This window comes from Bacillus sp. FSL M8-0277 (genome assembly GCF_037975305.1).
Taxonomy (GTDB): domain Bacteria; phylum Bacillota; class Bacilli; order Bacillales; family Bacillaceae; genus Bacillus; species Bacillus pumilus.
On sequence record NZ_CP150255.1, the window covers coordinates 3,508,955 to 3,566,625 of the forward strand.

At 41.3% G+C, this 57,671-nt stretch carries 57 protein-coding genes and 2 riboswitches (2 of these 59 running past the window's edge); of the genes, 13 read left to right on the forward strand and 44 right to left on the reverse strand.

Annotation, left to right across the window (positions count from 1 at the left end; translation table 11 throughout):
• A protein-coding gene (gene ribD, locus MKZ05_RS17840; protein WP_339160737.1) for a bifunctional diaminohydroxyphosphoribosylaminopyrimidine deaminase/5-amino-6-(5-phosphoribosylamino)uracil reductase RibD crosses the window boundary here: on the forward strand, positions 1-738 show its 3' portion. It extends 354 nt beyond the left edge of the window; the window shows 738 of its 1,092 coding nt (coding positions 355-1,092); its start codon lies beyond the left edge, outside the window; the stop codon is at positions 736-738.
• 64 nt (positions 739-802) lie between these two features.
• On the opposite strand, the gene MKZ05_RS17845 is transcribed toward ribD, so the two are convergent.
• From MKZ05_RS17845 to MKZ05_RS17875, 7 genes are all read right to left on the reverse strand, one after another.
• Positions 803-1,171 (reverse strand): VOC family protein, encoded by a 369-nt coding sequence (locus MKZ05_RS17845; protein WP_050944715.1) that lies wholly within the window; start codon positions 1,169-1,171, stop codon positions 803-805.
• Positions 1,172-1,414: 243 nt separating this feature from the next.
• A complete protein-coding gene (locus MKZ05_RS17850; RefSeq protein ID WP_339160738.1) occupies positions 1,415-2,269 on the reverse strand; it encodes a polysaccharide deacetylase family protein in 855 nt (284 codons plus the stop codon).
• A 65-nt stretch (positions 2,270-2,334) separates the two neighbouring features.
• Positions 2,335-2,664: a PTS lactose/cellobiose transporter subunit IIA gene (locus MKZ05_RS17855; protein ID WP_024423898.1), complete on the reverse strand. Its 330-nt coding sequence runs from the start codon at positions 2,662-2,664 to the stop codon at positions 2,335-2,337.
• Positions 2,665-2,683: 19 nt separating this feature from the next.
• Positions 2,684-3,007: a PTS sugar transporter subunit IIB gene (locus tag MKZ05_RS17860; protein WP_050944552.1), complete on the reverse strand. Its 324-nt coding sequence runs from the start codon at positions 3,005-3,007 to the stop codon at positions 2,684-2,686.
• A gap of 12 nt (positions 3,008-3,019) precedes the next feature.
• Positions 3,020-4,453 (reverse strand): glycoside hydrolase family 1 protein, encoded by a 1,434-nt coding sequence (locus tag MKZ05_RS17865; protein WP_339160739.1) that lies wholly within the window; start codon positions 4,451-4,453, stop codon positions 3,020-3,022.
• A 183-nt stretch (positions 4,454-4,636) separates the two neighbouring features.
• Complete coding sequence (locus tag MKZ05_RS17870) at positions 4,637-5,947, reverse strand: PTS transporter subunit EIIC (protein ID WP_050944554.1); 1,311 nt, start codon at positions 5,945-5,947, stop codon at positions 4,637-4,639.
• Between the two features lie 89 nt (positions 5,948-6,036).
• Entirely contained in the window at positions 6,037-7,995 is a 1,959-nt protein-coding gene (locus MKZ05_RS17875) for a BglG family transcription antiterminator (RefSeq protein ID WP_339160742.1), read from the reverse strand.
• 136 nt (positions 7,996-8,131) lie between these two features.
• Here MKZ05_RS17875 and MKZ05_RS17880 point away from each other — a divergent pair, with 136 nt between their 5' ends.
• Complete coding sequence (locus tag MKZ05_RS17880) at positions 8,132-8,344, forward strand: hypothetical protein (protein WP_223251185.1); 213 nt, start codon at positions 8,132-8,134, stop codon at positions 8,342-8,344.
• 45 nt (positions 8,345-8,389) lie between these two features.
• On the opposite strand, the gene MKZ05_RS17885 is transcribed toward MKZ05_RS17880, so the two are convergent.
• The 6 genes from MKZ05_RS17885 to MKZ05_RS17910 form a co-directional block, all read right to left on the reverse strand.
• Positions 8,390-8,815 carry a DUF5082 family protein gene (locus tag MKZ05_RS17885; protein WP_003214784.1) on the reverse strand — a complete coding sequence of 142 codons (426 nt, stop codon included), beginning with the start codon at positions 8,813-8,815 and terminating at the stop codon, positions 8,390-8,392.
• A gap of 281 nt (positions 8,816-9,096) precedes the next feature.
• Positions 9,097-9,360 carry a YwqI/YxiC family protein gene (locus tag MKZ05_RS17890; protein WP_106050388.1) on the reverse strand — a complete coding sequence of 88 codons (264 nt, stop codon included), beginning with the start codon at positions 9,358-9,360 and terminating at the stop codon, positions 9,097-9,099.
• 37 nt (positions 9,361-9,397) lie between these two features.
• Positions 9,398-9,823, reverse strand: a complete 426-nt coding sequence (locus MKZ05_RS17895; protein WP_050944558.1) for a DUF5082 family protein — start codon at positions 9,821-9,823, stop codon at positions 9,398-9,400.
• A 297-nt stretch (positions 9,824-10,120) separates the two neighbouring features.
• Positions 10,121-11,527 carry a Na+/H+ antiporter NhaC gene (gene nhaC / locus MKZ05_RS17900; protein WP_044140314.1) on the reverse strand — a complete coding sequence of 469 codons (1,407 nt, stop codon included), beginning with the start codon at positions 11,525-11,527 and terminating at the stop codon, positions 10,121-10,123.
• Positions 11,528-11,670: 143 nt separating this feature from the next.
• A complete protein-coding gene (gene aspA / locus MKZ05_RS17905) occupies positions 11,671-13,092 on the reverse strand; it encodes an aspartate ammonia-lyase (RefSeq protein WP_050944559.1) in 1,422 nt (473 codons plus the stop codon).
• A 28-nt stretch (positions 13,093-13,120) separates the two neighbouring features.
• On the reverse strand, positions 13,121-14,110 hold the full coding sequence (locus MKZ05_RS17910; RefSeq protein WP_106029444.1) for an asparaginase: 990 nt from the start codon (positions 14,108-14,110) through the stop codon (positions 13,121-13,123).
• Between the two features lie 207 nt (positions 14,111-14,317).
• Between MKZ05_RS17910 and MKZ05_RS17915 the strand changes: the two genes are divergently transcribed.
• Positions 14,318-14,665: a helix-turn-helix transcriptional regulator gene (locus MKZ05_RS17915; RefSeq protein ID WP_003214932.1), complete on the forward strand. Its 348-nt coding sequence runs from the start codon at positions 14,318-14,320 to the stop codon at positions 14,663-14,665.
• Positions 14,666-14,724: 59 nt separating this feature from the next.
• Here the strand turns inward: MKZ05_RS17915 and MKZ05_RS17920 are convergent, their stop codons facing one another.
• The 5 genes from MKZ05_RS17920 to MKZ05_RS17940 form a co-directional block, all read right to left on the reverse strand.
• On the reverse strand, positions 14,725-15,192 hold the full coding sequence (locus MKZ05_RS17920; protein WP_003214797.1) for a helix-turn-helix transcriptional regulator: 468 nt from the start codon (positions 15,190-15,192) through the stop codon (positions 14,725-14,727).
• A gap of 98 nt (positions 15,193-15,290) precedes the next feature.
• Positions 15,291-15,818, reverse strand: coding sequence for a YfjD family protein (locus MKZ05_RS17925; protein WP_050944560.1), 528 nt, complete (start codon positions 15,816-15,818; stop codon positions 15,291-15,293).
• Positions 15,819-15,839: 21 nt separating this feature from the next.
• The gene (locus MKZ05_RS17930) at positions 15,840-16,598 is read right to left on the reverse strand and encodes a hypothetical protein (protein WP_339160747.1); all 759 of its coding nucleotides are present in this window, start codon (positions 16,596-16,598) and stop codon (positions 15,840-15,842) included.
• Between the two features lie 12 nt (positions 16,599-16,610).
• Positions 16,611-17,807, reverse strand: coding sequence for a glycine zipper domain-containing protein (locus MKZ05_RS17935; RefSeq protein WP_251190621.1), 1,197 nt, complete (start codon positions 17,805-17,807; stop codon positions 16,611-16,613).
• A 4-nt stretch (positions 17,808-17,811) separates the two neighbouring features.
• A complete protein-coding gene (locus MKZ05_RS17940) occupies positions 17,812-18,135 on the reverse strand; it encodes a WXG100 family type VII secretion target (protein ID WP_034321782.1) in 324 nt (107 codons plus the stop codon).
• Positions 18,136-18,361: 226 nt separating this feature from the next.
• On the opposite strand from MKZ05_RS17940, the gene pepT reads away from it, so the two are divergent.
• Together pepT and MKZ05_RS17950 are read left to right on the forward strand one after the other, a co-directional pair.
• Complete coding sequence (gene pepT / locus MKZ05_RS17945; protein WP_339160751.1) at positions 18,362-19,594, forward strand: peptidase T; 1,233 nt, start codon at positions 18,362-18,364, stop codon at positions 19,592-19,594.
• A 288-nt stretch (positions 19,595-19,882) separates the two neighbouring features.
• Positions 19,883-20,062, forward strand: coding sequence for a hypothetical protein (locus MKZ05_RS17950; protein WP_003215411.1), 180 nt, complete (start codon positions 19,883-19,885; stop codon positions 20,060-20,062).
• Between the two features lie 80 nt (positions 20,063-20,142).
• Here MKZ05_RS17950 and MKZ05_RS17955 read toward each other — a convergent pair whose 3' ends face one another.
• Entirely contained in the window at positions 20,143-20,820 is a 678-nt protein-coding gene (locus MKZ05_RS17955; protein WP_050944564.1) for a DUF3298 and DUF4163 domain-containing protein, read from the reverse strand.
• A 161-nt stretch (positions 20,821-20,981) separates the two neighbouring features.
• Between MKZ05_RS17955 and MKZ05_RS17960 the strand changes: the two genes are divergently transcribed.
• The 4 genes from MKZ05_RS17960 (at position 20,982) to MKZ05_RS17975 (ending at position 25,731) form a co-directional block, all read left to right on the forward strand.
• On the forward strand, positions 20,982-21,839 hold the full coding sequence (locus tag MKZ05_RS17960; protein WP_181462008.1) for a MurR/RpiR family transcriptional regulator: 858 nt from the start codon (positions 20,982-20,984) through the stop codon (positions 21,837-21,839).
• 198 nt (positions 21,840-22,037) lie between these two features.
• The gene (gene garR, locus MKZ05_RS17965; RefSeq protein ID WP_003215219.1) at positions 22,038-22,931 is read left to right on the forward strand and encodes a 2-hydroxy-3-oxopropionate reductase; all 894 of its coding nucleotides are present in this window, start codon (positions 22,038-22,040) and stop codon (positions 22,929-22,931) included.
• A gap of 7 nt (positions 22,932-22,938) precedes the next feature.
• Complete coding sequence (locus MKZ05_RS17970) at positions 22,939-24,360, forward strand: four-carbon acid sugar kinase family protein (RefSeq protein WP_212045720.1); 1,422 nt, start codon at positions 22,939-22,941, stop codon at positions 24,358-24,360.
• Positions 24,361-24,411: 51 nt separating this feature from the next.
• Entirely contained in the window at positions 24,412-25,731 is a 1,320-nt protein-coding gene (locus MKZ05_RS17975) for a gluconate:H+ symporter (RefSeq protein WP_339160754.1), read from the forward strand.
• Between the two features lie 55 nt (positions 25,732-25,786).
• On the opposite strand, the gene MKZ05_RS17980 is transcribed toward MKZ05_RS17975, so the two are convergent.
• The gene (locus tag MKZ05_RS17980; RefSeq protein WP_339160755.1) at positions 25,787-27,817 is read right to left on the reverse strand and encodes an AAA family ATPase; all 2,031 of its coding nucleotides are present in this window, start codon (positions 27,815-27,817) and stop codon (positions 25,787-25,789) included.
• Positions 27,818-27,952: 135 nt separating this feature from the next.
• Positions 27,953-28,065: riboswitch (SAM riboswitch) on the forward strand.
• A gap of 87 nt (positions 28,066-28,152) precedes the next feature.
• Between MKZ05_RS17980 and MKZ05_RS17985 the strand changes: the two genes are divergently transcribed.
• Positions 28,153-29,277 carry a 5-methyltetrahydropteroyltriglutamate--homocysteine S-methyltransferase gene (locus MKZ05_RS17985; RefSeq protein ID WP_321999994.1) on the forward strand — a complete coding sequence of 375 codons (1,125 nt, stop codon included), beginning with the start codon at positions 28,153-28,155 and terminating at the stop codon, positions 29,275-29,277.
• Between the two features lie 54 nt (positions 29,278-29,331).
• On the opposite strand, the gene MKZ05_RS17990 is transcribed toward MKZ05_RS17985, so the two are convergent.
• The 11 genes from MKZ05_RS17990 to MKZ05_RS18040 form a co-directional block, all read right to left on the reverse strand.
• The gene (locus MKZ05_RS17990) at positions 29,332-30,750 is read right to left on the reverse strand and encodes a glycoside hydrolase family 1 protein (RefSeq protein ID WP_106029440.1); all 1,419 of its coding nucleotides are present in this window, start codon (positions 30,748-30,750) and stop codon (positions 29,332-29,334) included.
• Positions 30,722-32,629 carry a beta-glucoside-specific PTS transporter subunit IIABC gene (locus MKZ05_RS17995; protein WP_106029439.1) on the reverse strand — a complete coding sequence of 636 codons (1,908 nt, stop codon included), beginning with the start codon at positions 32,627-32,629 and terminating at the stop codon, positions 30,722-30,724. The genes MKZ05_RS17990 and MKZ05_RS17995 overlap by 29 nt, the downstream gene beginning before the upstream one ends.
• Before the next feature lie 327 nt (positions 32,630-32,956).
• A complete protein-coding gene (locus MKZ05_RS18000) occupies positions 32,957-33,790 on the reverse strand; it encodes a PRD domain-containing protein (protein ID WP_058013317.1) in 834 nt (277 codons plus the stop codon).
• Positions 33,791-34,014: 224 nt separating this feature from the next.
• Entirely contained in the window at positions 34,015-34,830 is an 816-nt protein-coding gene (locus tag MKZ05_RS18005) for a YwqG family protein (RefSeq protein ID WP_003215325.1), read from the reverse strand.
• A gap of 172 nt (positions 34,831-35,002) precedes the next feature.
• Positions 35,003-35,842 carry a methyl-accepting chemotaxis protein gene (locus MKZ05_RS18010; RefSeq protein ID WP_106032041.1) on the reverse strand — a complete coding sequence of 280 codons (840 nt, stop codon included), beginning with the start codon at positions 35,840-35,842 and terminating at the stop codon, positions 35,003-35,005.
• Positions 35,843-35,992: 150 nt separating this feature from the next.
• The gene (locus MKZ05_RS18015; RefSeq protein WP_106035748.1) at positions 35,993-36,727 is read right to left on the reverse strand and encodes an energy-coupling factor transporter transmembrane component T; all 735 of its coding nucleotides are present in this window, start codon (positions 36,725-36,727) and stop codon (positions 35,993-35,995) included.
• Positions 36,717-38,315, reverse strand: a complete 1,599-nt coding sequence (locus MKZ05_RS18020; protein WP_309216088.1) for an energy-coupling factor transporter ATPase — start codon at positions 38,313-38,315, stop codon at positions 36,717-36,719. The genes MKZ05_RS18015 and MKZ05_RS18020 overlap by 11 nt, the downstream gene beginning before the upstream one ends.
• On the reverse strand, positions 38,290-38,889 hold the full coding sequence (locus MKZ05_RS18025; RefSeq protein ID WP_339160763.1) for an ECF transporter S component: 600 nt from the start codon (positions 38,887-38,889) through the stop codon (positions 38,290-38,292). Before MKZ05_RS18025 ends, MKZ05_RS18020 begins: the two co-directional genes overlap by 26 nt.
• Positions 38,886-39,572, reverse strand: coding sequence for a thiaminase II (gene tenA, locus MKZ05_RS18030; protein WP_309216089.1), 687 nt, complete (start codon positions 39,570-39,572; stop codon positions 38,886-38,888). Before tenA ends, MKZ05_RS18025 begins: the two co-directional genes overlap by 4 nt.
• 86 nt (positions 39,573-39,658) lie before the next feature.
• Positions 39,659-39,762: riboswitch (TPP riboswitch) on the reverse strand.
• Positions 39,763-39,818: 56 nt separating this feature from the next.
• Positions 39,819-40,946 (reverse strand): hypothetical protein, encoded by a 1,128-nt coding sequence (locus MKZ05_RS18035; RefSeq protein ID WP_284907519.1) that lies wholly within the window; start codon positions 40,944-40,946, stop codon positions 39,819-39,821.
• A 141-nt stretch (positions 40,947-41,087) separates the two neighbouring features.
• On the reverse strand, positions 41,088-41,744 hold the full coding sequence (locus MKZ05_RS18040; protein WP_003215149.1) for a type 1 glutamine amidotransferase domain-containing protein: 657 nt from the start codon (positions 41,742-41,744) through the stop codon (positions 41,088-41,090).
• A 253-nt stretch (positions 41,745-41,997) separates the two neighbouring features.
• On the opposite strand from MKZ05_RS18040, the gene MKZ05_RS18045 reads away from it, so the two are divergent.
• The gene (locus tag MKZ05_RS18045; RefSeq protein ID WP_003214630.1) at positions 41,998-42,162 is read left to right on the forward strand and encodes a hypothetical protein; all 165 of its coding nucleotides are present in this window, start codon (positions 41,998-42,000) and stop codon (positions 42,160-42,162) included.
• Between the two features lie 34 nt (positions 42,163-42,196).
• Here MKZ05_RS18045 and MKZ05_RS18050 read toward each other — a convergent pair whose 3' ends face one another.
• From MKZ05_RS18050 to MKZ05_RS18060, 3 genes are all read right to left on the reverse strand, one after another.
• A complete protein-coding gene (locus MKZ05_RS18050; protein WP_050944576.1) occupies positions 42,197-42,568 on the reverse strand; it encodes a DUF1304 domain-containing protein in 372 nt (123 codons plus the stop codon).
• A 5-nt stretch (positions 42,569-42,573) separates the two neighbouring features.
• Positions 42,574-42,828 carry an ORF6C domain-containing protein gene (locus MKZ05_RS18055; RefSeq protein ID WP_012011773.1) on the reverse strand — a complete coding sequence of 85 codons (255 nt, stop codon included), beginning with the start codon at positions 42,826-42,828 and terminating at the stop codon, positions 42,574-42,576.
• 207 nt (positions 42,829-43,035) lie between these two features.
• Positions 43,036-45,417 (reverse strand): immune inhibitor A domain-containing protein, encoded by a 2,382-nt coding sequence (locus MKZ05_RS18060; RefSeq protein ID WP_335355908.1) that lies wholly within the window; start codon positions 45,415-45,417, stop codon positions 43,036-43,038.
• 846 nt (positions 45,418-46,263) lie between these two features.
• Here MKZ05_RS18060 and MKZ05_RS18065 point away from each other — a divergent pair.
• Positions 46,264-47,202, forward strand: coding sequence for an MBL fold metallo-hydrolase (locus MKZ05_RS18065; RefSeq protein ID WP_339160769.1), 939 nt, complete (start codon positions 46,264-46,266; stop codon positions 47,200-47,202).
• Between the two features lie 265 nt (positions 47,203-47,467).
• Here MKZ05_RS18065 and MKZ05_RS18070 read toward each other — a convergent pair whose 3' ends face one another.
• The 8 genes from MKZ05_RS18070 to MKZ05_RS18105 form a co-directional block, all read right to left on the reverse strand.
• Positions 47,468-47,761, reverse strand: coding sequence for a putative quinol monooxygenase (locus MKZ05_RS18070; protein WP_003214755.1), 294 nt, complete (start codon positions 47,759-47,761; stop codon positions 47,468-47,470).
• Positions 47,762-47,786: 25 nt separating this feature from the next.
• A complete protein-coding gene (locus tag MKZ05_RS18075) occupies positions 47,787-48,425 on the reverse strand; it encodes a nitroreductase family protein (protein WP_003214802.1) in 639 nt (212 codons plus the stop codon).
• A 14-nt stretch (positions 48,426-48,439) separates the two neighbouring features.
• Complete coding sequence (locus MKZ05_RS18080; protein WP_003215380.1) at positions 48,440-48,883, reverse strand: MarR family transcriptional regulator; 444 nt, start codon at positions 48,881-48,883, stop codon at positions 48,440-48,442.
• 181 nt (positions 48,884-49,064) lie between these two features.
• Positions 49,065-50,366 carry a pyrimidine-nucleoside phosphorylase gene (locus MKZ05_RS18085; RefSeq protein WP_339160773.1) on the reverse strand — a complete coding sequence of 434 codons (1,302 nt, stop codon included), beginning with the start codon at positions 50,364-50,366 and terminating at the stop codon, positions 49,065-49,067.
• A gap of 25 nt (positions 50,367-50,391) precedes the next feature.
• Positions 50,392-51,573: a NupC/NupG family nucleoside CNT transporter gene (locus MKZ05_RS18090; protein ID WP_251190613.1), complete on the reverse strand. Its 1,182-nt coding sequence runs from the start codon at positions 51,571-51,573 to the stop codon at positions 50,392-50,394.
• 166 nt (positions 51,574-51,739) lie between these two features.
• Positions 51,740-52,411, reverse strand: coding sequence for a deoxyribose-phosphate aldolase (gene deoC, locus MKZ05_RS18095; protein ID WP_003215179.1), 672 nt, complete (start codon positions 52,409-52,411; stop codon positions 51,740-51,742).
• Positions 52,412-52,494: 83 nt separating this feature from the next.
• Positions 52,495-53,439: a sugar-binding transcriptional regulator gene (locus tag MKZ05_RS18100; RefSeq protein ID WP_003214694.1), complete on the reverse strand. Its 945-nt coding sequence runs from the start codon at positions 53,437-53,439 to the stop codon at positions 52,495-52,497.
• Positions 53,440-53,499: 60 nt separating this feature from the next.
• Positions 53,500-54,375, reverse strand: a complete 876-nt coding sequence (locus MKZ05_RS18105) for an aldose 1-epimerase family protein (protein ID WP_339160776.1) — start codon at positions 54,373-54,375, stop codon at positions 53,500-53,502.
• Between the two features lie 241 nt (positions 54,376-54,616).
• Here MKZ05_RS18105 and MKZ05_RS18110 point away from each other — a divergent pair, with 241 nt between their 5' ends.
• Entirely contained in the window at positions 54,617-56,437 is a 1,821-nt protein-coding gene (locus MKZ05_RS18110; RefSeq protein WP_339160779.1) for an acyltransferase family protein, read from the forward strand.
• 29 nt (positions 56,438-56,466) lie between these two features.
• Here the strand turns inward: MKZ05_RS18110 and MKZ05_RS18115 are convergent, their stop codons facing one another.
• Together MKZ05_RS18115 and MKZ05_RS18120 are read right to left on the reverse strand one after the other, a co-directional pair.
• On the reverse strand, positions 56,467-57,564 hold the full coding sequence (locus tag MKZ05_RS18115; RefSeq protein ID WP_339160781.1) for a saccharopine dehydrogenase NADP-binding domain-containing protein: 1,098 nt from the start codon (positions 57,562-57,564) through the stop codon (positions 56,467-56,469).
• Positions 57,561-57,671, reverse strand: the 3' end of a protein-coding gene (locus MKZ05_RS18120) for a class I SAM-dependent methyltransferase (protein WP_226804474.1). 597 nt of this gene lie beyond the right edge of the window; the window shows 111 of its 708 coding nt (coding positions 598-708); the start codon falls outside the window, past its right edge — the gene reads right to left on this strand; it ends in the stop codon at positions 57,561-57,563. The genes MKZ05_RS18115 and MKZ05_RS18120 overlap by 4 nt, the downstream gene beginning before the upstream one ends.

Consider the following 57,671-nt stretch of genomic DNA (forward strand, 5'->3'; position numbering starts at 1 on the left):
GCTGGCATCCAAGTGATTACAGGCGTACTTGAGCAGGAATCCATTCTCATGAATGAAGTGTTTAATCATTTTATTACGAAAAAAACACCTTTCGTGACGCTCAAGGCAGGTATTACCTTAGACGGAAAAATTGCGTCTGCTACGTCTGACAGCAAATGGATTACATCTGAGACATCCCGTTATGATGCTCATCATATCCGCAGCATTAATGATGCGATTTTGGTCGGTGCTCAAACTGTTATTCATGACGACCCTTCACTAACTGCACGGATTCCAAATGGGCATCATCCGGTTCGAATTGTTTTAGACTCTAAGCTATCAACACCGCTGACAGCAAAGATCGTCACTGATCAGATGGCACCAACATGGATCTTTACAACAAAGCAAGCCGATGAGGAAAAACGAGCCGCTTTAGAAGCAGCCGGCGTCAACGTCTTTGTAACAGACAGCGAGACGCGGGTGCCCCTGCAAGAAGTACTTCAAATGCTGGGAGAAAGAAATGTCTCCTCCCTCATGATTGAAGGCGGCGGCCAGATCAATGCTTCATTTTTAGAACAGCAGCTTGTAGATAAATTGGTCATTTATATGGCACCTAAACTCATTGGCGGAAGGCTGGCTCCTTCCTTTTTCGGAGGCGAAGGCATACGTCTCATGAGTGATGCCATTGAATTGGATCAGCTCTCAGTAGAAACACTTGGGAAAGATATTAAAATAACGGGCTATCCCGTTTATCAATAACAAAAACAAGGCGGCTGTTTAGATCTCCTCAACAGCCGCCTTGTTTTTAAAAATCTAGTTTTTTTTAGTCTGTTCTCTCTAAAAATTCAATTCGATTCCCAAAGGGATCTTCTACATAGAACCGGATGGCTCCTTCCAATGGCTCATCTTCTCTGATGCTAATGTGGTGATTCAATAATGCCTTTTTTAATTCCGATAGACTCTTTACAAGAAAAGCTGGATGGGCTTTCTTTGCAGCTTGGAAATGATCCTGAATTCCAATGTGAAGCTGATGATGACCGCATTGAAACCAGACACCTCCACGTTTAGCTAGATTACTAGGCTTGGGTATTTCCTCCATTCCTAAAATTCCGCCAAAAAACAAACGTGCTTTCTCTTCACTACCTTTTGGGGCAGCTAATTGAACATGATCGATTCCAACAAAATTTGACATAATCCTCTCTTCCTTTCTTTTCTCAATTGGTTTTTCTATGAAGTGTTTCATACGATGTAGAGTTTGATTGATTTCATCTAAATGACAGTGCAAAATTTTTTTCAAAAACAGAACTCCCATTGTAATGAAAGTTCTGTCCATCTAAGTGTCTCTTGTAATGACATTTGAAACCAAGACATATCATGTGTAGTGATTCATTTTGGTGAAATTTGTCGTAAAATGTTTCATGTGAAACATTGATAGTTACTTCCCTTCTACCAACCTGCCAAAGCTTTCGGGTGAAAGTCCCGGTGACACGCGAACACGGTGCAAGGACATCATGCCCTGTTCCTTCTTCGCGTGTCCTGGTTCAGTGGTGACAGCCATTCGATAACCGGCTTGCTTCGCTAGCTTTAGCGTGTCTTCGTTATAGCGCCCGACAGGATAGCTGACCATTCTCGTACGCTGAGAAAAACGTTGATCAAAGAATGCCTTTGACCCTTTTAATTCCTCTTTCTGCTGCTTCTTTGATAAACGATTGAGCTCTAAATGATGAATGGTATGACTCTCAATTGATAGCCCATTTGCTATCATTTCATCCATTTGTTCATCCGTTAAGTGATTCGGACGGCCAATGGATTGCTCAATCATGAAAATCGTTGCCTTCATTCCATACTGCTTTAAAATCGGAAATGCCTTTGTATAGTTATCGGTATATCCATCATCGAATGTAATAAGGACACACTTTTCACTTGGCTTCGTATTTGTTGTGAAGACGTGGTACGCTTCTTCTGGCGACAGCGTGACATAGTCGTTGTCCTTCAGCCATTTCATATGAGCCGCAAACTCGCTCTTTGGTACACGAAGCGAGTTACCGCTGGAGATGCTGTGATACATCAAAATCGGAAGCTCTACCGGTTCCTTTTGCTTAATCCAGTTTTGTGTATCTATCTCTGCCTCTTCTTTCTGCTGAATCTGTTTTGTTTCTTTTGCTTGTAATTGACCCTTTTCCTCTTTGACTACTTGCTGGTTTCCTTCCGTTTGCTCCTTCGTTTCCATACAGCCCGAAATGAGCAGCGCCACAAGACCAACCGCAATCAACATACATGTTTTTTTCATTCACCAATCCTGCTTTCTCTCTATCTATCGAATGATTATAACAGAAATTGGTTACTACCTGATATCTATTTTGACAGGGTGTTCATTTTTTTACACATTTCAATCATTTCGATGGCAAGCAGATGAATGGTCTCTGTTGTGAGCATTTGATCTTCTGCATGTATCAGCAGTAAAGAAAAGGGAAGCTGCTCACCTGCCGCCTCTTTTTGGATCAGCGACAAGTGCAGGTTGTGGATGCTTCGAAACGCTTCCTCCCCTTTTTCAATCAACTGCTGTGCTTTTTCAAAATCATCAGCTCTTGCTAGACGAATCGCTTCAACATAATGACTTCTTGCCTCGCCTGCATGAGCAATGATTTGAAAGGCTGCTCCCTGCATTTCCTCTAATACCGTCATCTGCTTCTCCTCCAATTACTTAAGATTCATTTGCTAGTTTCAGAGCATGCTCTAGTATTTTTTCTCCGTTCGCTGTTCCGTATAATCTCACATTGATGACATCAACAGGTATTTGGTAAGGTGCCGCTGTTTTTTCTGCTGCCTTTTTCATAAAGCTTACTTGCGGTCCAAGTAAAATCACCTGCACATCTTCTCCATGCTCTTCTAATTCATCCGCAATAGCCCCTTCAGGTATGGCGTATATCTCATAATCCAGCCCCTTCGCTTCTGCGGCTGCCTTCATTTTGGATACTACAATGGATGTCGACATTCCTGCGGCACAAGCGAGAATGATTCGTTTCATATCCCAACACTCCTATCGATAGTTGACTTCTGTTTGGGCCTTCAGTTCCCTTGTTTTAATTAATGTCTGGTACCAATACGCTGATGCCTTCAACTGACGATTCCGTTCATTTTCCAGCTGGATTTCGACTAATCCGTAGCGATTTTTAAAGGCATTCATCGGCGATACATTATCCGTAAAAGCCCACAGCATATAGCCCTTGCAATTTGAGCCTTCTGCTTTCGCTTGAAGTGCCCGTTTCAAATGCTGGCTGATAAATGAAATGCGATACTGGTCATCAATGATACCGTCTTCTTTTTTAAACCGTTCTTCCTTTTCTACGCCCATGCCGTTTTCGGCCACAAACCACTCAATATTTCCGTATTCTTCTTTAATTCTCATGCCCATATCATAGACAATGTCCGGGTAAATTTCCCATCCTCTGAATGGATTCATTTTTCTTCCTGGAAGCTCAAACATATCGTAATAATAAGACGGGTGAAATGGTGTCATCTCATTCCACGCCTTACTCGGTGCTTTGACACGATGCGGATAGTATAAGTTGAGCCCAACGACTTCAACCGTATGATTCTTGATGACCTGAAGCTCTTCCTCTGTCGCATCGAAAAGAATCTCATGCTTTTTTAACACATCAAGCAGTTCTTCTGGATACTCTCCTTTGATGGAGGGATCTAAGAACATTCGATTGAAAAACAAATCATATATCCGTGCCGCTTCTTGATCATGCGGAGCAGAGGATCTTGCATACGTCACTTCTGGATTGAGAATCACCCCAATTTTTGCACCTGTTGATTCCTTCAATCCCATCTCCCGAAACAGCTTCACTACTTTTGCTGTTGCCAGCGCTTTATGATAGTTCCACTGCATCCATTTCTTCGTATTTTGCTCAAAGGGATAACGTATAGCATCTAGGTACACGCGTGTTTGGACAACAATCGGTTCATTAAAGCTAAACCAATGCTTGACCCTGTCTCCATATCGCTCAAACACCTTTTCCGCATAGAGAACAAACAGCTCGACGACATGCTTTGATGACCATCCGTCGTACTTTTCAAGCAGCACGGCTGGAAGCTCATAATGCTCTAAGCAAAACATCGGCTCTACACCTGCTGCGATTAATTCATTGATCAAATCATCAATGTAACGGGCATATGCTTCATCCACAATCCCCTTCTCGTAATCGATGAGAAACCTCGACCAATTGATCGATGTCCTATAATGAGTCAGACCGATTTCTTTCATAAGGGCTACATCTTCTGGATAGCGCTCGTAAAAGTTCGTCGCTCCAGCCGGGCCATATCCTTCGTGCCACACGTGATACCCGTTCTTATACCATAAGTCGATGTACGAGTCCTGATGCGCTTGCTTTCCCTTCCACCCCTCCGTTTGCCAAGCAGAGGCCGCAGCACCTAGGATAAAATCTCTTGGAATCTCGATTCTGTTCATGTCGCCACCTTCCCTTTCCTCGTTTGAACGTGAAGTCCTTCCCAAATTCCTTGCAAATACATAGCCTTCACAATTGCCCCCATATCGAGACTTCCTGCCCTTTTTTCGTATATTTACGGTCAAGTGAAATGGGATCATTCTCTCCGAACCACCTACATTGCATATTCATTCATGCCTCTCCTTTTATTCTGAATCTGGTGCCGCTTCTGGTTTGCGGTTAGACAAGAGGACAAATGGCAAATAGATGAAGACTGCGACCACAATACAGATGAGCTGTGTGATGACAGCCCCCATGCTGCCAGCGGTGGACAGCCATGCATTCACAATCGGTGGTGTCGTCCACGGCACCATCACGACGGCTTTTCCAGCAAACCCTGTAGCTGTCGCAATGTAACCAATCGTTCCTGTCACAAGTGGTGTGACGATAAATGGAATTGCCATCACAGGGTTTAACATGACAGGTAAGCCAAAAATAACGGGTTCATTGATGTTGAAGAGACCCGGCCCAGATGAGAGCTTGGCAATACTTCGCATCTCTTCCCTTCTTCCAGCAATAAAAATCGCAATCAAAAGCCCAATGGTCACACCTGAACCACCGATGCTCATATACACATCCCAAAATGGCATCGTGATGATATTCGGAATCTCTTTTCCTTCTTGAAATGCTGTCATATTCACTGCAATTGATCCTAATAAGAGCGGCTCCCGGATCGGTTTGATCATCTGGTTGCCATGGATGCCGATCACCCAGAAGAATTGCGCCACAAACATCAACGTTAAAATCCCCGGTAGACCCTGTACGACACTTTCTAGCGGGCGTTGCACCACGTTATACACTGCTTCATGCAAATAAATGCCTGTCAAACGGTGAAATGCAAAGCCGAATGAACTAATGATCGTAATCGTAATGATCGAAGGAAAAAGTGATGAAAAAGATGTTGCCACATTCGATGGAACTGAATCTGGCATCTTGATTTGCAGCCATTTCACCTTGGTCAGCTTACAAAAAATTTCCACAGATACGATCGCAATGATCATCCCTAAAAATAAACTTTTTGGATCGGAAAATTGCCTTGCCAGTACATCTACAACCTCACGCATCGATCCATCCACTTCAAGTAGAAGTGTCGTTGGAATAACAGATATAAATGAAATCAATGCCATCAGCCCTGGGAACAGGGACTTGTGCCCGTTGATTTTCCCAAGCTCTATCCCGATGAGGAACACAGCCCCAATCGTTAAAAAGTTCAGCGTGGCATAATTGATTGCCTTCATAATTGGCTGAAGCTCCGCTAAAAATCTGAACATCTCAAAATGAGCAAGCCCTGTTTCCGGGCTCATGATCATATTTGCCACCAATACAGCAAAAGCCCCTGTAATGATGATTGGCATCAGTGTGACAAATGCCTGTTTAATCGCCATAATATATTTTTGATTCGTGATGCGATAAGCCACATTCCCCATGACATCTGCCGCTTTCTCCTTAAAGCTCATGATCTGTCTCCCCCTTTGCAAAAACTCGTGATCATCCTCCTTTTTGATGTTATTTTAAAAGCGCTTTCATTAACATCTAATCTTTTTCCTCACAGATGCGGAAATGGGTGTCCCGTTTTTTCATTCGGATGCTCCAATACTTGAAGCGCCGCCGTCAGTTCCTCAAATGAAGCGGCCTTGATGAGTTGCTCCACCACTTCCTTGCGCTCTGTCAGCCGTACAAGAAATTGATAAAGTGATTGCAATTCTTTTTGATACGTCTTCTGGATACTTAACAAACAAACGACTTGTACCCGATTTTCACCCCACAGCACCGGTTTTTTCAACGTACAGATCGCACAAAACGTGTCATCTGTTGCCGGCTTCATCGGATGAGGAATCGCAACCAAATGACCGAACGATGTCGGTGACACTTGCTCTCTTTCCAGCAATAATTGTTCAAACTCTTCCGGGATGCGATCCTGTTCCTTGAGCACGTTTACGAAAAATTGCAGTACCTCTTCCCTTGATTGAAGGTCTTGCTGAAAAAATGTCAGCGCCGGACTCACATACCGCAAAACCCCTGTATCCTGCGCGCCCTGAACAAACCGTTTCAGCCGCACAATATCATCGTCACTTAGAATGGTATGTACATCAATCACTGGTACCGGCAACGTGTTCTGAAGCGGAATGGTACTAATAATAAAATCAATGCTTCTCAAATCAAACGAAGGAATTTCTCCAACACTTGCAGTGCCAGCGATCTCCAGCTTTCCGCTAAAAGCCGCTGTCAGTTTATGAAGAAGGAGCTGACTGCTGGCGACACCCGTCGCACATACAATCAGGCATCTCTTTCTCACATGCTGTGATTTTGTCCGCTCGATTGCAGCACCGATATGAAGCGCCAAATACCCAATCTCATCCTCATGAATCTCAATTCCCTCTTTTTCTCTCAGCCACCTACCCATATAGACGCCAGCTTCAAATGCAATGGGATAATGCCTTTTAATGTCCGTTAAATAAGGGTTACGAATGTTCATACCGTACCTAAAACGATGAATAGCGGAACGTAAATGAAGACTTAATCCAACGATTAATTCTTTATCAAATTGAATATCAAGTGACATGTGCTCCTCTACATAAGCAAGCAGTTGGTGGATGAAGCGAAAGTGATCTTCGTCTAGAAGATGACATAGCGTATGACCGGTATCTCCGTATGCCATCATTTTCGCTCCCATCAAGTGAATCGCAATATACGCCCTTTCAGATAATGGAAAATCAATCGCTAGGACATGCCGAATATCCTCTGCCATTTGTTGAGCTACTTGGAAAACAGGCTGCACTTGAATCTCTTTTAATTCCGTTTCTGGCATCATGACCAGTTTTTTCTCTTCAATTCGTTTGCATGCAATGGCGATGTGGGTGACTAAATTACTTAAACCGATTTCTGACAGATGAAGTCCGCTTACTTTTGTACGTGAACGCACGATATCCTGAATCAATTGATACGTTTCTTCAGGTAACAGCGCCGGGTTCGCATGCGCTTGCTGAAACACATGCTCAGCCATACAATATCTTAATTTCATTTCATCCCCTGTCAGCTGCAGTCCATATTTAGGACGATGTGACACAGAAAGGCCATGTAATGAAAACAAATGTCTGACCGCTTTCAAATCATTTTTCACTGTCGATTCACTCACAAATAATTCCTCTGCGAGCGCGTCTAACTTAATATAGTCTTCTGACAGAAGCAGCCTTTTCAATAGATAGGCTACACGGTCTTCAGGCTGATTGGGAATGGTCTGCTCCTTTTTTTCGTTTCTTTCTCTCAACGACTTTTTCAAAAATGTACGAAAAGACCCATAATCCTCGACGGTCAATGTATACCCTGTCCCGCGTTTGATATGTAGTACGGCCCCATGTTCATCCAAAATATATTTAAGCGCTTTCATATCTGTTCGGATCGTTCTTGATGTGACGCCAATCATGCGGGCAATTTCTTCACTAGTCAGTTCCTGTTCCGCTTGCATCAGTCGTTTCAGCAGCTCCTCCTGACGTAGAGATAGCATAGGCTCTCCTCCCCTGGCATTTACTTTTGCCTATCATCATAAACGAAAGTAGAACTCTTTGCCCAGTTTTTCTTTCAAATCGGGAACCACGATATGGCTCATTCGTATGAATAGGAAACAAGAGGAGGGATGCATCATGGGTTCTTTTATGTTTGTTGTTATTATGATATTGGCTTCTTTAGGAGCAATCATCGCCCATTTATTCACATCAAAGGATCAACGTACGTCTGCGAAGCGTTCTTCACATCACAGTTCAACAACAAGTACCTATACTGATTCTTATACTCATCACGCTTCTGATGCCTCCTGCGGGGGAGATTCCGGGGATAGTGGTGGTGGATGTGACTAAACAAAAAAACAGCCGCTCGCTGATGAGATGGCTGTTTTTATTATTTTAAAGAGCCTTCCAGCCCCGTTCAATCAGATGTTTAACATCGAGTGCAAAATCCTCACCCTTTTCCATCACGTCCTGGGCTCTACCGGCAAAGTTACTGGCAACAGCCAGCTCCATTTTTTTTAATTCAAAGTGCAATATTTTTTGATCAATCTCGGCGATATATTTTTCATACTCATTGTTCACGATGTCATGCATGACATGATAGGCATCTTTTCGGTGGCGATGAAAGTCGGTTCCTCTCTCACCTTTCCATGACGAATCTAGAGCAGGTTTCTTGATTTCCTTTATGTCTGACTGCGCAAGATCTTGTTCTGTTCGAATATTGCTTTTGGCTGTCTTTAACCGAGAGATCATGTCATCAAATTCTGCACGTCTGTTTTCAATTCCCATATGCAGATGGTGTAGCATCTCGGATAAACTCATGTCATCCACCTCTATCGGACCTCATACGAAAGCACAGATCAGAGCCTTGGAAACGATCGACTCACTTGATTTTTCCAAACCTGACATTTCTATCGTTTTGCTTTCATTAAGTATAGTATAAGGTGAAAAGCCTCAGTCTTAAATAGGGAAAAGGTGTCCTTTTAGTGACGTGTTTGGAAGAAAATCGGAATAACACAAGGTCGTACTTCCCGAATTATATATGGTCCTTTAGAACTATATTTCGTATCATCCCATGAAACCCATTAGAAAAATGATTGCCATTATTTTGCCGCAATCGCTTCGTCCTGTTCTTTTAAGGTTTTCACATTAGAGCGCGTGTCCTGAACATTTTTGATTAAGGCTTCTTTAAAACTTGAAACCATTTCGTTCACCTCTGCTTCGCGCGCCGTCCACTTGGTCACAAATTCAAGGCTGTTTTCACCTGCTTTATCTGCGGCTTTTTTCATCGTTAATGCTTCGACTGCTTGGGAGACTTCATCTAGTTGATCCATAACTGTTTGGTAGTTTAACTTAATTTGTCCCATCGTGATATCCTCCAGATTTGTTCAGCATGAAGGTAGCTTATAAGCTGCTCCATGCTTTTGAGATCAAGCGTTTGGCGTCCTCTACTGCGTCTTCTCCTTTTTCAGCAAGACGTGCGGCGTCTCCTGCTAAGGAACTGGCAAAGGATAACGCAGCTTGTTCGGCTTCTAACGTACTGATTTTGAATTCGATGCGGCTCACGTAGCGTGGGTACTTGTCGTTCACAATCGTTTGCAGCGCATCATGTGCTTCATTCCGCTCTGATTTGAAATCCTGGCTTCGCTCACCTTTCCAAGAGGTCCCAAGCTTTGGCTGCTTGATTTGCTTCAGGTCTGTCTCTGCCGCATCTTGTTCACGTTCGACCTTACTTTTCGCCTTTTTCAGTCGAGCGATTTTCTCTTCGATTTCTGCTTTTTTACTTGTAATGCCACCGTTTAGGGCAGACAGCATATCCGATAAGCTCATTATGGGTTCCTCCTCCTGACAAAAAATAAAAACGCTGCTTAGAGATCCTCTAAACGAGCGTAAGGTGAATAGCACTTTTTCCAATATTGTTATTATAAGGTTCAAAGACTCATGTTTGAATAGGTATTTGTGCCTTTTTTATGGGATAAATATGCTTTCATTCTGCTTCACATTACCCCTTAAGACCTCTTTTGTAAGGGGTCTTAATTCCTGATTCTTGGCTATATGCCACATATAGTTATACAGACCTAGGACAAACAAAAGCCGCCCGGTTGAGGAGCGGCTTTTGTAAACGGCTTATGAAGCTGATTCTTCTGATTCTTGTGGATTCTTAACGTACCAGATGAATTTCCCTGTGTATCCGTAAATAATAGCAAGAGCAATGGCAACAAAGCTCAACCACATAAATGGTAAATAAGAGAATGTCGATACGCCTAGAATTCCCGCCATGTAAATCCCGTTATCTGACCAAGGAACCATTCCTGACGTCAGCGTACCACCGACCTCTGAGTTTCTGGATAAAACTCGTCTGTCTAACTTTAATTTATCATAGCTCTTTTCCATAATTTTCGGTGTAAGAATTAATGATACATACATCGCACAGCCAAAGATATTGGCGAAGAATGCAACAACAAGTGTTGATAGAGTCACATTTCCTGCATTATGCAATTTCTTCTCGAATGTAGCGACGATGACTTTTAATACGCCCAAGTATTCAAGTACTCCACCGAAACCAAGTCCGAGAATAATCACCACTAGAGATCCTAACATATTGACAATACCGCCACGATTTAACAGCGTATTTAAGAAATCAACATCTGAATTAATAGAGAAACCATTATAAGCTGTACCAAGTGCATCGGCTGGATTCATTCCCTGGAATGCCATTGCCCAGACAGCGCCAAGAAGTGCACCAATAGCAATAACAGGCATTGAAGGTTTTTTCAAGACAAGTAATAGTACAACAATCAACGCCGGAATAATCATCCAAATATTAATGGTGAATGTGTCCTGCAGTGCTTGTTTCAAAAACTCTACTTTGCCTTGATCAATATTTTTTCCGCCATACATAAATCCGGTGATTGTAAACATAATGGCTGTAATAACAAAGGCAGGAATGGATAAGACCATCATCGCTCTAACATGTGCGAGCACGTCCACTTTTGAAAGTGAGGAAGCGAGCACCGTACTATCAGATAAAGGAGATAACTTATCACCAAAATAGGCTCCAGATAAAACGGCTCCAGCCACGATAGGTAATGGAATTCCCAATCCTTCACCAATTGCAATCATGGCAATACCTGCAGTTCCAACTGTCCCCCATGATGTACCTGTAGCAACAGACATAATGGAACAGATGATCAGCGTAGCTAGTAAGAAAATATTAGGATGAATAAATTCCAGTCCGTAATAAATTAATGTTGGTACCACTCCGCCGGCAATCCATGTTCCAACAAGTGCACCTACTGCAATTAAAATCAAAACAGCCTCTAAACCATTCGATATCCCTTTTGTAATGGCGTTTTGAAGGTCTTTGTATGAATGTCCTAATCGAATACCTAAAGCAATGACCATAAACCATGAGATAAACAATGCCAGTTGAATATCCAATTTGAAATAAAGAGTAAAAGATAAAACAATTGCTAAAAACAAGCCAAGTACAAACACGACTTCTAAAATAGACGGCAGACGTGGTGATTTCATTGTGTTTCCTCCCTTTGTGCGTGCGTTAAGCGTTTTCAAAATATTGTGAAAAAAGTGTGTCAATTCGAAAGAAAGTGAATTGCCTGTTTTTCTCTATTTCACAGGCAATTCTACATATTAATAAAATAAAATTTTTGATATTATTATCGCTCTAGGAGCTCTGCACCCGCAATGCCAGGCTTTGTCATCTCGAATGGATTCAAAATAATATCAAGTTCTTCTTCTGTTAACACATCATTTTGCAAGCAAAGATCTCTGATCGATTGTCCTGTTAAAATGGCTTCCCTTGCGATTCTAGCCGCGGCTTCATAGCCTAAGTGAGGGTTCACGGCAGTGATCACGCCTGCACTTTTTTCGACATATTCTTTCAAACGTATTTCATTTGCTTCAATGTCCACTAAGCAATGATCTGTGAATGAACGGAATCCGTTATTCATTATACTAATAGATTGAAGCAAGTTAAAGACCAAAACAGGCTCCATCACATTTAACTCAAGCTGACCTGCTTCAGAGGCAAGACAGATGGTGTGGTCATTCCCAATGACCTGGAATGCGATTTGGTTAATGAGCTCTGCCATGACTGGATTGACTTTCCCAGGCATAATGGATGATCCTGGCTGACGAGCTGGCAATGCAATTTCAGCAAGACCTGCACGCGGACCAGAAGCCATTAGGCGAAGGTCATTGGCAATCTTAGACATGTTCATCATGCATACTTTTAATGCAGCAGACACTTCTGTGTAAGCATCTGTATTTTGCGTTGCATCCACGAGATGCTCTGCGCCTACAAGCGGAAGACCAGAAATATCGGCTAGCTTCTTCACGACGATCTCAATATAACGAGGATCTGCATTTAGGCCTGTCCCAACAGCTGTTGCACCCATATTGACTTCATATAAATGCTGCTTTGATTGGTTGATCCGCTTAATATCACGGCTGAGCACGCGGCTGTAAGCCTCAAATTCCTGTCCTAAACGAATTGGAACAGCATCCTGTAGGTGCGTACGTCCCATTTTGATCACATGATCAAATTCTTTCGCTTTCTTTTTGAATACGTCCTGCATCGTTTGCATTGTCTCAAGCAGAATGTCTAACTGCTTCAATACAGCAATATGGATAGATGTTGGAAACGAGTCATTCGTTGATTGTGACATGTTTACATGTGTGTTTGGGCTTAAATGGATGTATTCACCCTTTTGATGTCCCATGATTTCTAGCGCTCTGTTTCCAATCACTTCATTGGCATTCATATTCATCGACGTTCCTGCGCCGCCTTGAATTGGGTCTACAATAAAGTACTCATGCAGCTTGCCTTCAATGACTTCATCAGAGGCTTGTACGATGGCATTTCCAATTCCTTCATATAAACGTCCAACTTCCATATTGGCTTGAGCTGCTGCTTTTTTCACGATGGCAAAGGCTCTAATTAGTTCCTCGTGCATGCGATATCCAGTAATCGGGAAGTTTTCTTTTGCACGAAGGGTTTGAACCCCATAATACACGTCTGCCGGAATTTCTTTTTCTCCAAGAAAATCCTTCTCATAGCGATAAGTTGCTTGAACCATCTGATATGACCTGCTTTCTATAGAATAGTTAAATCACTAAATCTTCTGCGATTGGCGTTTCCATAATCTTTTTCACTTCTCTTGGGTCTGTTGTTTTACCTAGTGCCCACATGAGTTTCGGCACGATGGCCTCTGTGTTCATGTTTCGTGAACGTGCCACTAGTTCTTGATTGATTTTGCGTCCTACTTCATACACGCTCATGTCTTCTCCTTCTTCAAGACACTGAGTTGTGATGACAACAGAAATGCCTTCTTCGAGCAATTCGTTGATTTTCTCTAAAAGGTTTCTTCCTTCGAAAGGAATTCCGCCGCTGCCGTAGCTTTCGATGACGACTCCTTTGTAAACACCTTTGATTGCATCTAAGAACTCAGGCTTTAGACCTGGGTGCAATTTCAAGAGACAAACGTCAGTGTTTAAGGATGCGTCTAATTGAAGCGGTTTCATTGACGATCTTTTTACTTTGCTATTGTATTCAATTTGATGGTTTTCAATCGATGCAATATATGGATAGTTAATACTTTCAAATGCATCATAGCTTTTCGTTCTTAGTTTGATTGCGCGTGTCCCTTGAATGACTCTGCCATCAAAGACAACATACACGCCGCCTACGCCGTCACATGCAAAGCGAATCGCATCGGTGATGTTTTTCTTCGCATCTGTTTTCTTGAACGTAATCGGGATTTGTGAGCCTGTAATGACAATTGGCTTATCCGGATTTTGCAGCATATAAGATAGTGCTGCTGATGTATAGGCCATTGTATCGGTTCCATGCGTGACGACAAAGCCGTCATATTGATCATAATTTTCATAAATGGCTGTTGCGATATCCACCCAGTATTCAGGCTGCATATTTGTACTATCTATACTCATTAGGGACTTTGTGTCCATTGTGTACTCTGCATTAATTTCGTTTAAATAGCTTAAAAGGTCCTCAGCTTTAACACCTGGAGCCAAACCATTTTCACTCTCTACAGATGCAATCGTCCCACCAGTGGTTAAAAGCAATAATTTCTTCAACAGGTCCACCTCTTTCAGTAAAATTACTTCGTTTGTCACACATATTATAAGCTAGCTTGTGCTATTCTATAATATACGCTTTACGCGTACCTTCATTGCCATTATAGTCACATAACGCGAATTAATCAAGAAATTATTACGCATAACGCGTACATTCTATCACAAAATATGATATACTGTTGTTGTATATAAAGGAGCGTTCATGTAATGATACTCGATCGTTTAACCACTCTTAGAAAAAAGAAAAAATGGTCTCTCCAGCATACGGCAGATCGCCTAGGTATCGCCAAAAGCACCTATGCCGGTTACGAATCTGGGTACCGACGACCTTCGCTTGAAGCAGTGAAGCGCCTGGCTGATTTGTATGATACGTCCATTGATTTTTTACTTGGTAGAACGGACGAGCCAGAGATACAACGTAAAATCTCTGACATCAAAATTGAACTGACGGAAGCAAAAGAAGGAACCATTCTTGTAGACGGCGTTCCCCTAAATGATGAAGAAATCAAACAGCTTGTTGCCTTTATTCGGGCGAAAAACACCCTAAAAGTATAAAAAACATAGAAAAGAGAGGCCCCTATTAATCGGGTGCCTCTCTTTCCTTTTTCAGCTGCTTAAGAATAAGGAGAAGACAGCTGACTTAATTCCTCTAACCGCCGCTTCGCTTCTTCTTTATTAAATGAACTATAATAGCGATAATTCTCATCATCTAAGATGCGGTAATGCTGACTGAGCACATTTTGCTGAAGACGAAATGTGCCTTTTTTGATAGAAGTCCGCCACCAAACCTTTCCGCCGATTGTCCGTTCCACCGATAAATGCAATTCATCATGTGCCACGACTTCCAGAATCTCAAGCGGATCATCCCCTAGTGTCCCTTTTAAAATGTCACTATCTCTGAATAATGCACATACGGCCGCCGTTTGCGTCCAGTTGAGGCGCAGCCTATTTTTTTCAACCTGATGCAAATGCCGTTTCGATAAACCAAGTACCTCAGCCATGCGGTCCTGCGTATAATTCTTTTCTTTTCGAATCCGTGTCATTTGTTCTGTGACGAGGTCGATTACCATCTCTTTATCCATCTCTCATCACCTCTCCGAGTGTTCAGTCTTTACTGACATCATACACGATTTCTTCGAAAAAGTGGCGCCTCATCCTTTAGAATATTGGCAAATACTATCTAATTGATCTGCTCTTCGACCTGACCATGCTGCTGTCTCCAATTCTCTTGGGCTGCCTGATTTAAATATGGATAGATCTCTTGTTTGACGGTTTGCTCGAATACTTCTTCATCTAAAATACTGTACGCTGGAATCTTGATCAATTTCCCATCCATTTTCCGAATGAGCACATCCATGAAGAGAAATCCCCTTACACTGTACCGATGCCTGCGCATATCAATGGATTGAATGTCATGAAAAGGGATCGTCCGCTCTCGATACAGTACAGCACCATTTTTTCCGCGCTGAATGCGAAAAATCACATTTCCCCTCTTCGTAAAAGCCGGCAGAATCATCAAAAAAGAGATCAAGCCATAGACAATGCCTAATAGTCCGCCTAAAAATAAAAACAATGTATAATTCGATTCAAATGTAAGAGCTTCTGAAAACAACCAAATACCAATGATACCGAAGCCGCCCGTTGCTAAGAATGCCCATACCCTTAAAAAGGCCCTGCTTCTCACTTCTATTACTTCACTTGGATTCAAGCGTCATTCTCCTTTTCTCCATTAGAATATAGAACGTAATCCGTCTCTATGAGCCGTCTCCACGCGAAATTCATTTTCTTTTATTCCCGACACAAGCCACGACTGTTTCTCACCTGGAATGACAAATAACATGGATTCCACATCAGGCGTATTATTTTTGTCGTAGACGACCTTCATGAGGGAGTCCATCTTTCCTTTTCTTGTCTGTACATCAGAAATAAATGCCTTCACAAGTTCTTCGTTCTCTGCTCGATGAAGGAAGGAGGGCCACTCATTCTTCGCCTCACTTGCTTGCTCTAATAGCTTTTCAAATTCCTCTGCTTGCAGGGTGACGACAGGTGCAGGGTGATCACTCATCTGTATATTGAAAAAGGCAGTCACTTGCTCCTCTGCCTGCTGGTCATCTTTCAGTTTTTGAATCTGATGGACTTGTTGATCATAAAGTGTATGGTGCGCATATACGCCCATCTGTGTCGTGTGAAAGGAGGTACTGACTTCTTCATCTTCATCCCCAAATCGAGATGCCTTGACGGTGTGAGATGCATCATTCATCGCCTGGATGAAATGACGGTATTCCGCTTTATAACGATATTGTCTGTTTCGAAATTCAAGTACACCTTTTGCGAGCAAAGAGCGGCATGCAATTTCAAATAAAAACCCTAGGCGCTCGTCCTCTGCATCAGGATAATAGGCTTCCTTTAAGGACATGCCCTGTTCAAAATAGCCTTCACTGTAAAAACTAAAGATGAGTTCCTCAATACTTAGACTTAGCTGATCCAACTTGATCTCTCCTTATCCAAAAGAAAATGCACCCTTAAAGAAATCGCCTGCACCTTTTATGAGCGAATCTGCGGTTTCTTTTGTTTTTTCTATCCCTTTATGTATCACCTGATTTGCCTGATCAATGGTGTCATTGACTGCTTTCACACCTTTACCCGCCAGCTCGAATGCTTGTTTCCCTTTATCCACGACTGCATGAATTGGGTCCTTTAATTTCACTGCAACCTGCTCAGCAAAGCCTGATGTCAGCTTGGCAACTTTTTCTCCTATAAATCCACCGACTGCGGAACCAATGGCTCCTCCAACGACAGTTCCAATCGGTCCTGCAAAGCTTCCAAGAGCTCCTCCGACAACAGCACCTGCGACAGACCCGCCAGCGATAAAGACCGTATTGTTCACTGCATTTCCAACAGCCTTCGCATTTTCACGCTTCAGGACTTCTGGCTGATCACCGAATTCTGCATAGTTCTCTGCAATTTTCAAACCACAGCCGACCGTTTCCGTTGCACCAGTGACTACCGTTGCAATGATGGCATTTCCTTTGGCGAATCTTGATCCATTTTTCAAAACAGACTTGATCGCAGCCGTGTCCTTCCAATTGATACTTCCTTTTGTAAAATCTCGGACACTGTTCGTGAATGCAACTGTATCGTCAGGATAAAATTTTGTGAATTTCTTATGGACCAAATCAGCCATCGACCAGTTTGATCGTTTTAATAATTCTTTATTACTCAGCCAAATCCTTGCTAGCCGGTCAAATCTCGTTCCTTCTACCCGGCTGGTCAGATCAAGCAGCAGCTTTGAATGCTGCGCTGCATAACGGCCATTGTCTTTAATGAAAGTCGTCATCCCAAGCCCGTAGTATTTCGCCTGCATCATCACAATACCAGCTAAGCTCGTGAGTGTACCATATTGATCATAGATACTGTACAATTTCCGTAAAATATCGTCTGCTTCGACCATTTTATCTTTTGCATGACGAATCGTAATATCATCACTGCTCAATTTACTGATCAATGCTTGTCCTGCTCCCCATGCATCCCCGACGCCTGAAAAACAGCTACTATACCGAGGATCACAGCCTAAAATGAGACCATCCAGTTCACTATGTAAATCGCGGTGCTTCGTTTCAATGGTAGAAAGTTCGCCTACAACATCATTCGCAAGCCCTGTCAGCTGATCTGGATCAACCACTATGTCACGTGCCATCACATCATCTCCCTTCTCGGTTTCTTTCTCTCCGTTCTTCTCGTCTCTTTCGCTCAAGCTCTTCCATTCTGGCTATTTCAGCTTTCCGTTCCTCGATTTTGACCGCTGCATCGCGCAGTTCCTGACTTGTTTCAAGCAAGTCCTTTTCGAATTGATCATAGCGTGCGGTTGTTTCCTCAAAGCTTTGATCAAATTTATTCCTTGCTTCTCCCTGCCAGCCTGATCCTACTGCCTTGAGCCGATTCTCCAACAGCTGCTTTGACTGCCGAATCTCATCAGCTGCTTCCTGAAACTTTTGAGCGAGTGCCAGCGTTTGACTAGAATCCAACTTTCGCACCCCTTTCTCCCAATTTAACGTACAAATGGATGATTTTATATGTCCTCATTATAAATAAAAAGACACCCAAAAAAATCACCCTAAAGAACCATTCAACACATCACCAAATGAAAGTAGGTCTTTTTCCTCTCTAATTGCCAGAGAAAGCCTTTCTTGTTATGAAGCGCATTCAAGACATGATAAAATGAACGTATTCTACAAAAGGAGTGACGTATACATGAAAGAGGAAATGATTCAGCGTTTCACAAGTTATGTGAAGGTAGATACGCAGTCGGATGCAGATAAGGAAAGTTGCCCATCGACTGAAGGACAGTTGAACTTAGCGAGACAACTAGTTGAAGAAATGAAATCCATCGGGATTCAAGAAGTGACAATGGATGAAAACGGCTATGTCATGGGAACGATCCCATCTAATACAGACAAAGACGTGCCGACCATTGGCTTCCTGGCTCACATCGACACAGCTACTGACTTCACCGGCAAGAATGTGAAACCGCAGCTTCATGAAAACTATCAAGGCGGCGACATCACCTTAAATGAAGAACTACATATCGTTTTATCTCCATCACAGTTTCCAAATTTACAAAAGTATCAAGGACATACGCTGATCACAACAGATGGCACAACCTTGCTTGGTGCAGATAACAAAGCTGGTATCGCAGAAATTATGACCGCCATGCATTACTTAATTGAAAATCCAGAAATCAAGCATGGAAAAATTCGCGTCGCCTTTACACCCGATGAAGAGATTGGCAGAGGGCCGCACAAATTTGATGTTGATGCCTTTGGCGCTTCCTATGCGTATACAATTGACGGAGGACCGCTCGGGGAGCTGCAATATGAAAGCTTCAACGCAGCAGGTGCGAAAGTATCCATTAAAGGAAACAACGTCCACCCTGGGACAGCGAAAGACAAAATGGTCAGCGCTGCGAAGATTGGGATGCTCTTCCATAACAAGCTTCCTTCTGATGAATCTCCGGAATACACAGAAGGCTACGAGGGATTTTTCCATCTCACGAAGTTTGTAGGAGAAGTCGAAGAAGCAGAGCTGCAATATATTATTCGTGATTTTGATAAAGACAAATTTAACGAACGCAAAGCACTATTTGAAAAAATAGCAAATGACTTAAAAGCCATTTACGGAGAAAACAGCATCAATCTCAAAATTCAAGATCAATATTATAATATGAGAGAAAAAATTGAGCCGGTGAAACATATTGTGGATATTGCCCATGAAGCAATGGAAAACCGCACAGTGACACCTGTAATCGAACCGATCCGCGGCGGTACAGATGGCTCCCAGCTTTCATATAAAGGTCTTCCAACGCCAAACATCTTTACTGGTGGGGAAAACTTCCACGGTAAATATGAATTTATTTCTGTCGAGAACATGGTGAAAGCAACAGAAGTCATCGTTGAAATCGCCCGTCTATTTGAAGAAAAAGCATAAATATGTTTACAACCGTTCCTGTTCGGGAACGGTTTTTTAATAAAAGTTTACAATTTTCTGAAACTTTTATGACATTTATTCGTACTAATAGAGACAACCCCAGAAAAATTCTTCTTGACGAGTGCAATAACTGGAAATATAATAGTTAAAAACAACCGGTATTTTAGACCTAAATTAGCAGATCACCTAAACCTTAAGAACTAAACCGATTCTGCTGCATATTTTCAGTTATAAACATCACTCACCCTGTCTACACTTAAAGAATAGGATGAATTGGAGGAATGTCATATGATGATTTTATTGATTATCGCTTCACTTTGCTGCTACTTACTATTCTCTTTCAAAAAAGATAACCGCACACCAAAACGAAAAAGCGCAGAGCTTTCGGAGTTTGAAATCTTTCGTATGCGCCGCCACTACAACGGAAAACGACGTCACCCACTAAACGATGCACCTAAACAAGTATAAATCTGAAAAAGAGCCTCATATGGGGCTCTTTTGTGTGAGTACATAAAAAAAACGACCAGATTCATTGGTCGTTTTTCCTTTTATTTATACACCTTCGCAGGAACTTGAATCACAGGAATTCCTACATAGTAAGGTGAAATTTCATATGGCTGGAAGACAACAGCAATTCCCTTTTTCGTGAAGTAATACTGCGTGTTGTAGTTGATTTCAATGTCTCTTTTTTTCAGGTTCGCATAGAATTTACTTTTATGTTTCTTTGTATAGTTATAGACATAATCTCTCACTTTCGTACGCTTTTTCTTCGTTTTCACAACGTCTGTCAAGAACAGCTGCTTTGTCTTTTTCTTTGTCAACACATAGTTCATGCTGGAAACCATCGTATCCCCATGCATTCCACCATCATTCATGTAATCATAGTTTAAGATACTGAGCTTCTTCCCATTGTTAAATTTCGTTTTAAACGATCTCTCGTAAGTGATCTTCCCAAAGCCTTCCTTTTTCGCTTCGTCCTTTAAGAACAAGTACGTAGAATAAGAGAATGCGATATCTTCTTTTAAATCACGATTGATGGTTTTCATATGCGCCTTGCTTAGGTTTTTCACCTGTGCATATTTGAATGTTTTTTTCTTTTTATAATAGTGTGTGCTTACTTTTGCTTTTTTTGCTTGTTTGGCATCCGCAGATCCAACTGGCGCAAACAACGAAACAATCAGTGAAAAAATGATCAGACTGATCGTTAGGCCTTTTTTCATTGTCATAGTAAAAACCCCCATTTTTGTCTATTACCAATTGAGTATACCATGACAAAAGAACCAAAAAAAGCAGTATTTACATTTTATTCTTTCTTTTCCCACTTCGGGTTTGTTTACCGTTTTCATAAGTTCCTGTATGCTTAATGTAGAATGCTAGATGAAGTGTGGTGTTTATCATAGAAGAGAATATTTTTAGTCACATTCGGACGACGTTTCATAGTTTGTCTCCGACCCAAAAAAAGATTGCCAATTACATTTTAGAAAATCCTCAGAAAGTTGTGCTTCATTCCATTAGTGCACTCGCTGCTGAATGCAATACTAGTGAAACGACGATCTTTCGGTTTCTACGAAAAATTGGCTATGAATCGTACCAAGTGTTTCGTGTCCATGTCGCACAGGATATTGCGACCAATACGCCTCAATCCATATACGGCGAGATCGAGGCATCCGATAGTGTAGCTGACATTAAACATAAGGTCATAGAGTTAACAACAAACTCTATTCAAGATATGAAGCATATATTAGAAGACCAAGCCGTCACACAATTCATTGAACAAATGAAGCAGGCACATAAAACCGTATTCTTTGGAGCCGGTGCATCCAGCTTTATTGCTGGAGATGCTTATCATAAGTTCCTCCAGCTTGGTTTTGAAGTGAGTCTATGCAGTGATCCGCATATGATGAACATGATTGCTACTCACGCCACGGAACACGATTTTATCGTTGCGATCTCCCATTCAGGAGAGAGTAGAGAAATTCTTGATGCCGTGCAATTTGCTAAAGAAAAGGGAGCAAAGGTTGCCTCTATCACCAGCTATCCGAAATCAGAGCTCGCAAAGCGATCTGACTTTCATCTGCTCAGTTCTTCCAGGGAGACAACCTATCGATCTGACTCTATGATCTCCCGTATTAACCAGCTTGTAATCATTGATGTACTATACGTCGCCGCTGTTTTAGAACTAGGATCAGATGCCATTGAAAACGTGAAACAATCTCGATTAGCCGTAGCTAAAAATAAAACATGAACGCAAAAGGCCGGAGCTGATTCCGGTCTTTTTTTGTGACTTTTCTCATATTTTCCGTTGACACGTTCCTATCACGTCATGTACATTAAATGAACAATAGTTTATTTCCTACTATTAAAACAAAAAGATAGTATATATACTAACAAAAGAAAAAGAAAGCGCTTTTTATAAGGGTTTTCTATATAGGAGGCGTTCAATGTGACAAAGAAAATTGGATTCATTGGATTAGGTATTATGGGAAAGCCTATGGCACTCAATCTATTAAAAGCCGGTCATACTGTGACTGTTTTCGATCTAAATGAGGAAGCGATTCGAGCGTTACAAGAAGCCGGAGCAAAAGGTGCTGTTTCAGCAGCTGATGCCGCTTCTGAAAGCGATATCATCATCACAATGCTTCCTAAAGGAGAGCATGTAGAGGCAGTTGTTGCAGGTGATCATGGCATTTTAACTACAGCTAAACCTGGCACTGTTGTCGTAGATATGAGCTCAATTTCCCCTGTTACTTCTAGAGCTTTAGCTGCTCTTACAAAACAGCATCAGGTGGAATTTATCGACGCACCTGTCAGCGGCGGAGAACCGAAGGCAATAGACGGAACACTTGCCATCATGGCTGGCGGCGAAGAAACCATCTTTGAGCAAGTGAAGGATGTCCTGCTTGCGATGGGCACAGAGGTCGTATTAGTTGGCACAAATGGAAGCGGAACAACAGCGAAGCTCGCCAATCAAATCATCGTCAACTTAAATATTGCCGCTATGTCCGAGGCGCTCGTTCTTGCCGCTAAATCGGGCATTGCCATTGACAAAATGTATGAAGCCATTCGCGGCGGGCTGGCAGGAAGTGCCGTTCTCGATGCAAAGGTCCCTCTCATCTTAGAACGAAACTTTGAACCAGGCGGACGTATCGACATCAACTTAAAGGATTTAACCAATGTGATGGAAACTGCTCATGATATCGGCGTTCCTCTCCCGCTTTCTAGCCAGCTGCTTGAAATCTTCCACGCCCTCAAAGCGGACGGAAAATCTGGGCTTGACCATGGCGGCATCGTTCAATATTACGAAAAAATGGCTCATGTCGAAGTGAAGAAGGGATGAGATGGTCATGAAGAAAAGCACTGACATACTGAATGCCATTCCGAAAGCGGATACAAAGATCATTCAATCAGCATACGAACAAGCACTGAACAGCTTTCATCATAAAGTCATTGTATTAGATGATGATCCAACAGGGATTCAAACCGTACATGGCGTCTCTGTTTTCACCGATTGGTCAGAAGAAAGCATCGAAGCCGGTTTTCTTGAAGACAGCCGCATGTTCTTTATTTTGACCAATTCTCGCAGTATGACAGAGAAGGAAACGACTGCTGTGCACGAAACAATCGCTTCCACAATTGTGAAGGTAGCGGAACGGGTTGATCAGAATTTCATCATTGTCAGCCGAGGAGATTCCACTCTTCGTGGACACTTTCCGCTGGAAACGGAAGTACTCAAAACCACAATTGAACAACAAAGCTCACCCCAATTCGATGGAGAAATCCTTCTTCCTTTTTTCCAAGAAGGTGGACGCTTGACGATCAACAATATTCATTACGTCCAAGAAGGACACGAATTAATTCCTGCTGGTGAAACAGAATTTGCACGAGATCGCACATTCGGCTTTCAGTCATCTCATCTCGGAGAATGGATTGAAGAAAAGTCAGACGGTTCGTTCACGAAAGAGAACACCACCTACATTTCATTAGATGATCTACGGGCTTTACGAATTGATCAAATAAAAAAACAGCTCATGAGTGTGACCGATTTTAAAAAGGTGGTTGTAAACGCTGTGGACTATGACGATGTCAAAGTCTTTGTCACCGCTCTCATTAAGGCCATTCAAGCAGGAAAGCAACTCATGTTCAGAAGTGCGGCGGCACTTACAAAAGTTCTTGGCGGTATAGGGGATCGTGCCTTATTAACAAGACATGACTTGATACAAGAACAAAGCCCGCACGGTGGTCTTATTATGATTGGTTCTCATGTGAAGAAGACAACAGATCAATTAAAAGCGCTTCAACAAAATAAAGAGGTAGCTTTTATTGAGTTTAATACACATCTCGTGCTGGAGCCTGACCTATTTCATCAAGAAATTGACCGCGTGATTCAGCAAACCGAGGCATTATTAGCATCTGGTCAATCTGTGGCGGTTTATACAAGAAGAGAACGGCTTGATCTTGGGGATGATCGTCAGGAGGAAGAATTAAAGCTCTCTGTAAAAATTAGTGATGCTGTGACAAGCATTGTCCAGCGTCTCACAATTCGCCCTAAGTATCTCATTGCCAAAGGTGGCATTACCTCCAGCGATATTGGAACTAGAGGACTTCACGTGAAACGCGCAACTGTGGCAGGGCAGATCAGACCAGGCATTCCCGTTTGGCAAACAGGCGAAGATAGCAAATTCCCTTTCATGTCTTATGTGATTTTCCCGGGAAATGTTGGTTCAAGGGATACGTTAAAAGAAGCTGTAGACATACTAGAAGGATAAGCATAGGGGGTGTTTTCGCGCCCCCTTATGCACCACAAAGGAGGAAAGATCATGTCGTTAGTGTTTATCGGACTTGGCGTTTTATTATTGCTTTTACTCATGGTTGTCTTTAAGTTAAACGCTTTCATATCTTTGATTATTGTTTCTTTAATTGTTGCTGTTTTAGAAGGAATGTCACCACTTGAAGCGATTGCTTCCGTCGAAAAAGGACTCGGCAGTACGCTCGGTCACCTCGCACTCGTTCTCGGTTTTGGGGCGATGCTTGGTAAATTGATGGCTGATTCTGGCGGAGCTCAGCGTATTGCGATGACACTCATTGACCGATTCGGTATTGGAAAAATTCAATGGGCAACGATGCTGACGGGATTTGTGATCGGAATTGCTCTATTTTATGAAACCGGATTCATTATCTTAATTCCACTAGTCTTTACGATCGCACAAGCTGCAAGACTACCTGTGCTTTATGTGGGTATGCCGCTCGTCGCTGCACTCATCACCACACATGGCTTCCTCCCTCCTCACCCAGGGCCGACTGCCATTGCAAATGTATTTCAAGCAAACATGGGACAAACCTTATTAGTTGGGATTATTTTAGCGATTCCTGCTGTTTTAATAGGCGGACTTCTCTTTACGAAACTATTTAAAAAAGATCAGTTGCACGCACATATTCCAAAGAACTTATTTAATCCAAAGGAATTTACAGAAGGAGAAATGCCAAGCTTCGGCATTAGTATTTTCACCGCTGTTTTGCCTGTATTGCTCATGACATTCAGAGCAGTTTTAGAAATTTTCTTCCCGTCCTCCCCATTACTGCCAACCGCTGAGTTTTTAGGTGAACCGGCGATTGCACTGTTAATCTCCGTGCTTCTTGCTATCTACACGTTTGGACTTGGCAGAGGCAAGAGCATGCAGGATGTGATGAAGTCGATCACAGATTCTATCGGTTCTATTGCCATGATTTTATTAATTATTGCAGGTGGCGGCGCCTTTAAACAGGTGCTCATTGATAGCGGGGTTGATCAATACATTGCAGGAATCATGCAAGGAAGCACGCTTTCTCCCCTGCTTCTCACCTGGCTGATTGCTGCGGTCCTTCGTGTATCTTTAGGATCAGCCACCGTCGCCGGTCTCACAGCGGCTGGCATTTCTGCTCCTTTGATTGGATTGACAGGTGTGAGCCCAGAATTAATGGTGATCGCAACAGGTGCTGGCAGTATTACGTTCTCTCACGTGAATGATGCGGGTTTCTGGATTTACAAAGAATACTTTAACCTGTCCATGGCCCAAACCTTTAAAACGTGGACATTGATGGTGACCGTTCTTTCACTTGTCGGACTAGCGGGTGTTCTCGTCGCTGATTTGTTCATGTAGAAATATTAAATTAGCACCTTCTTTGAAGGTGCTCTTATTTAAAAATCACGTCTCTTTATGTTCTTGAGAGTTCGTACTTTGGATTAGTAACACCAAAGTAATTAAACACTTCGTCTTTTAAAAGTTCATTTGTATTTTTGTTACTATCTGTACAGTCGATATAATTTTTAGCTATTTTCATTTTTATATTTTTATTGTTAATAAATTCAACTATATGTTCTTTATTAATAAAACCATCATTACCTTTAGGGATGAGAATTGATTTGTCACCAATTATTTTAGAAAAAGAAGTTTGAGTATTAAACTCATATTGTTGAAATAGAGTTCTCAAATACTCATCACCTTCTTCTTCAATTACACTTTGAACTGCTTTATAATAATTTTGGGGATCCAAACAATCCTCGATGACTGTACGTTCATAAAATTGCCCCTGTCTCCAAGGCTCTAAAAATTTAACAGCTTCTATATTATTACTAGTTAATGTTTGAATCCTTCTTATATCAACTTTACCTTTGCTCTCAGGAGCTTTAGTTACGTTCACTTTATTACTATCAGTATCGATTAAGCAAAGAATCTTACCACTAAATTGATCTGCTGTTAATTTGTCTGAAAGCGGATAACTTAATAATCCATATAATTTTATTACATTGCCACAACCACCAACAGGTAAAACACGGAAATTCTCTAAACCATCAAGCAAATTCTCTAAATATAGCCTATCTGTACTACCTTCACAAATTATCCAATTAATATTTTCAACACTTTTTGAAAAGCTTATAATGCTCGAAGCTAAATCAAACATGCTTTTCAATTCAATGTCATCAGGAAAGCGCCGTTGTTCATCTAAATAATCAAAAAAATTAAAGTCAGATATTTTTATATCAACATCTTGCTCTTCTTTTCTCAAATGATATAAATAACCATGATCTGTTATTGGTAAAGATCCATACCAATGTGTAGTAATTAAAACCTGCCTTTTAAAATTACTTGCTAATTCTTGAAGTCTCATAAATTGAGGAAAGCAGTTTGCAATATTCATTGAAACTTCAGGTTCATCGATAGCTAAAATTACTTCCCTATCCATTTCTTTTGAATTAGATAAAAAGGCATAAGCAATATCAATTAAAGCTTTTCTTTTTTCACCAGAACTTAATTGATTTACTTCTCTGTTCTTAAATCTTAATGGTCTTTTAGAAAAATATGCTTCTATTATTTTATCTCTAATATCTGTAACGGTTAGATTTTTTTTACTAAAAGCTTCAGCACTATAGTTATAATTTTCGTCTATTTGTTTTATTGAACTATTGATACCCTTAATAAATTCATTAAGATAATCATTTGTGAAATTCAGAAAACTCCTATTCTTACCCTCTATTTCATATTTAGAATTTAATACATTATCTATCTCATATAAAATGTCTTTATTCATTAAAGTTTGCATTTGCCTATCTTCTAACTTTAATGTTTCATCAACATTTTGCTCTACAGGTATATATATGTATGCATAATATTCTTTTAATATTTTCCTCAATTTGTCTATCTTTTTTTCAAATTTATCCTCACCCAATAATTTCCTATAATGACTATCAAAAGGAGTTAAAGTTGATTTGCCATTATATTTAATGCCAGCTGGCAGAATATAATACTTTTCCTCAGAATAATTACTTATTAATTGCTCCAAATGACTAAAGAATATCTTTGCATATTCTCTTCTTGTCGCACCAACCAGAGAATTTTGTATACCATTCCAAAACTGATCACTTATAACTTCAATATCATTTAATAATAGTTCATTCTCTTTAATTTCAATTTTATTAAAACGGTTTTTATTTAAAACAAATTCTCTTAAAATTTCTTTCTCTATCATAAAAATGGGAGTTATATAACATTCTTCTTTTTTTGAACCTCTATTAGCATTCCATTCTCTATTATTAAAAAAAACATCTATTGCTTCTAAAATCCCACTTTTACCTATACCATTAGTACCTATATAAACAGAATATTTTTCCTTTAAATCACTTGTGATAGGAATAAATACAGACTTTGGATATGATTTATATCCATTTAAAAATACTCCTAGAATCATGGGTATCCTCCTTTATAAATTTTTCCATATAATTAAATATAAGTTTATTTGACAAAATAATCAATAAAAAACCATTGACTTTCTCTCAAAAAAGTTGAATAATTATGTTTATTAAGAAAATTGAATCAAAAGGTAACCTTATTAAGAGTGGTGGAGGGACTGGCCCTGTGAAACCCGGCAACCGCTGTTCCTCGGAACAGAATGGTGCTAATTCCTTAAGCAAGCAGATGCTTGTTTGAAGATAAGGCAGAGTTCTCTCAGTATATGATGCTCTTCCTTATCCAAGGAAGAGCTTTTTTATTTGATTTTTAACCTGTAGAAAGAAGGGATTCAGCATGACACAAGTACAAACCATTGGAAAGAAAACAACGAAACCGCCATTTCGCGCAGATCAAGTAGGCAGTTTACTTCGTTCAGAACGTATCAAGGAAGCACGCAAGCAAAAAGCAGACGGCACACTGACAGCAGAGCAGCTCCGACAAATTGAAAATGAAGAAATCACTCGTATTGTTGAGAAGCAAAAGGAAATTGGATTAGAGGTTGTCACAGATGGCGAATTCAGACGTGCTTGGTGGCATTTTGACTTTCTTGAGGGGCTCGATGGGGTCGAAGGATTTGAAGCAGATCAAGGTATTCAATTCCACAATACGACGACAAAAGCACGGGGCATCAAGGTAACGGGCAAGATTGATTTTACAGATCATCCAATGCTGGAGGATTATCGATTCCTTCACAGCATCGCTGGGGATCATACGGCTAAAATGACGATTCCAAGTCCGAATATGCTCTTTTTCCGTGGAAAGCTTGAAGAAGGAGTATACGACAGCCTAGAGGCATTCCACCATGATGTGGCACAGGCGTATAAGAAAGCCATCCGTGCTTTTTATAATGCAGGCTGCCGCTACTTGCAGCTGGATGATACAGCATGGGCCGTGTTCTTTTCTGAAAAAGGGCATGAACAAATCAAAGCCTTTGGCCGAGAAGAAGATGAACTGCGTGAGTCATTTGCGAAAACAATCAATGAAGCAGTTGCCGATCGTCCAGAGGATTTGGTGATCACTATGCACATTTGCCGTGGTAACTTTAAATCGACGTGGGCAGCTGAAGGCGGTTATGAAGCAGCGGCAGAAACGATTTTTGACGGCTTAGATCTGGATGGTCTCTTTTTAGAATTCGACGACGATCGTTCTGGCGGTTTTGAACCCCTTCGCTATGTGAAGAACCCAAACCTCCAAATCGTACTAGGGCTTGTCACTTCAAAATATGGTGAGCTTGAGCCTGCTGAACAGATTAAAAAACGAATCAAGGAAGCAGCTCAATACGTTGACATTAACCAGATTTGCTTGAGTCCGCAATGCGGGTTCGCCTCAACGGAGGAAGGCAATTTGTTAACAGAAGAGCAGCAATGGGAAAAGCTTCGTCATGTGATTGAGATTGCAGATCAAGTGTGGACTTCATAGTCCCCTTGACGAAAAAAAGACAAACCGCAGTATGAACGGTTTGTCTTTTTTCTTTTATGCATCTAAATGATTACCATTTGTCGCAATCACTTGTTTATACCAATCGAAGCTTTTCTTTTTCTTTCTATCTAATGTACCTTTTCCTTCGTTATCACGGTCGACATAAATGAAGCCGTAGCGTTTTTTCATTTCAGCTGTTGATGCGCTGACAAGGTCAATTGGGCCCCAGCTTGTATAACCCATCAAGTCTACTCCGTCTGCAATGGCTTCTCTCGCCTCTAGCAAATGGCTTCTGAGGTAATCAATTCGGTAATCGTCTTGAATGGAACCGTCTTCTTCTACTTGATCGACAGCTCCCAATCCATTTTCTACGATAAACAATGGTTTTTGGTAGCGGTCATATAGTTGGTTTAGTGTTGTACGAAGTCCTTTTGGATCAATTTGCCAGCCCCAATCACTTGCTTCTAGATAAGGGTTTTTCACGCCTTCAAATAGGTTACCACCAGTCACTTGTCCAAGAATCTCTGGATCTGTACTTGTCACAAAGCTCATGTAATAGCTGAAGCCAATATAGTCCACTGTATGGTTTCTTAGGATGTCTTCATCACCATCTTGGATCTCAATATGAATTCCATTTTCGCGGAAGTATCGTTTCATGTAACCTGGGTAGTAGCCTCTTGCCTGTACATCTGAGAAGAACAATGTTTTACGATCTTGATCAATCGCTGCAAACATATCTTCTGGTCTTGAGCTGTACGGATAAGTTGTCATCGCTGCGATCATACAGCCGATTTTCGCATCAGGAATGATTTCGTGTCCTGCTTTGACAGCTAAAGCACTTGCAACAAATTGGTGATGCGCTGCTTGATATTGAATGCTTTTCTCGTCTTCGCCCTCTTCAAATACAAGTCCGCCACCAGTGAAAGGCGCATGTAACACGACGTTGATTTCATTAAAGGTCATCCAATATTTCACTTTGTCTTTATAGCGAGTAAACAACGTTTTCGCGTATGTTTCATAAAGATCGACAAGCTTACGGTTTCTCCAACCGCCGTAGTTTTTCACAAGTGCAAGCGGCATTTCATAATGAGAAATCGTGACAACTGGTTCAATTCCATGCTTATGCAGTTCATCAAATACTCTGTCATAAAAAGCAAGGCCTGCTTCATTTGGTTCAGCATCGTCGCCATTTGGGAAAATACGTGGCCAAGAAATGGATAGTCTGAAGCATTTGAATCCCATTTCTGCAAAGAGTGCAATATCTTCTTTATAGCGATGGTAGAAGTCAATCGCATCATGATATAAGTTCAAGTCTTTCATTGATTCATCGAATGGATGCATAATACCGTGCGGTGATACATCAGCTGTCGATAAGCCTTTTCCATCTTTATTATAAGCACCTTCAATTTGGTTGCCCGCAACAGCGCCGCCCCATAAGAAACCTTTAGGAAATGTTTTTTCTAACTTGTTCATGTTGAATGCCCTCCTCATTTTCTTCTACACTGACTGTGAGCAGTGTCTCTTGTACTGAAATCGTGCCTTCTGTTTTCGCATCAACTTGTGCAAAATCGTTTGTGTTGGTCACAATAATTGGTGTGGTGACATCATAGCCTTCTTGCTGAATGCCCTCGATATCAAATTCAACGAGCACATCTCCTGCTTGAACAAGATCGCCTGACTCTACATGACTTGTGAAATGTTTTCCGCCGAGCTTCACCGTATCAATTCCAACATGAATGAGAAGCTCAGTGCCTTGGTCACTCTTTAAGCCAATGGCATGTTTCGTTTGAAAAATGGTTTCAACCTTGCCGTTGAATGGTGCTACTACACGTCCAACTGCTGGGACAATAGCTGTACCTTTACCCATGATTTCATTAGAGAATGTTGCATCATTTACTTGATTTAGCGGCTTTAATTGGCCTTCAAGCGGGCTTTGTACCACTTCATTTTGAAGTGCTGCTGTGTCTTTCTTTTCTTCTGGTTTGTCTGCTTTTGTATCATCTTTCACTGGTACATCTTTGAATCCTAGAACAAGTGTCATGATCGTTGCTGCGACAAAGGCGATTACTAAGCCGATGATAGAGTAGACAAATGTTGGGCCAATGAATGTCGGGAGACCCGGGAGACCTGCTGATCCAGATATCACATATGATTTTACTTTAAAGATTGACATGAACACGCCGCCTGCTGCTGCACCAATGAGGGCTGCAAGGAACGGTTTTTTCAATCGCATGTTCACACCATACATAGCAGGTTCAGTAATACCCATTAATGCAGTGATACTTGTAGACATCGCCAATGATTTGAATGTTTTGTTTTTTGATCTTAAGAAGACACCGAATGCTGCGCCTGCTTGTGCCATATTTGCTACAAACATCATTGGAAGAATGAAGTCAAAACCGTTTAACGTAATGTTGTTGATCATAATTGGAAGTAGTGCATAGTGCATGCCCGTAATGATCAATGGTGACATGAAGCCGCCGATCAAGAGTCCGGCCAAAATACCTGCATGTTTGAACAATAAATCAATTCCACCTGAAAGGCCATTTCCGATAATCCCACCAAGCGGTCCTACTGCGATAAGCATAATTGGTACTACGACAAGAAGTGTGACCGTTGGAACAAGGATGATCTTCAATGATTTTGGGCTATATTTTTCCGCGAATCTTTCAACATATGAGCCGAGCCAGATGGTGAGTAGAATCGGAATGACCGATGAAGAGTACACAACGGCAACCACTGGTAGCCCTAGAAATTCTGTATTTCCTGCGCCTAGTAAAGCCGTTAACTGCGGGTGCAGTGCGGCGGCTGCAATGGCAGCGGCGATATACTGATTTGTGCCAATTTTTTTGGCTACGCTTACAGCAAGCAGAATCGGTAAGAAGTAAAAGGCTCCGTCGCCGATAGCTGTTAAAATTGCATATGTGCTGCTTTTATCCGATATCCACTGGAACGTAAGCATGAGTGCCAAGATCCCTTTGATCATACCGGCACCAGCAATGGCTGGAAGAATCGGTGTGAAGACACCAGAGATAAAATCGAAAAGCTTAGATATCACATTTTGTTTTGACGCTTCTTCTGTACCGCCTGATTTTACATCTGTTGACAGGCCTGAGTCAGCAATCATCGCTTGATAGACATTTGAAACATCATTGCCAATAATAACATGATATTGACCTCCGCTTTGATTCACACCCATGACCCCGTCTGTTGATTGCAGCTTCTCCTTATCCGCTTTGCCTTCATCGTATAAGTTGAAGCGAAGTCTTGTCATACAATGCGTGACTTGCTTAACATTCTTTTCACCGCCGACAAGCTCTAGAACTTCTTTTGCTGTTTGTTTGTGGTTCATTGTATTACCCTCCAATCGTTGATTAAATCATGATATAGAAAAAACCTAAACATCCATTAATGTCCGAAAAATAGCGATTCAGACATTAATCGATATTTAGGTTTTGCCTGCTTAACCAGTAACAATCCTTCATAGCGATTGATCGTTATTTAATTTTTATAAGTCTTTGGATATAAAAAAACCTAAATCATGCCTTATCAAAGATAGGGACAATGATTTAGGTTTTGCCTGCTTGACCAGTAACAATCCTAAAAGATTGTGGGTTATGTTGTTTATAGTTATAAAGTATCATGTTAATTTTATGATGTCAACGCTTTCTTTTTAAATTTATTTTCTTTTTATCACTCTGTCGATATGCAAAGTTAAATATAGCATCTCATCTTCTATGAGACTTCGGTTGTGTTCTTTTTGAACATAATCGTTAATTTTCTCAGCACATTGGAAAGCTGCAGTGTTTTTCTCTTTTACGACCTCATACAGGAATTCATTTTGATTTTCCATTTGTGTTTCGTTAAACAGACGCTGTCCAAAAAACTTCAAATGCGTGACAAAACGGAAATAGTTTAATGATTCCTCGTCTAAATCAATTTGAAAGTGATACTTGACGATATTTAAAATATCTTGAATGAGTTTGGTAATTTGAATCACGTTCGGCATTTCTTCATTGAGCTCTGCATTGACAATGTGCATCGCAATAAAACCGGCTTCATCCTCAGGAAGATGAATGTTGAGCTTGTCCTGAATAATCCGAATCGCTTCTACACCACACATAAACTCATCTTTATACAACCGCTTAATTTCCCAGAGCAGGGCATTTTTGATGTCCATTCCTTTTTGATGACGTTCAATAGCAAAGGTGATATGATCTGTCAGTGTCACATAGATGCTGTCATTCAAATTTTTATTAAGGGTTGTTCTCGCATGATCAATAATCGCCTCACACACTTGCATATACTCGATTGGAATATCATAAAGCAGGGTTTTGAATTTTTCTGATATATCTTTATTTTGAATGGAAAATACTTTCTCAATACGTTCTTCGTCAATCGGGTCTCCACTTTTCTTTTGAAAAGCGATCCCTCTGCCCATAATGACCAGTTCATGCTGCTCGTCATCATACGCACTGACCACATTATTATTGATTACTTTCGAAATGATCAATTGATACCCCCCAGTACATTCCGCTTTTTCGAGCATCTCATTGTTGATTGATATGTCATGTTATTATTATTTTCAAAAAAGAGGACTTTAAGATGATTTTACATTTTTTTTTGATACGGTCAACTAGAAAGAATGACATATTACCTCTCAAAAATGACGAAATAGGGGCAAAAAAGTCTAAAAACATACACAAAAACACTCTATAAAGAGTGTTTTTTACAAAATTAGGAGCAATCCCAATTATAGACGACATTCTCGAAATTTTTTCGTTTGAGGTCTTCTGGTTTGATAAAAAAGTTGGCGATTCCGCAATCTCCCCACAACATGTCCACTTCATCATCTGAGTCGATTTGTAATAACAGAACGGTATGTTCCTGGTCTTCGTAGGTACGCGGGTCCTCTTGTGTAAAGCCTGGATATCCACCCAATTTGTGACCAAAGCCACTCTCTGTCTCATAAAATTCATCTAACAAGGCATCTGCTTCATCTCCATCAATACCTTCTATATCTTCGAATAGGTCCCAGCTTCGCTTACCTGTGATTTTCTCAAAGCGGAAATCTTCTACACTAATCGTTTCACTTGATCGTTCACCTGTAATGGCGCCTTCCTTCGTTACAGGAAAATAAAAATCATCAGGAATTTTCACAAAAGAAAAATCAGTCAACAACTCTTCTTCTGCCAAGAAAGGTTCCTCAATAAATTTGATCCGAAAATCTTTTTGCTCTGTTTTTTGGTCAATATTCATCCCATAAAGATCATCATGCACAGAAATAAAAATTTGCAGAAGTCCTGTTTCTGGATAATCCTTCAGCTTCGGCAGCTGGCCAAAATTAATTTGTGCCAAAAGCTTCATAGGGTGTCCTTCACCATCAACTGGATATTCATCGTTTTTAGGGAAGTAAGGATCACCTGCAATTTTGCTGTCGTATGGTCCTGTTTTTCCTTGTTTCATCTTTAGTTGAATCGTTGGCTGTTCCGTTTGATCTAACATTTTACGGTAAGGTGCTATGATTTCTTGTAGCTTCGCTGATTGTGTCACGATGGTCTTCCTCCTTATGAATAGGTCTACTGACCAGGGTAGTATCTCTTTTTCTATCATACAGAAGTGTACACTGCCTGTCAGCGATCAATCGGTCAATATCCTAACAAGTTCCTTACCTTAAAACGAAAAAAACCTCCGATTGATCTGGAGGTTGTGGTCGATCTATTTTTTATTTCACTTGATAATTCACTAAGTCTTCTGCGAGTGATTTCATCGTTTCATTTGTTTCATGAAGACCTTCAATAATTTTTGTGAACGTGCCTACAAGCTCTGCTTGATGCTCAGAAGAAGCGACAATTTGTGCTATTTCTTCTTCCATTCCTTTAATCGACCCCTGTACATCTTTTAGCGCTGTTTCAATATCAGTCGTCGCTTGTTTGGCGTGAGTTGACAGCTTTCTCACTTCCGTTGCGACCACTCCGAATCCTGCTCCTGCTTCACCTACTCTTGCAGCCTCAATTGATGCGTTGAGTCCAAGTAAGTTCGTTTGATCAGAGATACCTTTGATAAGATTGGACACTTGATTGATTTTAGAGGAATTTTCTACAGTGGTTTTCGTGTTTTGTAGAATTTGTTCACTTGTCGCTTGTAGTTCCTCTGAATGTGCAGCAACTTGCTGTACCATTGCGACTAGTTTTTCGGAAGCTTGGTTGCTCTCTGTCATGATGTCATCTAATCGTTGTTGATTGGTCTGATCATAGGCAACGCAGAAAGCAGCGACTACTTGACCCGCTTCATCTTTAATTGGAACGGCTACAATATCCATTGGAATCCCGTATACTTCTTTCGGAATTTGGATAAACGATGGCTCTCTCCCATTTTTCAACATAGAAAAGTTTTCGAATCCTGGAGCTACGATATCTCCAGCTTTAAACCCTAGGTCAATGTTTCCGTGTTGCTGATAATAAAGAACCTTCTCTTTCCCTAAAACAGAAAAGGTTAGTTGCTCTCTCATAGCTAGTCCAATGATTGGTAAAGCGTCTATTATGTTATCAATTTTCTGTGACATTCGCTCACGTTCATCCTCTCTTTTTCTCAGTACATTCTCTTTATCGGTTCGTTATAAGATCTATTACAGCCTGTAATGTGTACTAATATCAACCAAATGACCTAAGACATATAAAAAGCCCACATTCTATCAAGAGAATGTGGGGGGTTTTTAAGAAAAAGACATGCATATCAAGACACTGATAACGATGAGCAAAAGATACATATAGTCGATCCATGAAGTGCTGATGACATGATAATACGTCCGCTCCCTCTCACCCGTGAAGCCTCTTGCTTCCATCGCAATGGCCAAACGTTCTGATTTTCGTACGCCCTGTGTAAAAAGTGGAAGTGCATAACGCATAAAGGCTTTCCAGCTGTTTTTTTGCTTATAGCCTCTGATTTTATGTGCCGCCTTCATTTGCTTTAATTCACTTTGAAATAACGGAATAAACCGGAAGCCAGCAAGCATTCCATACGCCCATTTTGGCGACATTTTGCACTGATGAATGAGGCTCATCATAAATGCTGTCAAATCTGTTGTGGACGTAAACAGGAGACCAAATGTCACAAAGCCAAGCATTCTGAGAGCGATGGTGAGTCCATTTCTTAAACTCTCCTCTGTCATATGAAACCATGCCCATTTCCAAACAGTATGATCCCCCTTGCCAAAGGCCGCCATCATCCAGAACACGAGAATAAAAAAGAGCAGATAAGGGACAAGTCTTGTGAAAAGATACTTCAAATTCCATCCGCCTAAGACAAGTCCAACACAAAGTGCAAACAGCCAGATGATGAAGGTTGTTTTAGGATCAGATATCGCCATGAGACAACACATCGCAAGTAGATGAGCGAGTAATTTGATGACTGGATTCACAGTGGAAAGAAAGGAATGATTACTTTGCAATCGTCAGCACGTCCTTTCTTTCAGCCACATAGCGATAATGCAGCGGGGCTCTCAGCTGATAAGCATTGACAAGTTCCTGATTTGAAAACAAATCATAAGGCGTGCCATCATACACATGCTTTCCTTGATGAAAAAGAAGCACTTGATTGGCACACTCATCGACAAGGTCCATATCATGTGTGACCATTAAAATGGTGGTGCCTTGGCGTTGACGATCTTTCAAGCGCCTGATTAATTCCTTCGCTGTTCTTTCATCCTGCCCGAAAGTCGGCTCGTCTAACAATAGGACATCCTGATCAAAAAGGAGCATTGTAGCCACACTCAATCTTCTTTTTTGACCTAGGCTTAAAGTGAAAGGATGAGCTTTTGCATGCTTTTCTAAACCGAACTCTTTCAATAGCTGAACTGTTTTTTCTTGCACAACGGATTCTTGCCAATTACGCTGCCTTCCACCAAATGCAATTTCATCGAACACTGTATCTTGTATGAATTGAAGCTCCGGATTTTGAAACACAAAGCCTGCCTTTTCATATAGTTCTCGGTCTGACCACTTTTTAAGGAGTGTCTCTTTTAAAAAAATGTGGCCTTTTTTCGTTGGCTCTAAACGAACCAAATGTTTAAGACATGTGCTTTTTCCGCTTCCATTTTCCCCAATGATCGCCACCCAATCCCCTGCTTTGATATCAAGCTGAAGATCACTCATAATTCTCTTTTTCCCGTAGCTTAATTGAAGATCTTCTGAACGAATGATAGTCTCCCGCTTAGTCGACGGCACTTTTTCATTCTGCTTCTTTCTTGCTTCAAAGGTTTGCATAAGCTTGTGACTCATTGGATGAAATGGATCTTGAAGGATCGTAGACCATTTCTCGGGAAATAATTTCGGCCTCCAAATTCCTGCCTCTTTCATTTCTTTTTCATATGTCGTCAATACATCTTTTGGAGACCCATCTGCTAAGATGCTGCCTTGATCGTCTAATAAAATCACCCGGTCCATCCATTCAATGACACCATCTAGCACATGCTCTACAAAAATCATGGTTTGTCGCTGATCAGCTGCAAGCTGCTGTAGAAGCTGAAATATCTCCATTCTTCCTGCTGGATCAAGCTGTGCGGTCGGTTCATCAAAGAACAGCACATCTGGCTCTAACGCTAGTAAACAAGCAAGCGCCAATCGCTGCTTCATGCCGCCAGATAATGTGTGGATGTCTGTATTCGGATCGACATCAAGTTGGACTTTTTGCATGAGCTGCTGAATGATGCCATCCATCTCGTCACGAGGGACAGAACGGTTCTCTAAGCTAAAGGCAATTTCTTCATTGACGCGATGCATACAAAACTGGGAATCAGGGTCCTGAAACATGACGCCTGTATGTCTTTGCAATATCACTTCGCCCTGCATGTCCGCTTCTAAATGTTCTGGAATGATGCCAGCCAGAACGGAGATGAGCGTGGATTTACCGCTGCCGCTTGGCCCTAAAATAAGCACCTTTTCTCCTTTTTGAATGGAAAGAGAGATTTGATGCAACACGGGCTGAGGCTGTTCATAAAAACGGACAGTGAGATTATTGCACGCGAGAAATGAATCCATGCTGTTCACCTTTGTTTCGTTTTTCTTTCATGATGGCATATTGATTCAATACACCGGTTTTAAATAATGCGTCCACCACTACTTTTGCTAAACATCCGCCCAGTATCATTCCGCTGATGATTTGAGTCATCAGTGTGATGAGTAAAACTTGAGGCGTGTAATAACCAAAGCCATTCGCAACGAGGCTGTAAGCCATTGCTCCAACAGCTGCAAAGGCACCTGACAGCATCAGTGTCCACATGCGATATCGTTTATAACCAAAAAGAGCAAAAGCAATTTCTGCCCCAAGCCCTTGGCATACACCAATCAGCAGGGCTGCAAGACCGAAGTGGCTGCCTGTTAGTAATTCCACTGCGGCAGCGGCTGTTTCTGCAATCAGGGCAGCTCCCGGCTTTTGGATGATATACGCTACGATTGGACTGGCAATTACCCAAATGCCAAACATGATGTTGCCTCCTGCTGGGCCAACAAGTGCTGTAATGGGTAAGTAAAGTGTGGACCACCCTAAATAGATGACACCACATGCAACGGATAAAATGACAGCAAGGACAACTTCTTTCATCTTCCATGTCATGATGAATGCACCTCCAATGGAAATGGCCAATCTTCCACCGTAAACGCCATATCCCAAAACTTGTACTCAAGCTGACAGCTTAGGATAAAGTGCTGTTTCATTTTTTCCTTTTCCTTTTCACTTGCTGCTTCCGCCAGCTGATCGAGCCGCTTGCAAAGCTCTACTGTAATAGAGTCGGTTAACCCTCCATAAAATGTGATCCACTCATAAAAAGGATGTGATGGGTCAGGCTGCACATCTGCGAGCATTCGTTTCCCGATTTCCCAATATGTCCAAGGGCATGGAAGCAGGACAGCGATGATTTCTCCAAGCGTGCCTTCCTTGGCAACTTGCAGCATATGATGAATATAGTGATGAGCACTCGGAGCAAGCGGGGCACCTTGGAGCTCATCATATGATACACCTGCCACTCGGCAAAGATTTTGATGAGGGTGTGTCTCACTATCTAGTACAAACGCAATCTGCTGATGGAAAAAGGCAATATCTCCTTTGTCTGTACATCTGCTAAGAGCCGCTGCATAAATTTTAATAAAAGCATGTAAATATTCTGCATCTTGTTTGACGTAATGAATGATCTGTTCCTTTTCCAGCTTTCCTGCTGCCAGCCCTCTGACAAACGGATGCTGATAAATGGCTTCAAATAATGGTTCTGTTTCTTCTCTTAATTGCGCTGAAAACGTCATAAAAAAGCCTCCTCTTCTTCAGTTGAATAAATGAAAAAGCCACCCCAAATGGAGCGGCCTTCTTATCGATTCAATCATGAATAAGACGAGGTCCAGCTCCACTTCCCTCCGCTAGTACAAACTAGATCAGGTTCAAAGGGTCCAAGATTTTCTCTTGTCTCAGTCATACATGACTCCCCTAGTGGACTTTTGTCATTTAATTATCTTTACTCTACACATGTAGAGATTTGCTGTCAACCGCCTTTCTTAATTCAACGTTCTGATCGTAGGCAGCTTTTCGATCCCTGCAGCATAGTAAAAATTAAGGACACTGAAGAAATCAATTGGTTTTCCCGTTTTCAAATCAACAGCTAAAATATGATCGCCGTAATTTGTCATATCATCAATATCTAAACGCCTTGGCGTTGTCTTTCCAAGTGTATCAACAAAGCTACTATGGTAGTATTGCCCACTAGCAAACGATGATTCATGATACATAAATAACGTCTCCACATCTAAGTAGACGAGAATGGCCTCAGATGAACTCGCATAAGGAGCAGAGTACGATACTGGTGCCGAAATACTTTTCACTTTCACACTTTCAACAGAATGGGTTCTCTGATCATATTTTCCGTCATATGAAAAATAAAATACACGCTCCCATTTATAATCGGCGGTCTTAGATTGTTTGTTATACACTTTTGTACCATTAGCGAAAACATCCCCATTCGCATACTCAGCTACAAAGTATTGCAAGGTTGAGGAGAGGGAAACAGCCCCAGTGAAATTGGGTGGATTTTTTGCATTCACTTGTAACGTGTAAGAGTCTCCGAAATTTCCACCGCTTGTGATACCGAATGCGTAGTCACCTGCTGGTAAATTGGTCAAACCAAGGAGACTGCCTGCTGGCTGAATCAAGTCCGTCGGATAAGCTTGTCCAGTTTCATAATCAACAACAAATAATTGTACGAAATAATCGGGATTTGAAGAGGTAATTCGGCTGATGAGTGCCTGAGGTGAAGTCGTACTTAACAACCATAAATCGACTGGGTCATCCTCTGATAAGACAACCGATTGGTTGATGGCTAGTCCATCAATGGAGCGAACGGAAGATGTACGCATCTTACCATCTTTAGCGGCTTTTCGTTTGATACTGATTCCATTTTTCTTATCTACTTTAAAAGATTTTTTTAGCTGCTTCTTTTGGATAGCGGTTCCTTCATCCTGTTTCAAAAACGAGTCTTGCACTTGCTGAATGGCTTTTTCCGTCAGTGGTGACAATTTCCCATCTGATTTCGGTGCTTCTTCTGCTTTTAATACTGGTGAAAATAAACCTGTTGTGACGAGTAGAATGGATAATAAAGCTGCAGTGATTTTTCCATATAATGCTCTCACAGGAACATCCCCTTTTTCCTCAATTGGGTTTTTTACCCTGTGAATATTTTACCATTATTTCATTCATTGTTATGGTCTTTTTTAGGAAATCTTTATGACAAAAAACCAGCCGTATTTGCTACGACTGGTTTTTTGATCACTTTATGAAATGGTTTTAACAAACAGGCGTGCTGTTTCTGCACTAGAACCTGGATTTTGTCCAGTAATGATTTGTCCGTCAACTACAGCGTATGGTGCAAAGGCATCTCCTTTTTCAAACGCTGCCCCTTGCTCACGAAGTTTTGTTTCCAATAAAAATGGAACTTTTGATGTCAGCTGAACAGCTTCCTCTTCTTCGTTTGTGAAGCCTGTGATTTTTTTACCTTCGATAAATGATTTGCCATCTTGATCCTTCACATCAATGAATGCTGAAACGCCGTGACAAACAGCTCCGACTGCACCATTTTTGTTTGAAATAGCTAAGATTGCATCGGCTACCAGTTGATTAGACGCAAAATCGATCATTGGGCCGTGTCCTCCCGCAAAGAAGATGCCATCATAATCAGCTGGGTTCACATCTGTAAGCGCCTTTGTGTCTTGAAGTAATTCATATACATCTTCATATTGCGCTGGAACACCTTCTGGAATTGAATTTTTATCAATAGGGACAGTTCCACCTTGAATAGAGACAATTTGAACGTCTAGTTCATTTTCTTTAAAAATATGAAATGGCTCTGCCAACTCTTCTAGCCATAAGCCTGTTGGATGTCCGTTCATTTCTGAACTGCTTGTCGATACTAATAACACTTTCTTACTCATCTTGATCATCCTTTCGATTTATCATGTTTTCATTTTACATTTTGCACAATTAAATATCAAGCAATCGAACTTCGGTGCAACTCTTTATGGTATACCCGATTTTCTGAAAAATATGGCATGTCATTAATCTAATCAATATGTCACATTCTATTGGTAGGGAATTTCATGTAAAATTGTCATTGAGTGATATCATATGAGGTAAGATGGATAGACCTCACGGATGTGAGGGGACTTTTAAAGGAGTGGAAAAGAGATGAAAACCTATTCGATTGTGATGATCATCATCACGCTCTGTATCATATTGGCCGTCTTTTTGATGAACTTAACAGGGGTCATGTATGGAAAAATTATTTTGGCTGTTGCCGTTGCGCTATGTCTGACATCCATTATTCGTCTAATGGGTCTTCGAAAAAGATAAAAGCCGCCCTTTACTCGGGCGACTTTATTTATGGTTAAATTGCCAGGATAAGCGCAATTAATGCAAGAAGCGCTGGTACTCCTTGCTTGACGATGATTGATTTATTAGAGGTCACACCGCCAAATACAGCAGCGATGATCACGCAAATAATGAAAAATAGCTGAATCATATATCCAACAGTATTCGATCCAAGAATGAGCCCCCAAATCAGTCCTGCAGCTAAAAACCCGTTATAAAGCCCCTGATTGGCAAACATCACTTTTACATTTGGATCCTTTTGCAAGTGTTCTGGCAGCTTAAAGGATCTCTTTGCCATCTTTGATTCCATAAAAAACATTTCTAATAACATAATGACAAGGTGTTCTAATGCGACAATTCCTACTAGTATTATTGCCAAAATATTCAATTTAGTTAATTCCTTTCTGATAGACGATCACGAATCTCTATTTTATCCGTGTATAAATCAAAGTCTTGTATTAATTCAAGCGCTTCAGTAAAGCGGCTTTGTGGAATGTCTTTCATTTTCCTCACACCAAACTCCTTTTTAATAAAAGCCATGATGGTATTGATATGAAGCTTACCGTGACCATCATACTCCAAATGGCTGCAAAAAGTCTGCATCGTCCCTCTAATCACCTTTAATTGCTTAGCAGTGACACAACTCATTGGTAACGCTCATCCTTTCCTTTGTTTTAACAGCTAAAAAGAACCATGTATGAAAGAAAAACCTTCCAGTCTCTATTATATAATGATTTCATTCGGATATCAAAATAAAAAAGAACAGACATTCGACCAAAAAGCCGCCCTTTTCATCAAAAACAGTTTATTACCATAGCAAAAAGCCGGATTCAATGGTAGAATCCGGCTTTCTGTTTAGTTACTTTTAGAAATTAATACCTTTCCAACAGAACGATCCTTACTTTGTCCAACGACTTTAAAGGATAGACCGTATGTTGGGACATCACGCCCTGCATCTGGATTATTTGGATTCACATAATTCTTTTTATCACTAAATGTACGAGTCGGGCGAATATAGCGATCTACCAACGTTAAGCCAGTTGTCGCTGTATAATCAATATTGAGCTTCGTACTTGGATTCAAAGAAAATGCTGCATCATGTACTTGGAAACCTGTGGCTGCAATGGAGCCGTCACTCCACTTCAATACTTGCTGATCTGCATCTACTACCCCAAGGAAACCGTTCCCTGGGTGTTTTCCTACCCAGTTATCACTGTAGGATTGATCGACATACCACACGACCAAACCGTTATTATAGCTCATGAGGCTTGCCCCTCGTTTGATATGCTTTAACCCTTTATCGACGTCAGCATATGAGCGCCACTCTAGTAAATAGTATTGAGCTGCATATTGTTTTCCATTCGATTTCGAGAATCCGTTAAAGGTGAAAGTAGATGTGCCCTCGGCATCATCTGACCACACTTTCGTCCCATCTGCAGTGATGTTTAAATCATCTACAAATAAGCCTGGCAGTGAATAGCCTGCATCGGTTGTATAGCGGAATTGCAGGTCAATTTTCTTCCCTGCATAAGCAGAAAGATCAAATGCTGCATCTACCCATCCGTCTGATTTTCCGTCAATTCCATTGCCTTCGTTCGCTCCAGCTTCATTTCGATCGTTCGTGATGTTACCAGCAATGGTCTTCCACTGATCAGTTCCTGTTTCACGAACTTCTACATACGCATAATCATAATCTTCTTCGATATCGTACCATGCTTTAAATGTCAGCTCTGCTTTGCTCCCTTTCGACAAATCGATACCTGTTGTCGTCATGGTCGCATTTAAATTGTCACCCGTTCCGCTGAAGTACGAATTTTGTCCTTGAGCAGGTTTTGTGACAACAATCTCTTTATCTGGTAAATCTACCCGAACCGCATCATGGTTCGTTCCTTTTGTTGCTGCTTCATCAATCAGCACTGTTTTGCTTTTCTTTAATGTTTTACCATCAATGGTTTGTCCAGTAAGCCAGTTACCACCATGTAAGTTTTGAAGCATTTCTTTCGCATATGGACTAAAGCCTGTTGGTTCCGTTCCAGGGACTTTACCTGCCCAGCTTCCGCTTGACATGATCGACCAGTAGGAAACGGGCTCGCCTCCTCCTGTGTACTGTGTATCGTACTCATCAGGAAGACCAAGATCATGTCCGAATTCATGTGTGAATACGCCTGCCGCGCCATCTTCAGGCTCAATGGTGTAATCTAACGCGCCTAACTTTCCGCCTTGTCCGACTTCAGATTCAGTGTTTGGAATTTCAAATACATCACCAAGTGACCAGCGGTGCGACCAAATCGCATTAGAGCCAAGTTGTCCGCCGCCAGCTTCTTCACCTACGCCAGCATGAACGACCATCAGATGGTCAATGATGCCGTCTGGTTCGTTATAAACGCCGTCGCCATCCATATCATAGCGGTCCCATTGATCATATTCACCGAGATCAATGTTCGGGTCCTTTGCTGCTGCTTCGAGTGCTTCTTTCACCAATTCACGCGGTCTGCCGTCACTGCCTGATTCATCAGGTACGTTCCCGCCATAATAGGCTGCTTCATGCTTCGCTGTATACCAGCCAGCCACCGTTCCACTGATCGTGTAACTGCCGCCAGACTGTTTCTCATAATATTGCTTCATGGATACTTTTCGTTTCCCATCTGGACCGATGTAGCCATTTTTTCCGAAAAGCATGTCTTGATAGTGCTGCTGATCGTACTTGTCATAGTACATATCAGTCTCTTCTTTTTTAATACTATTATGCTTATAATCTTTAAAATCTACTAATAAAACCAATACCTTATCATTGCGAACTTCGCCTTTATACTTTTCCTTTTTGACCGGTTTTACATGATTGCTTTCTTTTCCATTATGCTTCTTTAACTTTTTCTTTTTGGCTAATTTGTTATGTACCTTTTGTTTGTATTCTTTCAGAAATTCAGGCTCTTCTGTTAAGGTGCTTGCACTTTGTTTCATAGCAGATTCTTCTTTTTTCTTTAGATATTTCTTTAATGCTTTTTGGGTTTCTGCTTCATTGGCATTCTTTTTGATCTTTCCTTGTTTTTTCAAGGCTTTGATGAGACGGTCTTCATTCACAACACTTGCATCGAATGGAATACCTGAATAATGACCGCCGTCTGAGGATGTTGACTTTTCTGTAGTGTGGGCAGATAGTGGGGTGCTGAAAGCTGTCAATGTGCCTAAACCGAGGACAGCCGTTAGTGCAATGCTCGTCCATTTCCCTTTTTTCATTTTGGTTCCTCCCTAATTTGGTAATAAATAATATCTCATTCTAGCATATTCCAATATACTTAAGTCGAAAAACATTTTATTTTCAGAAATTTTGTGGAAAATGCACAATACGGGAATGAAATGGGTGGAACAAGGTGTCGAAAATAAAAGAACCCTAGACGATAAACGTGACTGATCCCCGTTTTTGATACATGGATCAAAACACCTTAATGAAACAGCCAGTTGCCGAAACTTTTTCGGTGACTTTCTAATTTCAAACTGGAGTGGAAGAATTCGATCGGGCATTATCAGCGGGCATACCCTTATGGGACATGCTCATGATAATGCCTTTTTCCTTAATCTCGTTTTGATCAGCATATGAAGTGAGACTGCTCCTTGATTAACCAATCGTATAAGTGACTAAATCTTTTATGATGGGTAGATAAAACATTTTTTGACCAAACGGTAAATTCGTAATATCGGTCACTCTTTTTTATGGATTTGTCGTAGAAGAATCCCGTTTCAATTGATTTTCTACATGTAAAACAGATCGTTAAAAAGGCATATTAGGGTGAATTTTGTTGAAACTCTCAAATTTATTTCTATTGACATCAACCAAGAGGTGTAACTATAATGGTTACATCTCATCTAGGTGTAACTGATTTCGTTACATCTTTTTTCTAAGGCTATCCAGCATGAATCAAATATTCACTTTGTTTCGGGGAGGTTAATGATTGAACAATATCCAATTAATTCGCTAAAGAAATATTTATTTATGTGTTGGCTACACTCATACATAAGACCTGTGTTTTTAGTCATTAATAACATATAGGGTCTTCGTAAAAAATGAAAAAGGAGAATCATCTAATGTTTAAATTAAAATCAGTCATAGGATTTACTTTAGGTCTTTGTTTCGTGTTATTGCTAAGCGCATGTGCTAGCAATGAAGATACAAAAAATACAGTAATCGATAACAAAAACACAGCGGACAAACAAGCTGTAAATCTTAAAATCACAACATTCAACCCTGGTGATAAAGGAGTTTTTGCTGTCACTTCTAGCTTGATTGAAGGACCGAAAGAAGTCATTCTTGTCGATGCCCAGTTTGAAAAGGATAATGCAGAGAAGTTAGTAAAAATGATTCGCGATACAGGAAAGAAACTGACAACTGTTTATGTCAGTCATAAAGACCCAGATTATTACTTTGGTCTCTCTGCCATTCGTGAAGCATTCCCTGATGTGAAAATTGTGGCAACGCCTGAAACTGTTAAGGGAATTAAAAAAACGATTCAGGCCAAAAATGATTACTGGAATCCAATATTAAAGAAAAATGCACCAACAGCACAGATTATTCCAGATGTTTTAAAGGGAGATAAACTGACCGTTGATGGAAAAAACATCAACATCATTGGACTTGACGGACCAGACCCATCTCACACTTTTCTTTGGGTTCCATCGAAAAAAACAGTTCTAGGTGGAGTACCTGTTTATGAGAATGAATATGTTTGGACAGCAGACAATCAATCTCAAAAAAGTCGTGATCAATGGCGTGAAATTCTAAATCATATTCTTGATCTGAAGCCGGAACGTGTGATTCCAGGTCATTATCTAGGTAAGAGTGCTGAAGATACATCAGCAGTTGTGTTTACCCGTGACTATATTACAAAATTTGAAGCAGCAGCTAAGAGGGCAGACAATTCAGCTCAATTGATTGCTGAAATGAAGAAAGAGTATCCGAACTTTACGAACACTGGAGACTTAGAATTGAGTGCTAAAGTCATGAAAGGCGAACAACAGTGGCCGTGATGTCATAAATATGATTGACCATTCAGTGTGTTCTCATTTTAGATGGGAGCACCTGAATGATTAGATGAAATATTTTGACTTGATTATTTTACCTCCTTAATTGATTTCATCTTCACTTCAAGTGAATAACTAACTCTTGAACCCATAGAAAAACACCTCCAAATTGATTTCAGGTATTCTATACCCGATTTTCAACTTAAAGGTGTTTTTATTTGTCTCCCTTTATAGGGTCCAGTCCTGAACGCCTAGGGTGTTTGTTGTTTTACTATGAAAGTTGCTGGCCTTGAAAGGCAACAACGTCAAGTGGAGCGGCTAAGAATTCTTTTGCCTTCGCTACGAAAGCTTGGAAATGTGCACTCGCATTATGGCTCTGAACCGCAGCGTCATCTTTCCACACTTCTACCATTAAGAAGGTATGTTCCTTATCTGTATCCTTGAACAGCTTGTAGGATACATTGCCTTCTTCGGCTTGTGAAGCTTTCATTAATGCATTGATTTCTTCTAGAAATACGTTTTCTTTTTCTGGATGAATGGTCATCCCTGCATGAATAATAATCATCTAATCGTCTCCTTTTTAAAAGATATTATTTCCACTCTGTAATGCGTTCAATCGGTAAGCGGTAAGAAGCATAACCTTCGTCAGCAGCTTTCCCAATTGATAACAGCATCACTGGTACATAACGTTCTTTATCCCAGCCAAATGTTTCAGCGATGACTTCTTTATCAAAACCGCCAATTGGATTTGTATCATAGCCGTGTGCACGTGCTGCAAGCATAAGCTGCATAGACACAATTCCACCGTCAATTAAGATTGTTTCGCGATTCACTTGCTCTGGAAGTACCTCAAAGTGTGCAGTTAGTGCAGCAATTTGTCTTTCTTTCACTTCTTGCGGCATGTAGCCATGCTCTACTGCTTTTGAATAAATTTCATCTAAGTATTCATTGCTTTTCATATCTGCAAATACTGCAATGACAGCTGCTGATGTTGACACTTGAGTTTGGTTGAATTTTGCAAGTGGTGCAAGCTTTTCTTTTCCTTCTGGGCTGTCAATGACCATGAAGCGCCAAGGCTGTGCATTCACTGATGATGGTGCAGTTGTTGCTTCTTCTAGAATCTCTGCCATTTCTTCTTTGCTGATTTTCACAGCTGGGTCATAGTTACGAATAGAACGGCGTCCTTTCAAAATTTCCATAAAATCGTTAGTTTTTAATGTTGTAGCCATGTTGAAACACTCCTTTAGGTTGTTTGAATCTTTTCGATGTTTTGTTGTATTCGGCTGAGCACATCAGTGAGAAGCTTTCGTTCTTCGTCACTTACGTTTTCAAGCATTTCTGAGATAAATCGTTCTTTTTCTTTTTTAGAAGCTTCGATTCTTGTTCTGCCTTCTTCTGTCAGACGAACAAGTGTGACTCGATTATCTTCTGGCTTTCTTCTGCGCGTGACCATTCCTTTTGCTTCTAACTGTTTTAAGTGACGCGTCACAGCCGCACTATCAATATTTACTTTTTTCTGCAAATCTGACTGGCTGATTTCGTCTGCTTGGAATAACAGTGATAGCAACTCTAGTCTTGATTGGCTGATGCCCGTGCATGCTTCGAACTTCACGCCCATCATACGGTTCACACACTGCAAACGGTATAATACCTCTGCTTCTTCAGAGCAAAATGCAGTCAATGCCATCCCCTCTTTTCTATTCAGATCAATTAGTTGATATATCAATCATTGACTCGTCAACTAATATACACCCATTATTTAATGATTGCAAGAGGTTTGTTTCATAAAGTGAAATTTTTTATCTCAATAGAAAAAGAAATGAACAAAAAAAGGACAAAAGCGGCGAAGCACTTTTGTCCTTTTTTCTTTATTCTGTGATCACAGTGTGAATGAGAGTTGGTGCATCAGCATGATCTGCGATGCGGATGTTGTCATAAATTTTCTCCACGACATTCGCAACATCTTCACGATTTGCATGAAGTGTCACGAGTGAATCTCCTTTTTCAACACGATCGCCGACTTTTTTGTTCAGCATGATGCCGACAGATAGGTCGATCTCGTCCTCTTTTGTCGCACGTCCTGCTCCAAGAATCATCGCTGCAACACCGATCTCGTCTGCGACGATTTCAGCAACCACACCTGATTCCTTTGCAGGAACGTCGATTTGGTAAGGGGCTTGCGGCAGTTTTTCCGGCTGATCTACAATCGAGCCGTCCCCACCTTGATTTTCTAAGAATTCCTTGAATTTCTCAAGTGCTTTGCCGTTTTTCATGACTTCAATTAGCTTTTCTCTTGCTTCATCAAGCGTTTCTGCTTTTTTCGCAAGAACGACCATTTGACTTCCTAAAGTGAGCACAAGCTCGTTTAAGTCTTCAGGGCCTTCGCCTTTAAGCGTATCAATCGCTTCTTTCACTTCAAGGGAATTTCCAATCGCTAATCCTAGCGGCTGAGACATATCAGAGATGACAGCCATCGTTTGTCTGCCAACGTTGTTTCCGATGCGGACCATGGCTTTTGCAAGCTTCTCAGAGTCTTCAGGTGTTTTCATGAAAGCACCTGCACCTGTTTTCACATCTAGTACGATCGCATCTGCGCCAGCAGCAATTTTCTTACTCATAATAGAGCTTGCAATGAGCGGGATGGAGTTAACGGTTCCTGTCACATCACGAAGGGCATAAAGCTTTTTATCCGCTGGTGTCAGGTTGCCTGATTGACCAATGACCGCTACTTTATGACGGTTCACAAGCTCGATGAATTCGTCTTTTGTAATTTCTACGTGGAAGCCTTTTACCGCTTCAAGCTTGTCCACTGTACCGCCTGTATGTCCAAGGCCGCGGCCAGACATTTTCGCAACAGGTACATCAAGTGCAGCCACAAGAGGAGCAAGTACAAGCGTTGTTGTATCGCCTACACCGCCTGTTGAGTGCTTGTCTACTTTAATACCCTCAATGGCAGAGAGGTCAATCGTGTCTCCCGAGTTCGCCATAGCGAGCGTTAAGTCAGCACGTTCTTGATCCGTCATATCTTGGAAGAAAATCGTCATAGCCAAGGCACTTGCTTGGTAGTCAGGAATTGTTCCGTCCGTATATTCTTTGACAAAGAAAGAAATTTCCTCTGAAGATAATTCTTTTCCGTCACGTTTTTTCGCAATGATATCTACCATTCTCATTGTTTTCACCATTCCTTTTCTTAAATTAGTAAATCAAACCGACAACGCCTGCTGTTAAGAAGCTGACAAGTGTTGCACCAAATAGAAGCTTTAATCCAAAGCGTGCGACAACGTTCCCTTGTTTTTCGTTTAAGCCTTTGACTGCTCCAGCAATGATACCGATAGAAGAGAAGTTCGCAAATGATACAAGGAATACAGAAATGATCGCTTCTGTACGAGCAGTGAAATGCAAACCTTCTCCAGTTAGAGCAAGCATTGCCACAAATTCGTTAGATACCATTTTGGTTGCCATAATGCTTCCTGCTTGTACAGCTTCGCTCCAAGGTACACCGACAAGGAAAGCAAATGGGGCAAACACATATCCAAGTACATCTTGGAAAGAAACACCGATGACAGCTGTAAAGATTCCATTAATCATCGCAATTAATGCAACGAATCCAATCAACATCGCAGCGACAACAATCGCTACTTTGAAACCATCCATAATATATTCGCCAAGCATTTCAAAGAAGGATTGCTTTTCTTCTTCTACAATTTCAATCATGTCTTCGTCCTTAGCCACTTCATAAGGATTGATGATAGACGCAATAATAAACCCACCAAATAGGTTCAGCACGAGTGCTGTTACAACATACTCTGGTTTAATCATTTGCATGTATGCACCGACAATGGACATCGATACAGTTGACATCGCAGATGCACACAATGTATAAAGACGTTGTTGAGGTAATAATCCGAGCTGTTTCTTAATGGAAATAAAGACTTCTGATTGACCTAAAATCGCAGACGCTACTGCGTTGTAGGATTCTAGTTTCCCCATTCCATTTACTTTACTAAGCAAATACCCGATTCCGCGTACGATAAGCGGGAGGATACGCCAATGCTGCAGGATACCGATCAATGCCGAAATAAAGACGATCGGCAGTAAGACATTGATGAAGAAAGTTGACGCCTTATCATTCATTAATCCGCCAAATACGAAGTTGATTCCTTCACCGGCATAGCCTAGAAGCATTTGGAATCCCCTTGCAAAGCCCCCGACTAGGAAATTTCCAACACCTGTATTGAGCAGAATATAACCTAAAATAAATTGCAGTACAATCATGACAATTACTGGACGGAATTTTACTCGTTTTTTGCCGTTACTAGCCAGCCATGCAATGGCGAGAATCACCAGCAAACCGATGATACCAATCACGTATTTCATGTTTTTCCTCCTCGAATGAATTCGTTTACATTAATGCGCTTGTATGGAACAAACCCTATTTCGCAAACAAAGTGCGGAAGAAATTCCCAGAAGTGAGATCCTTCCGCATATGACTTTTTCATCATTTATGAGTCACGAATGTTATCCTACCATAGGATCGTATGAATTAATAGTCTTTCGAAGGAGCTGATTGATCCCCTTTGATAATAGAAACGCCTGCACTCGCACCAATTCGGGTAGCGCCTGCAGCTAGCATTGCCTCAACATCTTCTTTTGTTCTCACGCCGCCTGATGCTTTCACACCGATGTCAGGTCCTACTGTTTTACGCATTAATGCGATGTCCTCAGCAGTTGCACCGCCTGTACTAAATCCAGTCGATGTTTTCACAAAATCAGCGCCAGCTTTCACTGAAAGCTCACAAGCTTTGACTTTCTCTTCATCTGTGAGTAAGCACGCTTCAATAATGACTTTCACAAGTGCCTTCCCTTTTGCTGCGTCTACAACTGCACGAATATCTTGCTCAACTGCATCATATTCGCCGTCTTTCAATGCCGCGATATTGATGACCATGTCCACTTCGGTTGCACCGTTCTCAATTGCATCCTTTGTTTCGAATGCTTTTACTGCTGTTGTGTTTGCACCTAGCGGGAAACCGATGACTGTACAAATATCAACGCCTGTTCCTGCTAGTTCTTTCGCCGCAAGAGACACCCATGTTGGATTCACACAAACAGATGCGAACTGATGAGTCTTTGCTTCTTCAAGTAACTGCATGATTGCAGCTTTCGATGTATCTGGTTTTAGTGCTGTATGATCAATAAGATTTGCTATCGTCATGCTTACACTTCCTTTTAATTATGATACTTTCATCATATATGACCGATGAACATTTGTAAACATAGTTATGAAATTTTGTTCATCTATTTTGTGACATTTAAAAGAGCCTTTGCTGTATGCTGATCAATCATCAATACGTTCGCATATTTTCCTCTTAGTGCACCGTGGATAGAAGCAACCTTGCGATGTCCACCAGCAACAAGAATAGAGCGTTCTTTTGTTCTTAAATCATCAAGCTCCACGCCAATCGTACGGTTGTTAATCGCTTCACTGCAAATGCGTCCTTCTTGATCATAAAAGCGCGAACAGATGTCCCCAACACTGGATGCTTTGAGCAGTGCTTTTTCTTCTTCGCGGAAGTAACCAAGTCTAAACAAAAGGGCTTCATCTCTTACCGTTCCAACAGTGAACACAGCAATATTCGCCTGTTTGCCCATTTCAATGATGCGCTGAATATGTCTGTCCTGTTCAACCATCTCCTTGACGGCAGCACTATCAAATACAACAGGAAGCGGTAAATAGCGCGGTGCTGTTTGAAAGGCCTCGGCAAACAGCTGGATGGTTTCCGCAGAATATGTATTCACATGGGAGTGGCTAATCCCACCCTTCAGCTGGACAACCTCTACACCTTTGACCTGTTTAGGTTGCATCTTTTGAGCAATTTGATACATGGTGGTTCCCCAGCTCACACCAACGATATCACCGTCTTTTACTGTGTTTTGCAAGTACTCAGCACCAAATTGGCTCAAGTATTCGGTGATCGTTGGATAATCATCTTTGGGCGAAAACACCACATGAGCTTCAAGCAGGTCATATTTTTCCTTGAGCAATGAAGACAGCTCATTCAAGTCTTCAAACGGGTCCATTACCGTTATCTGGACGTACCCCTTCTCCTTCGCATATTGAAGCAGCCGAGATACAGTTGGTCTCGACAGGTCGAGCTGTTTGGCAATTTCCTGCTGGCTGTAATCCGATAAATAATACAGCCTTGCCGCTTCAATACTCAGTTGTTGTTTCTCCCGATCCATTCGTACGCCTCCTTTTTTCTTCTATCATAACAAATTGTTCAACTTATCATGCACAAATGTTCATTTGAAAAAAATCGTATAGGCGGCTTGGAAGGTCTCATTCTTCTCTAAAGTTTGAATACCGAACTTTTCCTTGTACTGCCCATTCGTCCCTTCAACATCGGCAATACCGTACCAAGGCTCAATACAAACAAAAGGAGCCATTGTGCCCGTTTCTTGATGATAAGGTGACCAAATACCAACGAACGGAAAACCAGTGAGATCAACCTCAACCCCGTGACCTGCCTGAGACACCAATGACACTCGATTGATATGACTAAAGATCATCGCATCATGCTGAAAAAGCTCTGGTCGAAGCTGAATTGGTTTAAGCTGAATGCTTTTTTCTTTCTCCCTGACAAGTGAATTTTTTAGTTCATATTGGACAGGAAGATGCTCAGTAGAAGGCGTCAATGTCAGGGAATAATCTGCTGTGCGCTCTCCTTCAATTAGCGGAACTTGAAATGCGGGGTGACCTCCGATGGAGAAATACATCGTGTCATCTCCGACATTATCAATTTCCCAGGAAATCATCAGACCATTTTCCGACAGCTCGTATCGAATACGGGCGGTAAATTCATAGGGATACTGCTCGATGTGGCGGCCTTTTGATTCATATTGAAAGGTCACTGTATGTTTCGTTTCTTCATGTAAATCAAAATCAACATCACGCAAGAATCCATGCTGCGTGAGCTCATAGGTTTGATCATCTATCTTGTATTGGTCATTCTTTAATCGTCCAACAATCGGGAATAAGACAGGCGACACCCTGCCCCAGTATGCAGGATCGCCAGACCACATATATTGACGTCCACTTTCCTTATGAAGCACCTCTCTGACCTCGGCACCCCTCTCATTGATCTGAATCAATAACTGATCATTTTCAATTGTTCTCATTTCACACATCCCCTTTCCATCTTCTTTTATTATGACAGGGATTTTGGTTTTGAGTATAAAAATAAGGCAGCCTTCCTGACCATCAATTCTATCTTTATATAAAAATTTTAAAAAAAGACAGAAATTCGCCAACAAAATGTGATGCTGATTCGTCTAATCTTATATAAAATAAAAGAATCGTTGCTCTTTTGGAGTGACAACAAAAAAGAAGCGTTTTGACATAAATGGGGGATTCATTTTCATGAGCAGCAAGGAGAATCGTTTACGTTATATATTAGGACTAGATGGGCTAAGAGCCGTTGCTGTATTGGCGGTCATTGCTTATCACTTACATATTGGACCTGCAAGCGGCGGGTTTCTTGGCGTTGATTTGTTTTTTGTGATTTCTGGTTACTTGATTACAACGATCTTGTTACATAAGCAGGATTTGGGTTATCAAGAGCTTTTACCATTTTGGATGGGCCGAATCAGAAGGCTCCTTCCAGCTGCTTACGTGATGATTTTCTTAACCGTCAGCTGGTGTGCAATTGCGGGTTCGAATGCACTATTGTCCATTCGTGGCGATGCCTTATCGTCCTTTTTTTATGTCAGTAACTGGTGGTACATTTTCCATCAGCTGTCTTATTTTGATAGCTTCAACGCTGTATCTCCACTGAAAAATTTGTGGTCTTTGGCGATAGAAGAGCAATTTTATATCATTTGGCCGGTACTATTGATTGCTGGGCTAAAATGGGTGAAAAATAGATCCCATCTGCCAATGATCACCTTTGGCCTTGCACTTGTCTCCGCCTTATGGATGGCAATCCTTTATTCACCCGATATGGACCCAAGCAGGGTTTATTATGGAACAGATACTCGTGCATTTGCGCTTCTGATTGGGTGCAGCCTAGCATTTGTATGGCCCATGCAAAGACTGTCCAGCAAAAAGCTCCTTCCTGTTGGCAGACGTATTTTACATATCGCTGGTTTTGGTTCGTTTGCGGTTTTTCTTCTATGTGTTTATGCAGTGGACGAATTTGACGGCTTTCTCTATCAAGGCGGCATGCTTTTATTCTGTCTTAATGCAGCGATTTTAATTGCGTGCATCTGCCACCCTGCAAGCCTATTGGGAAAATGGCTCTCCTATCAGCCGCTCGTCTGGATTGGAAAGCGTTCTTATGGTATTTACCTGTGGCATTATCCCATCATCGTGCTGACCACCCCTGTCATTGAAATTGGACAGCCTTCTATGGGGCGTGTCGCATTGCAGATCATTGCCATTTTACTTATCGCAGAGGCCTCTTACCGCTTCATCGAACAGCCGATTCGCCGGCTTGGCTTCACACAATATTTTGCCTCTTGGTCTATTTGGAAAAAGGGATTCAAACAATGGTCTACGTCTCATAAAGTGTTCCTTGGAATCACTGCAGCTCTTTTAATCTTATTTACCATTGGCATGTCCAGTTCGTCCCATACGTCTCCACATGCCAAGGAAGTGACACAAATTAAGACGGCACCGAAAAAAGCAGGAGACTCTACGGAATCGAAAACGAAAAAAAAGAAAGAAAAACACGAGAAGAAAGCAGCAGATCAGAAGCAGTTTCACCAAATTCTTGCTATTGGTGATTCCGTCATGCTGGACATAGCGCCGAATCTTGAAAAGACATATGCACAAATCACCATCGATGCAAAGGTTGGCAGACAAATGAACGAAGCCGTCAGCATCGCTCCTCAGTATGCTTCATTTAATCAATCTGATGCCGCTGTTATCATTGAGCTTGGCACGAATGGCTATTTTACTGAGGGCACATTGACAGCATTCATTCAGCAATTTTCAAAGGCGCACATTTTCCTTGTGAACACGAGAGTCCCAAGGTCTTGGGAAAGCGATGTGAATGCAGTCATTCAGCGAGTGGCCGATCAACATTCCAATGTGACCCTGGTCGATTGGCATTCAGCCGCTACTGGACAGCCTTCTTATTTTCAGCCTGATGGTGTTCACCTTTCAACAAAAGGCTCTGATACATTGACACAGCTCATTACAGCTAGCATCAAGAAAAAAGGAGATGTGTCATCGTCATAAAAAAGACTAGCATCCTGCTAGTCTTCTTTTTATGACGTTAAAAGGCTGGCTTTCAGCGCTAACACACGCTTTTCCTTCGTTTTTTGATCCACCAACGCAAAATCACCATTCTCATACGCTAATGAAAATAATTTTTCGATATGAAACACACCTGTCTGAAACCGCCTGCCCAATAAATGCAGTGCCGCAGCAGAGGCGACTTGAGCTGTTGCTTGAGACTCATCATGCCCTTTTATTCCAAGTGCTACGTGATGAATCTTGTTCCTCTCCATTCCTGTCGCCTCCACTTTCACTGCATATTGATCTGTTCCCATTTGAGCAGATTGAATCATAGAAATGGCTCGTTCCTTGATTTTCGGCACAGTGAGAAGGGACGTCATTCCAAGGCTCCTTGTGACAGCAAATGCCCGCGTTGCCGCGCGAGAATCAAAACAAAGCCTTGTTGTCACAGAAGGCACGCTGAGCGTCAAAGGCAATGTCTGCTGATCAGAGAAGGGGAACTGATAGGCTTGCCGCTTTCCAAGTTTCACACCAAAATCTATACGCTTGCCTCCAGTAAAGCTTTTGACTCTTTTACGCTGATGATGCTCAGTAACCACATAGTCAGTATGGACATTGTCAAGCGTCCATTCAATGGCGGCTTTTCCATGCTGATCACCCAATCCAAGCATAATCCCTATATCTATTTGATTCACTGATGAGAGCATAGATGCTGCTTTCGCTGCCAATAAATTCGTAAGGCCAGGCGCAAGCCCGACGCTGAGTAAAGCCGTTGCACTGGTGTGCTGGTGATCCAGTTTTGCCATCTGTTCCATGTACGCCCCTTTCGCAGAAATATCTATATAATCAATGCCTGACCGCAGAACTGTTTCAGCAAATGACGGATCTTCTTGATCAAGGCACATGATCACCAGTTTTGTTTGATCCACCCAGTCCGAAAATAACGGCTCACTGACATCTAGTTGATAGGGAAGAACTTTCCCTTTTGTCTGGCGTGAAAATTTCTCAGCTTTCTCATAGCTTCTGCCTGCCGCTACAATTTGTCCGGGATACACTTCGCTTAGCTCAAGACATATTTGCTGTCCAACATGTCCATAGCCGCCTATCACCATCACCTGTGATCTCATTTCTTATCCGCCTCTCTACGACCTCGCTTGCAAACAAGCCCCTTAATCATTCCTGCCTGAAAATAAGGTCTGATGTCTTCAAATCCTGCTTTGATTAAATGCTCTTT

Bases quoted from the DNA above. Each gene is read 5' to 3' on its own strand.
- MKZ05_RS17845 (WP_050944715.1), bottom strand. From the start codon at position 1,171: ATGTCAAATTTTGTTGGAATCGATCATGTTCAATTAGCTGCCCCAAAA.
- MKZ05_RS17850 (WP_339160738.1), bottom strand. From the start codon at position 2,269: ATGAAAAAAACATGTATGTTGATTGCGGTTGGTCTTGTGGCGCTGCTC.
- MKZ05_RS17855 (WP_024423898.1), bottom strand. From the start codon at position 2,664: ATGACGGTATTAGAGGAAATGCAGGGAGCAGCCTTTCAAATCATTGCT.
- MKZ05_RS17860 (WP_050944552.1), bottom strand. From the start codon at position 3,007: ATGAAACGAATCATTCTCGCTTGTGCCGCAGGAATGTCGACATCCATT.
- MKZ05_RS17865 (WP_339160739.1), bottom strand. From the start codon at position 4,453: ATGAACAGAATCGAGATTCCAAGAGATTTTATCCTAGGTGCTGCGGCC.
- MKZ05_RS17870 (WP_050944554.1), bottom strand. From the start codon at position 5,947: ATGAGCTTTAAGGAGAAAGCGGCAGATGTCATGGGGAATGTGGCTTAT.
- MKZ05_RS17875 (WP_339160742.1), bottom strand. From the start codon at position 7,995: ATGCTATCTCTACGTCAGGAGGAGCTGCTGAAACGACTGATGCAAGCG.
- MKZ05_RS17880 (WP_223251185.1), top strand. From the start codon at position 8,132: ATGGGTTCTTTTATGTTTGTTGTTATTATGATATTGGCTTCTTTAGGA.
- MKZ05_RS17885 (WP_003214784.1), bottom strand. From the start codon at position 8,815: ATGAGTTTATCCGAGATGCTACACCATCTGCATATGGGAATTGAAAAC.
- MKZ05_RS17890 (WP_106050388.1), bottom strand. From the start codon at position 9,360: ATGGGACAAATTAAGTTAAACTACCAAACAGTTATGGATCAACTAGAT.
- MKZ05_RS17895 (WP_050944558.1), bottom strand. From the start codon at position 9,823: ATGAGCTTATCGGATATGCTGTCTGCCCTAAACGGTGGCATTACAAGT.
- nhaC (WP_044140314.1), bottom strand. From the start codon at position 11,527: ATGAAATCACCACGTCTGCCGTCTATTTTAGAAGTCGTGTTTGTACTT.
- aspA (WP_050944559.1), bottom strand. From the start codon at position 13,092: ATGGTTCAAGCAACTTATCGCTATGAGAAGGATTTTCTTGGAGAAAAA.
- MKZ05_RS17915 (WP_003214932.1), top strand. From the start codon at position 14,318: ATGATACTCGATCGTTTAACCACTCTTAGAAAAAAGAAAAAATGGTCT.
- MKZ05_RS17920 (WP_003214797.1), bottom strand. From the start codon at position 15,192: ATGGATAAAGAGATGGTAATCGACCTCGTCACAGAACAAATGACACGG.
- MKZ05_RS17935 (WP_251190621.1), bottom strand. From the start codon at position 17,807: ATGGCACGTGACATAGTGGTTGATCCAGATCAGCTGACAGGGCTTGCG.
- pepT (WP_339160751.1), top strand. From the start codon at position 18,362: ATGAAAGAGGAAATGATTCAGCGTTTCACAAGTTATGTGAAGGTAGAT.
- MKZ05_RS17950 (WP_003215411.1), top strand. From the start codon at position 19,883: ATGATGATTTTATTGATTATCGCTTCACTTTGCTGCTACTTACTATTC.
- MKZ05_RS17955 (WP_050944564.1), bottom strand. From the start codon at position 20,820: ATGACAATGAAAAAAGGCCTAACGATCAGTCTGATCATTTTTTCACTG.
- MKZ05_RS17970 (WP_212045720.1), top strand. From the start codon at position 22,939: ATGAAGAAAAGCACTGACATACTGAATGCCATTCCGAAAGCGGATACA.
- MKZ05_RS17975 (WP_339160754.1), top strand. From the start codon at position 24,412: ATGTCGTTAGTGTTTATCGGACTTGGCGTTTTATTATTGCTTTTACTC.
- MKZ05_RS17980 (WP_339160755.1), bottom strand. From the start codon at position 27,817: ATGATTCTAGGAGTATTTTTAAATGGATATAAATCATATCCAAAGTCT.
- MKZ05_RS17985 (WP_321999994.1), top strand. From the start codon at position 28,153: ATGACACAAGTACAAACCATTGGAAAGAAAACAACGAAACCGCCATTT.
- MKZ05_RS17990 (WP_106029440.1), bottom strand. From the start codon at position 30,750: ATGAACAAGTTAGAAAAAACATTTCCTAAAGGTTTCTTATGGGGCGGC.
- MKZ05_RS17995 (WP_106029439.1), bottom strand. From the start codon at position 32,629: ATGAACCACAAACAAACAGCAAAAGAAGTTCTAGAGCTTGTCGGCGGT.
- MKZ05_RS18010 (WP_106032041.1), bottom strand. From the start codon at position 35,842: ATGTCACAGAAAATTGATAACATAATAGACGCTTTACCAATCATTGGA.
- MKZ05_RS18020 (WP_309216088.1), bottom strand. From the start codon at position 38,315: ATGGATTCATTTCTCGCGTGCAATAATCTCACTGTCCGTTTTTATGAA.
- MKZ05_RS18025 (WP_339160763.1), bottom strand. From the start codon at position 38,889: ATGACATGGAAGATGAAAGAAGTTGTCCTTGCTGTCATTTTATCCGTT.
- tenA (WP_309216089.1), bottom strand. From the start codon at position 39,572: ATGACGTTTTCAGCGCAATTAAGAGAAGAAACAGAACCATTATTTGAA.
- MKZ05_RS18040 (WP_003215149.1), bottom strand. From the start codon at position 41,744: ATGAGTAAGAAAGTGTTATTAGTATCGACAAGCAGTTCAGAAATGAAC.
- MKZ05_RS18045 (WP_003214630.1), top strand. From the start codon at position 41,998: ATGAAAACCTATTCGATTGTGATGATCATCATCACGCTCTGTATCATA.
- MKZ05_RS18055 (WP_012011773.1), bottom strand. From the start codon at position 42,828: ATGAGTTGTGTCACTGCTAAGCAATTAAAGGTGATTAGAGGGACGATG.
- MKZ05_RS18060 (WP_335355908.1), bottom strand. From the start codon at position 45,417: ATGAAAAAAGGGAAATGGACGAGCATTGCACTAACGGCTGTCCTCGGT.
- MKZ05_RS18065 (WP_339160769.1), top strand. From the start codon at position 46,264: ATGTTTAAATTAAAATCAGTCATAGGATTTACTTTAGGTCTTTGTTTC.
- MKZ05_RS18070 (WP_003214755.1), bottom strand. From the start codon at position 47,761: ATGATTATTATTCATGCAGGGATGACCATTCATCCAGAAAAAGAAAAC.
- MKZ05_RS18075 (WP_003214802.1), bottom strand. From the start codon at position 48,425: ATGGCTACAACATTAAAAACTAACGATTTTATGGAAATTTTGAAAGGA.
- MKZ05_RS18080 (WP_003215380.1), bottom strand. From the start codon at position 48,883: ATGGCATTGACTGCATTTTGCTCTGAAGAAGCAGAGGTATTATACCGT.
- MKZ05_RS18085 (WP_339160773.1), bottom strand. From the start codon at position 50,366: ATGAGAATGGTAGATATCATTGCGAAAAAACGTGACGGAAAAGAATTA.
- MKZ05_RS18090 (WP_251190613.1), bottom strand. From the start codon at position 51,573: ATGAAATACGTGATTGGTATCATCGGTTTGCTGGTGATTCTCGCCATT.
- deoC (WP_003215179.1), bottom strand. From the start codon at position 52,411: ATGACGATAGCAAATCTTATTGATCATACAGCACTAAAACCAGATACA.
- MKZ05_RS18100 (WP_003214694.1), bottom strand. From the start codon at position 53,439: ATGGATCGGGAGAAACAACAACTGAGTATTGAAGCGGCAAGGCTGTAT.
- MKZ05_RS18105 (WP_339160776.1), bottom strand. From the start codon at position 54,375: ATGAGAACAATTGAAAATGATCAGTTATTGATTCAGATCAATGAGAGG.
- MKZ05_RS18110 (WP_339160779.1), top strand. From the start codon at position 54,617: ATGAGCAGCAAGGAGAATCGTTTACGTTATATATTAGGACTAGATGGG.
- MKZ05_RS18115 (WP_339160781.1), bottom strand. From the start codon at position 57,564: ATGAGATCACAGGTGATGGTGATAGGCGGCTATGGACATGTTGGACAG.